The sequence below is a fragment of the Lachnospiraceae bacterium JLR.KK002 genome (genome assembly GCA_036941025.1).
GTDB lineage: Bacteria > Bacillota > Clostridia > Lachnospirales > Lachnospiraceae > Petralouisia.
Genome location: JAYMNP010000001.1, coordinates 3,436,884 through 3,494,554, shown reverse-complemented (window position 1 = coordinate 3,494,554; position 57,671 = coordinate 3,436,884). Strand labels below are relative to the sequence as shown.

The window sequence follows — 57,671 nt, the reverse complement described above, 5'->3', positions numbered from 1 at the left end:
AAGTCTGCCCTTTGGGGGACAGCAAATTTTTTTGAACTTCCCCCTCTCCACACCTCTCCCCCTTGATACTGCCAGTAACTATCCGAGAAAAGAATTATTAGAGCTGTCCACATGGGCGGCTTTTTTTGACGGTAACTATCAACACGAGAACGAACAAGAGGTAACGATGAAGATTCGTAAAATATTCAAAAGGGCTGCGGCGTTTGCTCTGGCTGCGGTCACGGCATTGTCCGCCGTCCCTGCCACGACAGCGTTTGCGGCGGGCGACATCGGAACGATTAGCTTTACCCACACCTACGACGGTGCAGGGAACGCCATGAGGTATAATTCCAGTGCCAACATTGGAGGTCATACTGCAGGAGGGACAGGCGAATACAAATACCGTATGTATGTGGACAGGGAAACGGCGTTCTGCCTTCAGCCAGGCGTGCCACTGAAAACGGGGAACACATTGGCAAAGGCTTCTTCCAACGCTTGGAACGCCCTCTCCACAGAACAGAGGAAGGCGGTGGGGCTTGCCCTGCTCTATGGGTATCAGGGCAACAGCGGGAATCTGTCTGGGAGCGACGATGAGAAGTGGCTTGCCACCCAGACCCTTGTGTGGGAGTTCGTCACGGGATGCCGCAATTCCACAAGTCCGTACAGCCAGACAAGCACGACCGTTTACAGCCTGCACTTTGGCTCGAACTATGCGAACAGCGGGGCAAGGGCGGTTTACGACCAGATTGTGTCGCTGATGACAAGGCACAGCACGATTCCGAGATTCATGTCGGCAGGGAAGAAAGACATTACAAAGGAGCTTGCCTATAAGGACGGGAAGTACAGCTTAACGCTGACGGATAAGAACAATTCCCTTTCCGAGTATTCCTTTACCAGCTCCGACAGCAATGTAAAGGTGTCAAAGTCTGGAAACAAGCTCACCATCACGTCAAAAAAGGCGATTGACGGCAAGGCGAGGATTACGGCGACAAGGAATAACACGCCGACGGTCAGCAGCGGGGCGATGATGATTGCTTACGGCGACCCCAACTTGCAGGATGTCATTACGGGTGTGGAAAACGTAGATACCATGACGGCGTATATCAACGTGGAAACGCCGACAGGCACGGTCGCACTGAAAAAGACTTCCGAGGACGGCGTTGTTGCGGGGCTTTCCTTTACCATCAAAGGCGATGGGTTCAATAAGATCGTGAAAACCGATAAAGACGGAAACATCACGGTGGAGGGCTTATTCCCTGGGTTGCCATTGTGATAATCCTTATCGTTGTCCTGCTTGGGTGTGCCGTTTCCCTGTTCGGGGGAGGCAGCGAAAGCACTTCCTATACCTCTGTCAGTGCGGAGGTGGAAGCCTATACGCCGCTGATACAGAAGTATGCGAAGCAGTACGGCATCCCCGAATATGTGGAACTGATAAAAGCGGTGATGATGCAGGAATCTGGGGGAAAAGGCAGCGACCCGATGCAGGCTGCGGAGGGGAGCTTTAATAAAAAGTATCCACATGAGCCGAACGGCATCAAAGACCCAGAATATTCCATTGAGTGTGGTGTGCAGGAATTAAAAGCAGCCCTCACATCAGCCGAAGTGGAAAGCCCGATTGACATGGAGCGTATCAAGCTCGCCCTGCAGGGATACAACTTCGGCAACGGGTATATCTCATGGGCAAAGACCAACTACGGCGGCTATTCCTATGCAAATGCGGTGGAGTTTTCCGCTATGCAGGCATAGCGGCTCGGTTGGGAGAAGTACGGCGACACGCAGTACCCCGCCCATGTGTTACGATACTACCCATACGGACGGGCGTTCACGAGCGGCGGCAATCAAGCCATTGTGGAAGTGGCTCTGACACAGCTCGGCAACGAGGGCGGTCAGCCTTATTGGAGCTGGTACGGCTTTGAGGGGCGTGTGGAATGGTGTGCATGTTTCGCATCGTGGTGTGCCGACCAGTGTGGCTATCTGGAAAGCAGCATCATCCCGAAATTTTCCCTCTGCTCGGACGGCGTGAACTGGTTCAAGGGCAAAGGACAATGGCAGGATAAGAACTATGAGCCGCAGGCAGGCGACCTCATTTTCTTTGATTGGGGGAGCAACGGCTCAATCGACCATGTGGGCATTGTAGAAAAATGCGAGAATGGAACGGTCTACACCGTGGAGGGCAACTCTGGGGATGCCTGCAAACAGCAGAGCTATCCAGTCGGAAGCAACTCAATATACGGCTACGGATGTCCAAACTATTAATTCAACAGGGTAAAAGGAAACCAGAGGTCAATCCTCTGGCTGCTCTTTTGCCTTACATATCTCCTGCGCCGTCCCTGCTATGATAGTCAGTTCCGCCTCATCAAAAAATCATTCAATTGACTGCGTAAGATTATTTTTCTTGCCAAAGTTCATGCGATATAATGTTGTAGTGAACATTTACGGTTGCAGACTTGTTATAGTTCTTATTGATGGATATAATATTATGGTATGTTGGGCAGTCAGATATATTTGAATATATGGCAGCACAGGAAAGCGAAAAAATAGAACGTATCACTTCGGTGGGTACGGCGGATATCTAAAAAAATCAGATTGAGGGCGCAATAAACATCTATCGGATATGGCTCATTCTGAAAGATGCACAAAAGCCTGTTGATAATCGAAAAAAAGTAGGAACTTGACCACTTTTTGACTTTTAAGCTTTAAAATATTTTAGATTAGGAGGTTTTTACTATGGCATATAAGATACTCATTGTTGATGATGAAAAAATGCTGACCGAATTATTATCAAGCCACTTGCAGGATTGCGGATATGAGACTTTTGCAGCGGAAGATGCGGAGAAGGCAATATCAATGCTGAATACATATCCAGATTTAATTTTGCTTGACATCAACATGCCCGAAATGGACGGATTGGAGCTATGCAAGATTATCCGTAATAATGTCACCTGCCCTATTTTGTTTTTGACTGCTCGGATTACAGAACAGGACAAGGTAAACGGTTTGCAGGTCGGCGGCGATGACTATATAACCAAGCCTTTTAGTTTACAAGAATTGACCGCAAGGGTGGCGGCTCACCTGCGGAGGGACGAGAGAAGCAAGCGTACTCCTAAAATCGTATCTTCACAAGGCTTAATTGTAAATCTTGCTGAACGCAAAATTTTTTATGGAGAAAGGTCGCTGAACTTATCAAATCGTGAATTTGATATTGTCGAGTTTCTGATGAGTAACGCTAACCAGATATTTGATAAAGAACGGATATACGAAGCCGTATGGGGCTTTAATGCTGAGGGCGACAGCAATGTTATTAAAGAGCATATCCGAAAAATCAGAAATAAACTGACTGAAGCTACGGGCAAGGAATATATAGAAACAGTTTGGGGGATGGGCTATAGATGGAAAAAATGAAGAAAGTAAAATCTATTAAAAGTGCATTTATCTGGACGGTTGCCATTACAATGATAATTGTTTTTACATCCTCTGCTTTGACAATTTATATCTGTTACCGTGTGCAGAAGAATATCCTCCCCGACTCACAGGAAATTTGGCTGCATACACAGACTATTATGGCAGATGGGACGGTATCTGAGGCAAAGCAAAGATTGATACTTGATGAACCTTCTAAAATGTCTATACTTACCCCCGCTAAATCGGAAGAAGAAAAGTTGGGGGATACAGAATTTACAATAGAGAGAATAGAATCCAGCTTCTCCACACTCCGCCCAAAACAACAGTTACTATATAGAGCAATAAGCATTTTTATGGCAGGGCTTCCTTTTATCTATTCAGTTATAGGAATCATGTTATGTGCATGGTGGTTTTATAGGAAAAAGCTATCGCCGCCAATTCAGATTCTTGCAGATGCAACAAAGCACATAAAGGGGCAAGACCTTGATTTTACAGTTGCTTATAACAGTAACGATGAATTAGGCAGGCTCTGCACAGCTTTTGAAGAAATGCGGCAAGCTTTGTATGATAACAATCGACAGCTATGGAATATGATTGAGCAGCGGAGAATTTTACAGGCATCAGTGGCACATGACCTCAGAAATCCGATTGCGATTATAGAGGGCTATGTCGAATATATGCAGCAATGCTTTACAAATGGAAGTCTGAATGATGAGAAATTGCAGCATACACTATCCAACCTTGCGATAACCTCAAAACGACTTGAGCGTTATACAGATTATATTCGTGATTTGAATACCATTGAAGAAACCGAAACAAAGTATTCTGTCGTTCAGTTACCAGATTTTTTGAAAAATGCTACAGAAAGCCTTTCACTTATTGCAGGACAGCATAGCCTGGAGATTGAATATCATTCTACAGTATCCGAATGTCAAGTAAAATTAGATGAGCAAATATTTTACCGTATTGTTGAGAATATCTTTTCTAATGCCATTCGGTATGCTAATAGCAAAGTGAGTTTCCTATACACATTTATTGATGATGCACTTACTATAACCATTACAGACGACGGCAAAGGATTTTCAAAGGCAATGCTCCGCAATAAGAATACCTTTCTTTATTCTGAGGATAAAACGGGTGAACATATGGGACTGGGATTGGCTACAAGCCGTGTCCTTAGCCAGAAACACGGCGGATGTTTAGAACTTTCAAATGTTACTCCGAGTGGAGCTTCTGTAACAATTAAAATTGCAGTCCACAAAATGAGTTGATATTTTTATTTCTGCGAGCAATGAGTCAAGTGCCGTGCTTAAAGCCAACCAAGGAGGATTTGCATAAATCCAATGCAGCGTTTAACATTTCAACGGAGCGTTTCTTGAATATGGTGTTTCTTGTGATATTATGAAATCGGAAAGAAGGTGAAAATATTGAACGTTCAAAAAACAGGCAGTCTGATTGCCGCTATCAGGAAAGAACAAAATCGCACGCAGCAGGATTTAGCGAATGAATTGGGAGTATCAAGTGCAGCTGTTTCAAAATGGGAACGAGGTATCGGATTTCCAGATGTATCTCTTATTGAACCATTAGCTGCATCCCTGGGGATTTCCATAGCAGAATTATTCAAGGGTGAAAGAACAGAAAACAACGTTGATAACGAATATGAAAGTCTGTTGTCAGATGTTGTAAAAGTATCAGCCAATGAAATAACCAGGAAGAAAAAAATAACGAATTGGATGATTGCTATTACTGTTGCTGTTCTTTATTTGATGATTTCTGTAATATCACACAAGTGGGAAATAACCTGGGTGGTCTGGATTGTATATTGTTTTTATCGGATTTTTACTGAATATATCTATAAAAAATATTAGCAATCTACAGAAACGTAAGAAACGGAGGAAAAAATGGTCGATTATTCACAATTTGAGGCAAGTGTAAAATCCGGCATCCATGCAGATGTGAGCCGGATACGGCAAAAGGATGAAATAATAAAAGCCGTCGTCAAAAAGCGGAGAAGCTCCGCGATAATCTGCGTGTGCTTCCTATGTATGTCAGGAATTTCTTTGTTTAAAAGCTGGATTCCCGCCGTTATCTGTTTCCTTCTTGCATTGTTTTTCCTATGGCGGGCTGTCGGAAAATTTTCTGACGAGTATTTACGGGAAATGTACGAGGAGGGGCTTTTGGTTCCCGGCATGATCGTGAAAACGGAACCCCTTACTATCATGGCAATCGCAAACATGACCGCGCGGGATGGTGCGGCAACCGTAAATGGGTGATACTGTCTGGAGGTAAAGGAGCTTGACGGGGCGCAAAAAATTCTATTTGAAAAAATCCCCTGCTCCTGTTTTTTCTGCTATGAGGGCGGCGATTACCATTCTTCCTTCCAACCCCATCCTCTCTATTGGGGAACGGCAGATCAACAGTCTGTTCAAGAAGCACTAAGACAGGTGGAGGAAGACAACAAAGAAAATACCAGAGATGAATGGGAAGTGCTCAAGGAGGTTGCGCGGCAGTTCCCTGATTTGGGAAACGGAAATTTGATTTTATTGGATGAAAATTACGTTCCCTTCGGGAAAAAGAACTACATGGACAGCAACTATAAGCCCCTCAATGAGGAAGCTGACACCAAGTAATATGTTCCATTTAGGAAAACGCTGATGAAAGTGTTTCCCTCGTCGCAAATTCGGGATTGATGGATGAGATAAACCATATGAGGAATGCAAAAATGATGACGATTTGGTCTTGTATCTTTCAAAGAATTTGTGAGATGACAACTTCCCATTTGACACATTGGAAAATCAAAATATGATACCTTTGCCTTAATCTTAATAAGGTGTACTGAGATTATTTATTTTACGGAGGAAACGTAGATGGAACGAAAAAATAAAATTTTGAAAACAGTTTCAGTTGTTCTATTGTTATGCAGTTTTGCTGTACCAATGTATAATATTTTTCCTAATGGGCTGATAGTCAATCAGGATTCATGGTTTTTTACTGAAACTTTTAAAATACTTTTTCAAGAGGGGGTAGGAGCATTTAATTATCTTGGTGTTGTATTTCATCTGGCTGTATGGATTTCCGCTATCATACTGTGTATCGGTTCTTTTGCACAGATGGACAAGATTGTTCGCTTTTCGGCAGGTATCGGCATTGTCCTTCTTTTGATAGGTCTTCTGCTTGCTGTTGTTTTGACGAATGAAATAAAATTGATCCATCCGATTGTTGGGTACATTTGTATTGGATACTGGATTGACTTAATTTTGCTTGTAGTTTGCGCCGCCGTTTCTTCAAAAAAGCACTGAAAATATTTAAAAATTCCCATTTATCGAGCAACATAAATACATAAAGAGTAAGACACATAAGACGTAGAACCAGCAGACTTGTGAGAAATCACAGTTTGTTGGTTTTTCTTATGTAATTTTCTATTCCTTGACCGCATTTTGACATTTGGCTTTTATAATTGAAATACATCAAACATGACAGGAGGATAAACAATGCGAAAACGAATATTATCATTAGTTATGATTTGCGGCTTGCTATTCACTATGACAGCTTGCGGAAATTATAACATAGAGGACGGAAAAGCTCCCCCGCAAAACACGGAAGAAAATCCATTCACAAAATCAGAGGAAGATGGCTCTTTAGGTTTTCTCAGCCACGAGGAAGCGAGTCCCGCCAGAGCTGATGACCAGAGTGTTTTACCGTATGAGTATAACGGCGGAGAATTTACCTTGGACTATCAGTTTGTATCAGAGGGAAAATTGGATAACATAGGCTTCCTGCTCTTTTTGGACGGAAAGCCACAGGCATACAAGGTAAATGATACGGGGGCGGAATATGAGTATCTCCATTGTTTCCAAACATCAGAAAAACACGAAGAAAAATTTTCGTTTGTGTTTACACCGAACACGGGGAAAAAAGGTGATACTTTAAATATTACAATCATGAGCATTACCAATCCCGCTTTCCAACCCGATATGAAAGAAACATCAAGTTACGGCTGGTATCACCAACACCTTGAAAGAGTGCTGAAACTGCATTTTAATGAGGATGCTCCAGACAGCGATATCTTTTATGGAGAAAGTGAAAATATTTTTCGTGATGTCAGCGTTGCAGAAGAAAAAATCACTTCCTCTTTTATTGAGAATGAGCTTGTGAAAAACGGTTGGGATGGAATTACTATGGATACATTGGATAGCGGCGTTTATTCGACTATTTCCTATGATGGCGAATTAGTGTATGACAATATCAATCTTACCAATAAAGATACACTTACAGTGCGTTACACGATTTGCGGAACGCCGGGTACAAGGTATGGCATATCATTCTTCTTAAATCATAAGCCTATATCGTTTGATAAAGTGATTTCATACGATGCAACATTAAGCAAAGGAAATGTGTGGATAATTGAAGCCATCATAGACACCTCTAAATTAGATGACTTCAATACTTTCTATGCGGTAGCTGTTGCTGCAAGCAATGATTGTTCTACAAATAAGACAGGCTCAATTCTGCTTTATAAGGAGGGCTGAAAAATGAAAACAAAATTGATATGTATGTTGTTTATGCTTGTTTTGACCTTTGCCCTGTCAGCATGTAGCGGCGGTCAAGATGATAATACAGAGAAATCCCAAAATGATATAATAACGACACAGCCCAATAACAGCATTCCTGCTGATAATATCGACAATAATATTATAAAGCCAGAGAATGTCGGCAGAGACACCAGACCCACAGAGCCAAACGATAATGATAAAGATGCCGCTAAACCACAGGATGGCACTAAGGAAAAAAGCAGCACGGAATCAGATACGGATAAAAAGGTCAATAATGCAATTCCATTCGAGAATAATGCAGATAACAGTTCCAAAAAGTCTAAAGATAACGGTCAGCAATCCGTAACTGTTGAAATATTTGACAGCTCTGCAACGCCCCAAAAAGGAAGCGGTAATCTTAATGCAAATGGTGGGGAAAATGAAAAATCTAATACTCAAATGACTGAAAGTAAAAACGAAACTATTTTATCTAAATAAGGAGGACTGAAAAATGAAAATGAAATTCATGTGCATTATGCTTATACTTGCTTTTGCTCTTAATCTGTCAGCTTGTGGTAACAGTCAGGAAAATGTGAATCGTTCTGAAAACGGAAGCTCCATAGATGCGCCACAATCCGAAGAAGATAACACATCGGAAAAAACAGGAAGCGGAAGCAGCGACAATAATAAGTCCAACCCACAGAATAGTGATGCAGATAAAAATACTATGGATGTTGGCACAGTGAATGGCTCGGCTTTCTCTGGAAAGGTCAGCGGCTGTTATTACGCTGATGGCAATCGGATTATTGTTGCAGCAGATAAGCTCTATCTTTATGATACTGGGAAAAGCGAGATTATAGCAAGTGCGGATATTTTTTTGAATGAGTTATGTGTGCAGCCTTATTCGGACGGGTATTTCATTGTCGGTGAAGAAAATAGCGGCAGCACGGACTCATTTGCAACGGCACAAAGCAGTAATGGAGTAAAAGGATACCTATTGAATAAGGATTTTGTTGTTGAGAATACAATTTCCTTTCGTGGGCTGCTAAATGATGATTCTGTCCTCCAAATGGCGAGTGTCACCATTTCACAGGACGGAAAACAAATCGCTTTCGGCGGATTACAAGGACTTTATCTCTATGATACTTCTTCCCAAAAGGTACATGCCATTCTGAACTATTCCGAAAATGGCAGGGCAAATAATATGGAGATTGTAACGATGGATAGTCTTGCATTTACGGGAGATAAAACTTTAACTTATGTAGGCATGGGAATAAGCTCTAATGGCGGGGATGGAGTCTCTGTTTATGGAACAGTATCCATAGACAATGCAAGTCTTAGTATCACCCCAAAAGCCGACTATGAAGTGGATGTTGAAGAAGTGCAAAAGGGCGGGAACTTACTTGTAATGCCCCAGAGCTTTAACAAAAATAATGGAACGCTGCTAATGCTTGATACTGCATCTAATACAGAAAAAAAGATTACATTCTCAGGCAGCAGCGAAGGAAAGGACGGGGTTTTCTGCTCTGAGCAAGGGAAATATGTTGCTACTTCCATTTTGGGAGAAGCCAGCGTAACAATAAATATTTATGATACAGCATCGGGAAAGGTTATCCATACCGAAACGGTCAAGGACAACAACAGTACTTATTTCCAGCGTGTCCCGCAGGTTTTAATTTTGGATGAATCCGGCGCCTGTATCGTTGTGCTTGGGCGAGGTATTGGCGAGGTAAGCACCTTAATAACAACATTTGGCTTTAAGGGGTAATTATCTATGAAAGTATCATTTCAGAATATTTCAAAACAGTATAAAGGTAAATATGCCTTAAAGAATTTTACCACTGAACTCTCGGAGGGCATCTATGGACTTTTAGGGGCTAACGGCGCAGGAAAAACAACGCTGATAAATATATTTGTCGGCATTTTAGGCAGCGATAATGGAACTGTTTTGATAGACGGTCAAGATGCAAAAAAAATGGGCAAAGACTTTTTATCAAAAATCGGATATATGCCGCAATACCCTATCTTCTATCGGGATTTTACGGTAATGGATTTCCTGTTATATATGTGTGCGTTAAAAGGAATCCCTGCGGAACAAGGAAAAGAACGGGCTTTGGAGCTTCTGGGCATTGTCAACCTTTTAGATGCGAAAGATAAAAAAATTGGCGCACTTTCTGGTGGTATGCGGCAGAGAGTCGGCATTGTCCAGGCAATGTTAGGCGACCCTAAAATCCTTATTTTAGACGAGCCTACAGCAGGGCTTGACCCAAGTGAACGCATCCGCTTTCGCAATTTGATTTCACAGTTTGCACAGGGACGGACGATTTTGCTGGCTACCCATATCGTTTCCGATGTCGAGTGTATTGCAAAAGAGATTATCATTCTCAAAGAAGGCGCTTTGATTACGCAAGGAACTACCGACGTATTAGAACAGAGTATCTATGGTAAAGTGTGGGAAGTGACAACAAACGCCAAAGAGGCTGCCTGCCTTAGTAACAAATATTATGTCAGTAATATGAAACAGCAGGGCGAAAATTTTTCAGTAAAGATTGTAAGCGATAGTTCGCCCGCAACAAACGCAGTAAAAGCTTCCCCTAACTTGGAAGATGTATTTTTATATTATTTCCGCGGGCAATGAGTCAAGCGCCGTGCTTGCACGAGCATTTGACGAATGCCGCGAGAGTCGAAAGACATTGGAGAGAAAAAATGACACGCTTAATCAGATATGAATTTTATAAATTATTTTGCAAGCGGTCAATACTTGTTGTACTTATTCTGTTCAGCGTAATAAACCTGTTCAAAATAAATAATGAATTTCATTCCTATTCCTACTTGGCAGACGGGAATGACAGCCGCAGTTGGAACAGCGTGTATTGGCAGCTCTATGAGAAATATCGTGGAGAGATAACTACCGATAAAATCAACAATCTTCTTGACCTATATCAGCCGTTAGAAGATGCTACGGCTGATATGACGGCAAGCACAGACACAGATGACCCGAATACGATGACGGGAAATATTTATAGTGACGAAAACATCTTAGAAAAATACTATGTAGAGCCTATGGAATATTTTTATAATTATCGGACTTATGCTTCGGAAGTGGCAAAAAAGGCAAAAGAAAATGCTGCATTTTACAAGGAACAAGGACTTAACTTTGAAGTGCGTAAAAACAGTGTTATTTACAATCTTTATTCTGGACGGAATATACCAGCTTTTGCCTATCAGGAAATGTATAACTATTATTTGAACTATGATTTTTCAAATATATTGGTTTTGTTACTTTGTTTATATGGGATTATCAGCACTTTCGTCTATGAAAAGGAAACGCAGATGGATATGCTGTTACTGACGAACCCTAATGGCGGTAAAAAAACCGTATTAGCTAAAATTGTTGCAGTTACTTTATTTGTAATAAGTGTTGTAATATGGTTTTCCGTTCTGGATTATCTTGGCTTTTCCTTTTCATTTGGAACAATGGAAGGATATAATCTTCCTCTGTATGCCATCAGCAATTTCAGTACGGCTGCGGTAAACTGCAATTTGTGGCAATACGTAGTTCTATCCGCAATTACAAAAGCAATCGGCATATGGACTATGAGTATGGTATTCCTACTGATTTCCATGTTTTGGCGTAATGCTCTTATCCCATTTGTCGCTGATTTTGGAGCAGCCTTATGTTTGATTATTACAGGTGCGTCGCAGAGTTACTCAAGCAATATTTGGCTAAAGATAATAAACCCATACTCGCTGCTCACTAACCGCATTCTGTTCGGCAAGACGGAATTTATCGATTTTGCGGGCTATCCAATACAAAGTTTTTTAGCAGCTATTATTTTTGCCGTAATAGTGGGAATGGTTGTAATAACGGTAATGGTTATACTTTCTAAAAAGAACTGCCATTGCCGGGACAGGAGGATAAAATGTCTGGATTCATGTACGAAATAAAAAAGATAATGCTCCACCAAAAGGGGATGCTCTATATCGTCATTGTCCTATTGTTTGGAACTGTATGGCTCGTTGCATCAGACAATCCTTATAATAGTGCAATGGAACAGTACAAAAGTGAATATGAATGGTATCTTGATAAGGTAAATGGATACTGTACCGATGAATCTTCTCTTTATCTGGAACAGGAAGCAGAGAGAATTGCAGACGCCAAGGAGAAACAAAATTATCTTTTGCAAAGCTACTATGATGGCAAAATCAGTGAAAGCGAATATAAGAAGGAGAGCCAAGAAATTGAAAAGGTTCTGGAACATCAGAACGGATTTGAGGTCGTTTATCAGCAATATCTCTACACCTGCGAAAATGCCAAAAACCGCTATTTTCTTCAAACGAACGGATGGACGGGGCTTCTTGGCAGAGGTACGCTTAATTTTGTCCTGTTCCTTGGCATTTTGCTTTTGGTTACGCCCGTATTCTGTTCCGAGTATAGCTGCCAGATGGATGCTTTGATTTTGACCTCCAAAGAGGGACGAAAAAGCTCTTTGCATAAGCTGCTCATTATTATTTCGGGCGTCCTCTTGATGTGCGTAAGCATATCGCTCATTGAATACGGATTTTACAGCCTCAAATATGGACTGCCTAATGGAAATTATCCCATCCAAAGCCTTAGTTACTTTGCAGGCAGCAACAAAAGCATAACTTTATTCGAGGGATATGTATATATAGGATTGCTCCGTCTTTTTGGCAGCGTGTTTTTAACAATACTTCTTATGTTTATTTCTGTTTTGGCGAAAAAGTATGCGGTGACCCTGCTTGCAGGTGCAGTATCGGTCATTATTCCCTATGTAGGTCTATCCAAAACAATTATTTACCGGCTGCCTTTGCCTTTGCCATTTCTGCTCGGAACAGACTTTTTTGCAGGAGATATTGTTTCAAGTGATGCTTTTACAGGTGATGAGAAAATTATTTTTGCAGAGATTCATACTATTACACTGCTGATTTTGTTTTCAGTATCCGTATTCTTATGTATTTTGGCTGCCGCTTGGATTTTACGGAGCAATTCTAACAAATGGCAAATGAAAACAAGGAAAATGCGAAATGTACCGACTCTTGCTATCATACTTAGTTTCGTATTGACAATGACAGGATGTTCAGATAACGGAAAAAGCCAGAATTTTGTTTATAATTCATCGGTGGAATATGATTGTATGGGCTATGAAATAACACAGGACACAGAAACTTTTGACTATTATCTTAAAAATGTTTCTACGGAAGAAATGCTTCATTTAGTACGCTCACCTATGTTTGGGGTGTTTTCTGATGAAGAAAAGGTATGTGCGTTTTGTGTATGTTCACCATATCTATATTATACGACATCGGTTACGGAAAGCTATGTGAACCGTGTCGGAAACTATAACAGCAGCATAACAAAGGTGTCGGTGGTAGAACTTAATTTAGATACCTTTGAGGAAAATATCGTTTTTGAACAGATTACAAATTCTGGTCGTTCCCTCTTTGACATTGATTATGAGACGGGTGATAAATGGAAGTTTTTAGAGTTCCATCACGATTTTTTCATAAATAATGACAGCATATTTTTCATTAGCAATGATGGTATAACAGTAGTAAACCGTTTCACGAAAGGCATTACAAAACTTGACATCCCTACAAGTGGAAATATCTCATTCGATGGAGAAAACATTTTTTACAAAAACGAGCAATCGGTTTTAACAAGGTATCATGTTCTAAGCGGCGAAACTTTTACTTATGAAAAAGTAGTTGCGTATGATTTCTGCATTGATGAGCAGTCGATTTATTATGTATCCAGAACAGACGGAAGTCGTGTATATTCCTGCAATAAGGATGGGAACAACAAAAGATTGATGAGCGATACGCCCGCAATGTCGGTTACTTGTGATACTGGCAACATTTATATATTAGCAAAAGAAAGTGGGGAGAACATCGTTTTATCAAAAAGTCGTTGAATAGTGCCTAATTCTTGACCAGTTTTTGACTTTCCTATGAAACAATATATTTTGGAAAAAGGAATGAGGAACAAATGCGGCAATGGATAAAAAACAACACAGAAAGAGAAAAAAACTCAAGAAGAGAAAAAAAGTCAAACGGCTTGTGATAGCTTATCTGCTCAGAGCAGTCGTTATACTGATACCAGTAATAATGATAATACTTATGGTTTGCGGCTGTCTTTACATATGCGAAAAGTTTACAAAGGAAGATAAAAAAACAGATATATATACCAATACATATACAGATACGAACGCTGGCAATGGCGCTGCTCCTATTACTTCAACAGCTGACTACGTTTCAAAATTTTGCGTCATCATAGATGCAGGACATGGCGGAAGTGACGGTGGGACTGTCAGTGGAAAAATTATAGAAAAGGATATTAACCTTTCGGTTGCATTGAAGTTAAAAACGATTCTGGAGGATAACAATATTGAAGTTATTCTGACCAGAAACTCCGATGAGAAGATGAGCCTTGCACAGCGGACTTCTGTTGCAAACGACTCCAATGCAGATTTTTTTATCAGCCTTCATTGCAACTATTATGAAGATGATGCGCAGATAGCAGGTTTGGAATGTTATTACAATAGTCCAGACGCAACGGAAAGCAAAGCATATGCAGAAAGCATAATCCATGCAGTTTCGCTAAACAATGACGTGAAAACGAGGGATGCAAAAACCGAAAACTATTATGTTTTGCGGAATACTCAAATACCTGCTGTTTTGGTGGAAATGGGATTTCTTTCAAATTATTCTGAGAGTCAAAAGCTGTTAAATGACGACTATCAGGAAATCTTGGCGCAGAGAATGGCAGAGGGAATTTTTAACAAGATAAAAGGAGATGAAAACTTATGAAGAATCATTCAAAAGGCAATAACAATAAAAACGAGATAGAACTGTTATTGAGAAAAGCGCTTAGAATAAAACAAAAACCCAGCCAAGAACTAAATGACTCTATTATTCGTCAATACGAAAAAAATATTGAGCAAAGAAAAATTAATGTTAAAAGGCTTTAGTATCTCCCTCCTACTATCGGAAGTGCAAGCAAAAAGTTTTGATTGAGTCAAAAAACATACAAGTACCAGTCATCAAAGAGCCAGACACTTTAGATGCAGAGCCAATGAACGTGTGAGCAATCATAATTTGTTTTTTACATGACAAACTCGTCTCCACCAAATAAAAAAACGGCGATTTGGATGGTGTTCCGTAAGGAAGTTGCCCTAAAGACCGAAATATTGTGATATGCTGCTATGTAGACAGTGTAGCCTTGCGGCTACGCTGTTTTACTGCTCTGGCTGACTGTTCTTTTCCGCATATGCTCTTGGAACAGTTCTTCCATTTCTTCGGGCATCGGCTCTCTGACAATGCCGACGCTGTTGTAGTAAATATCTAAACTCTGGTAACGCTGACCGTCAATATATTCTGGCTTGGACACGACAATCTTCTCAATAAACTCGTGTACGATTTCGGGGGTTAATTCCGTAAGCTGTGTGACGCATTTTACCCTGTCGATAAAACGCTGAAGGCTGTCACTCTTGTCTGTTTCGGTTTCAAGGTACTGTTCCATATTGGGGATGGATTCTTTTAACTGTTTCTGCTCGTCCTCAAATGCCATTGACATGGTGGCGAAACGCCCATCAGAGATTTTCCCGCTTACATTGTCCTCATAAATCTTCTGGATAAGGCTGTCAATCTCTTTCACCCGCTTTTTTGCCTGTGCAAGCTCCCTGCGCTTTTCGGATAATTCTTTCCTCTTTTCCTCTCCGAAAGCCGCCATCTGATTTCTGGCAAAATCTTTTTCAAAACACTGAACGTACCAGAACACACGCTGCATACTGTCCAATACCGCCTTTTCCACTACTTTTTCTCGGATATAGTGGGCAGAGCATACATCAGAGTTTTTGCGGTAGGAAGAACAGAAGAAATAAGCCTGTTCCCTCTTGTAATTATTCACCGTGCTGTAATAGAGTTTCTCCCCGCAGTCGGCGCAATAGAGCAGACCAGAAAACATGCTGATAATCCCGCTCCTTGTCGGTCTGCGGCGGTGTTCCCGAAGCTCCTGCACGAGCATGAAGGTTTCTTCGTCAATGATTGCGGGATGGGTGTTTTTAAATATCTGCCATTCCTCCTGCGGGAGTTCCAGCCGCTTCTTGCTTTTAAATGATTTGTGCATGGTGCGGAAATTGACGGTGTCCCCGATATATTCCTGTCGGGAGAGGATGCGTACTACGCTGGCTGCTGACCAGTGGTAGGGTGTGGCGGGCGGTTTTCGGTATGCCATCCCAATGCTGTTCCAGTAAACCGTCGGAGTCATTACCTTGTCGGCTTTCAGTTTTTTTGCTATCTGCGTCGGTCCAAGCCCTGCCACGCATAAGCTGAAAATCTGTTTTACTATTTTTGCCGCAGGCTCGTCGATAATCCATTTTCGGGGATTTTCAGTGTCTTTTTTATAGCCGTATGGCAGGTTGCTTGTAAGCGGGATTCCTGACATCCCCTTATTGCGGAATACATTCTTTACTTTTTGGCTTGTGTTCTTGGCGTGCCATTCATTGAATAAATCCTGCATGGGGACAAGGTCGCTGATGCCTTTTGCTGTGTCGATATTGTCCATGATGGCGATATAACGTACCTCCATGCGGTCAAAATCTTCTTCCAATAACTGCCCGACAACAAGGCGGTTACGCCCAAGCCTTGAGTGGTCTTTGACGATAATCGTCCCGATTTTCCCCTGCTCGGCTAAGTCCATCATTTCCATAAATGCGGGTCTTGTAAACGACACCCCCGAAAATCCATCGTCAATAAAGAAGCGGGCATTGCGGAAACCATTTTCTTTTGCGTATTTCTCCAGTATGGACTGCTGGTTTTTGATGCTGCCCGAAAGCCCGTCCTGCTCATCGTCACGGCTTAAACGGCAGTATAAAGCTGTTATTTTATCTGGCTGGCTGCTCATAATTCTCCTTTCCACAGCCAGATATGATATGAATTGTAGGTGCCATTATCATACCATATCTGGCAGAATACTTCAACGCTTTAAAGCCTTAATTCAAATCCTGTTTATGCGTTTAGGAGAATACGCTTGGTCTTTTCCTCTATGCTTTCAGATGCGGAAGCGTTAAAATGGGCATTGACTGTGTAAACCGTGCCGTCTATTTCTTTCTGGAAATTAAGTGGATGGGGATATTGCGACCTGCGGAACCATGCCAACCGTTCTTCTTTTGTCATGGATGCAAGGCAGTCCGTAATCCCATCAATCATCTGGCGGATGGCAGTTTCTTCTGAAAATTCTTCTTTTTCTGTGTCGCTAAAAGGCTCATTCATCGCAATGGTTCCTCCCTCCTGCGGTCTGCCCTGCCTGTTCTGGCATTTGTATTTGACCGCTGGTTTTCCATCGTGTCGTGGATTTGGTCTAAGCAGTTGTCGATATGGGCGGAGCGTTTTTCAATCCCGTCTGCATATTTCAGACGTTTCCTAAGCTCCGTTATCTGCTCCGTCACGCCCTGTTTTTCGGCTCGGAGTGTTTCTTTTTCGGCTGGTGTGGCACGGCGTACTTTATTCCGCAAGTGCTGGCGGTAGTCAATCAGTTTATTCATTTCACTCTGGTTTTGCTCCCTGTCGGCGTGTAAGTCGGAGAGTGTAGAGATATTATGCTTTGACATATACCGTACCTGTGCGGTAATCTCGTCCAGTTTCCGAAGCTCCTCTTTCATCAACGGGCTTGTCGGCTTGTAGTCCGTGCCTTTGGGGAATATCCCTAACTGATAGCACCAGTAGTAATACAACGCTAAGATTCCCGTGCTTTTCTGGTGTGGTTTCCATGCGTTTTTGTACTGTTGATTTTGTCAAGATTAGTTGACACATTTTTCTCAAGGGTTTTGTATTCTATGCTGCTTCTTCCAGAGAATCATAGTATCGCTGTCGTTTGATGATGGGAGGAAGCCCTCCATTAGCAGAACAGATCCTCCGGTTATTCCAATAGCTGATGAAATATCTCCAGATCAGGGTTTTCAGTTCATCTGTGCTCATCTTCTCAGTATCATAGCGGTCATATAACAGTTCTGATTTCATTCTGGCCCACATGCTTTCACAGCGGGCATTATCATGGCATCTTCCACCCGCGCTGTTCATGCTTTGTCGGATGCCATATTGATTGATTGCGTCCCGATAAAGCCGGCTGGTGTACTGGCTTCCCCTGTCACTGTGGATAATTGCTCCGCGGATGCCTGGATACGCTTCCGCCGCGTTTTTCAATGTCCGCACACATAACGGAGCTTTCATGTTTGTATCCATTGCCAGGCCAACCACGCTGGAATCGAAGCAGTCGAAAACAGCGGAAACATACAGCTTTCCATCGCTGGCTTTGATCTCTGTTATGTCTGTTACGCACTTGGACAGCGGTTCCTCTGACTTGAAATCACGTTTTAACAGATCTTCTGATTTCCGGGCTTCCCGGTCTGCTTTCGTGATTCCGTTTGGTTTACGCCTGGGATGATGGCTGATTCCAATATCCTCCATGACACGGTAAACAGTACGTTCGCTGGGAATATCCACATTTTCAGGCTGTTTTAACATTAATGCCTGATACATGCGGATCCGGCCGTAGGTGTCATTACAATCGTCTTCCTCAAGGATCTCCATCATGGCATCTGCCAGAGCCTGGTACTTCCATGGGCGGTCTTTATTTGCAAGGTACCGGTAAAATCCCTGCCTGCTGACACGAAGGGCTCTGCAGTAAAAAGAAAGATTTCCTTTTAATTCGCCGTCTTTGGTTTTAAACGCAATAAACTTCATTCTTTCGTTTTTGCTGACCTCAGACGGCTCGCGGCGAAAAAAGCGCTGGCTTCCTCAAGAAAGTCATTTTCCTTTTTCAAACGGCGGATTTCTTTTTCCTGTTCCTTAACCTGCTGTCGGAGCTTTAAGAGTTCCTCATTAAGCGTCATGGCGCTTTGCGGGGTCTGTGAACCTGCCCCAAGGTCGAGGCTGCCAGGGCGGTTGGCCCGTACCCAGCCATACATAGTATTCTTTGGTACCCCCAGTTCTTTGGCGGCTTTTGCTTGTCCGATTTCCTTTGCGAGTTTCACTGCCTGTACTTTGTATTCATGGTCGTATTGCCTGTTTTCTGCCATTTTTGTTCACTCCTTATTCTCTTGATTATATCTCAAATCCTTGAGAATGGGCTGTCAACTTTTTTTATACCATATCAGTCAAGGAATCCCGTACAAAACGCCACTCTCCCGAAAGAAGAACACAAGGAGCGTGACATCTGGACAGTCGAAACCTTATTTAAGGCATTGGAGGTCTGCGATGACGATAACCTGTCACTGGCGTTAAACCTTGCTTTTTCCTGTTCCCTGCGTATGGGCGAGATGCTCGGTCTGACTTGGGACTGCATTGATATTTCTGAACGGAGCATTAAGAATGATTGTGCTTATATCTTTGTGAATAAGGAGCTGCAACGTGTCAACCGCAATGCTCTGGAGCAGTTAGGCGAAAAGGGCGTAATGTTCAAGTTCCCGCCTGCGGTGGCAAGCACCCATACCGCTCTGGTACTGAAAGAGCCAAAGACAAAGACCAGCATCCGAAAGATTTTCCTGCCTAAGACGGTTGCGGAAATGCTTGTGCAAAGGCATAAGGACATAGAAAACCTCAAAGAGCTGTTCGGGGAGGAATATATGGACTTCAACCTTGTATTTGCTTCTTCCTGCGGCAGACCCATCGAGGGGCAGGTTATCAATCGGGCATTGGGAAAACTCATTAAGGATAATGATTTGCCGCCAGTCGTCTTTCACAGCTTCCGCCATTCAAGCATCACTTATAAGCTGAAGCTCAATGGCGGCGACATGAAATCCGTGCAGGGCGATTCTGGACATGCACAGGTCAAGATGGTAGCAGATGTGTACTCGCATATCATAGACGACGACAGACGGATAAATGCACAGAGGTTTGAAGAACAGTTTTATCAAAGCAAAGCCGCCCCCGCTACGGAGGAAGTGCAGAAAGAAATAAAGGTTGAAACAGTATCGCAGACAGACCAAGAAATGCTTCTGAAACTGCTTGCCAATCCAGAGATGGCGGCGTTGCTGAAATCGCTTGCAAAAAATTTATAAGGCATAGAAAGGCAATCTTTTTATAGGTTGCCTTTTATTGATTGGTTTTTCAGCGAATTAAATTGAAGTGATAAGTCTTTTCCTTTAGACAAGAGGTTACAAATACCAATCTTTCTGGTAAGTTTTTTCTAACCCTTTTTACTGGCGAAAGCAGTTATGTCCCTTGCATTTATGGAAAAATTTGTTGATATATGTTACACTAAGATTGAAATTAATTAGAATCTGATGGAGGAACATAATGCAAAAAGGGGCTAGAAAATGGATTGAATACTACTGGAATTATGTAAATTCTGATAAATACACCACTTTACAACTTTTCCATAAAAAAAATGTCATACAGGACTTTCTGATGTATAATAAGTTTGCAAACAAAAAAATACGAAAGAAAGTGATCCTGTACGACAGACTTATTATACAACGAAAAAACTATAATTGGTAGACTTTATCATTATTTTTACATTTATTTTGAGGCTTGTTCCATTCCTACAGCCGAGACATTGGTCCTGCTCCTGCTGTCCATACTGACACTGGAGTCAGCGGATTCCATCCGTTTCCTTTACAGACATTTCCTGTCAAAGCTAACAGATAAATCCCTGAATGCCTTTTACTATGCCTGCTCCTATGCCAAAGTGGATTATTCCAGGTTTATGAATGCAACAGCATCTATGGCATTGAAACTAATCCCGAAATCCTTAGAGACGCAGCCCGTTTTTTTATGCATGGATGATACCATTGTTCCCAAATATGGAAAGAAATTTGAGGATGTCTCAAAACTCTTTGACCATTCCGCGCACAACGGCAGCGGCTACCTGAATGGGCACTGCTTTGTAAGTGTCATGCTCTGTGTGCCAATGTGGGATAAAGGCAAGATTGTTTACCAGGCGTTTCCGCTTTCCTACCGTATGTGGCAGAAAGAAGAGTCAAAATTAAAGCTGGCTGCTTCCATGGTACGCCAGGCCATGCCTGAATTACAGGAAAAGGCGAATGTCATTATCCTATGCGACAGCTGGTATACAAAAGGGGATCTGGTTTCTGTCGTGGATGAATACCCAAACCTTGGCCTAATCGGAAATGCAAGGTATGACTCTGTCCTTTATGACCTTGCCCCGCAGCCGACCGGAAAAAGGGGCAGGCCTGCAAAACATGGGAAACGTCTTTCGGCGGAAAAAGATTTTACACTTTCGGATGAAAAAATAGGCGGTTATTATATTGGGATGCGCCGTGTCCTTACAAATATTTTCGGCACAAGGGAAGTTTTTGCCTATGTGACAGCCACAGAGAAGGAAGGCGGTTCCAGGCGCCTGTTCTTCAGTACGGTTTTCCCCACACAGCTGCAGATTTTTTGTGCATGGCAGGAAAAGACCCCCCTGAACCAGACGGGGAGTGCATGGATGGATTACATCCCCTTGTTCCTGTACTCATTCAGATGGAAGATAGAAGTCAGCTATTACGAACAGAAAACCTTCTGGTCACTATGCAGCTATATGGTGCGCAGCCGGAAAGGGATTGAAATGCTGGTTAATCTGATCAACATAGCTTATTGTGCGATGAAACTGCTGCCATATCAGGATGAAGCATTTTCAAAGTACCGTAGGGAAAGCGCACAGGATTTCAGGTTTGTGCTCAGCGAGCGGATCAGGCAGGAGGTATTTTTTGCCACTTTCGTGAAAAAGAGCGAAAGTATAATAAAATCATCTGCCCTTATGAGAGCCTTAAAATACCTTGTTCAGCAAAAGGAGCGCTATTTATAATAGTTGTAAAGTGGTGTATGGAATATAGGATAAGGAAAGCTCCGATAGATATTGATAGACTATATCTCAAAGGAATTGTAATAGCCTATTATAATAAAAAATCGAACTATGTTATTTGTTCCGATTATGACAAGCCCAATTACTGTATGCTTACAGGAAACAACCGCTTTCCACAGTTTAATATATGTGAGTATATTGCAACCTATAGAAATGAGTTTTTTTATTGTTTCTTCGGATATAGAGAATTGAAACTTTTTGAAAGAGAATTTTCAAAATTTTCGACAGGGAGAAAAAGCATTGCTTATAACAGGGAATTTAAAAAGCTGCTTAATAAATTACAAAGTGTTTCAGAGGTAGAAAGCAGAAAAGAAAAAGACATCTATACAGCGTTTAATGAAGCATGGGATTTTTATAGTTTTGGAAAAAAGCAGGACTTGAAAAAGTATCATGAGAACGATATAGCCAAGTATAAGAAAATTTATGAAAATAATTTTTCCTATCTAAAAGTATTGTCTGAAATAAATTATACGAAAAATAATCAGAGGCTTATGATACTTACCGTTATCATTTCGATTGTAGCGATATTCATTAGTATTTTGACCGCATAAAAATACAGGAAAGATGAGATTAAAGCTATTCCCATAGAAAAACGTGTGATATACTGTAAAAGTAAACAATAAGCGTACATAAAACTTGGTATTCCGATTTAGAATTTCAAGTTTAAGGATATATGAAGCAGCAGAACTTGAAGTCGCAAATTGTGATTTCAAGTTACTCATAGTTTTGAAGTTCCAATCTGGCATTTCAAAATAGAAAGGGCGATAAAGATGGCTGATACAGAACAAACAGCTCTGACAAAGGCAAATAATGATACCCAAGAAATAAGCATTGAATCAGCAGAGTCCGATATAAAAAACATGATATATGTTATCCGTAACCAGCAGGTTATGATAGACAGTGATTTAGCGATGCTGTATCAAGTAGAAACGAGAGTATTAAATCAGGCAGTAAAGCGTAACATTTCAAGATTTCCAGAAAGATTCCGATTTCAACTGACGAAAGAGGAATATGAAAACTTGAAATCACAATTTGTGATTTCAAGTTTGGAGGATGATAATGGATATGGCGGACGTAGGAAATTGCCATTTGTATTCACAGAACAAGGGATTGCAATGCTTTCTGCTGTTTTGCGTAGTGATGTTGCTATCCGAGTAAGCATTAGGATTATGGACACTTTTGTGGAGATGCGGAAGTATATGGCAAATACCTCTTTGCTGTATGAGCGGTTAAATGCAATGGAGGTTCGCCAGATAAATTACCAAGCGGAAACAGATGAGCGTTTTGAGAGAGTTTTTGAGTACATATCCGAGCATGAGGAATCCAGTCAAAAGGTATTTTTTGACGGACAGATTTACGATGCGTTCAGTCTGATAGTAAATCTAATTCAAAAAGCAGAGAAAGAAATCACTCTGATAGACGGATATGTGGATGTTGGGACATTGAATTTGCTTTCAAAGAAAAAGTCTGATGTTGCAGTAACTATTTATACACAGAAACAGACGAAGCTAACGAAAGCCGATGTTAAGTAGTGTCTGCTGATTAGGTTTAAAACACTTGATTTTACCGACTTTTACCGCATTTTATGGTATAATACCTGCAAGGATTTTGATAAAATCAAACCGTTTTTCTTGCAGTTATTCTGCATATTTTATGTATAAAGGGGCTAAATCAATGTACAAACCTATTAACAAGTTACACCACTCGTTTCTCGATTTCAACCAGCCTATGGGACTCCACATGAACTCGGATAACCGCTGGATCAAACTGGCTGACCGAATCCCATGGGATGAATTTGAAGTAAAATATGCCAGACTGTTCCCGAGTGGTACGGGTAATGTTGCCAAGCCATTTCGGATGGCGTTAGGAGCCCTGATCATCCAGACCAAGTTCCAGTATTCTGATCGTGAACTCGTGGAACAGATCACAGAGAATCCATATCTGCAGTACTTTATCGGACTTCCCGGCTATCAGGAAGAAGCTCCGTTTGATGCAAGCACACTGGTTCTTTTTCGCAAACGCATTTCTGCTGAAATGCTGATGGAAGTAAATGAGTATCTTCTTGCTCACAAAGATGATGACAACAATACACCACCATCTTCCGGAAACTCCGGCGATAATGACGCTTTGAAAGAAGACACAAACAAAGGAACACTGACACTGGACGCAACCTGTGCACCGGCAGACATCCGTTATCCCCAGGATATTTCACTCCTGAACGAAGCAAGGGAGAAACTGGAAACCATCATTTACCGTTTTTGCAAATCCTATGGTCTTCCACTGCCAAGACGCTATAGAAGACGTGCCAGAAAAGATTATCTTTCATTTGCCAAAAGTAAAAAACATAGTGCAAAGAAAATCAGGAAGGCACTGCGCAAACAGCTTGGTTACGTTGCAAGAGACATCGGATATCTGGAAAAGTTCATGAGCGACGGATATGCGATGACAGATAAAGAAATTAGTTTGTATCTGACTATCATCACGCTGTACGAGCAGCAGAAGTACATGTACGATAACAAAGTACACTCAGTGGAACATCGTATCGTAAGCATCTCGCAGCCATGGCTTCGTCCTATTGTCAGGGGGAAAGTAAAAGCCCCAGTTGAATTTGGTGCAAAGTTTGATCTAAGCCTTGACAGTGAAGGATACGGACGCATCGAAAAAATATCGTTTGAAGCATATAACGAGAGCACCTGCCTGATTGAAGCGGTAGAACGCTTCAAGGAACGCACCGGTTATTATCCGAAACGTGTGCTGGCAGATCAGATATACCGGACCAGAGAAAACAGGAGTTATTGCAAAGAGCATGGGATCCGTCTGTCAGGACCAAAACTGGGCAGACCAAGTGCTGCAGTAAAAGTTGATAAAAAACAAGAGTATCAGGATAATACTGACAGAATCGAAGTGGAACGTACTTTTAGCTTAAGCAAACGCTGCTATGGCATGGACTGTATTACCACCAAGCTGGAGGAAACGCAGTTAACTTCTGTCGCATTATCTGTATTTGTGATGAATCTATTCAAGATTCAGAGGCGAATACTTTATGCTCTTTTGTATCTGATCCGATTTTGGTGTAACTGGAGCAGATGTAAGAGTTGGAAGTTGCAAATATTTGCTTAATCAGCAGACACTAAGTATTTCAATGCACAGTACCCGACATTGAAGATAAAATATACCAAAGTATTCCATGACAGATTTTTGATTCTTGACCGAACAATAGCCTATCATGTAGGAGCGTCTTTGAAAGATGCGGGAAAAAAGTGTTTTGGAATCAATCTAATTCAAGATGCAGGCATCATCAAAGACATCCTGCAAAGGTTGGAACTGGAAACGGAGAAATAAGAAGTTCTTTGAGGTCACAATTTGTGACCTTAGAAAAAAGCAAAGAGGAATGATAAACTCTTTGAGGTCGCAATTTGCGACCTTAGAAAAAATGCAAACAGCTTAAACTATTCTGGGATTAGTTGTGAAATGCAGGTATCAATCGGGAAAGGTTTTACAGCGTAACATTTCCCTAAATTCAAGCCCCTTGCTAATCGCCTGCTAAAAGGAGCATCTAAAACGCCTTAAAATTAGCAGTCACATGGAGGTACGAGATAACATTTTGAATCCGTGATAAGCAAGGAAATAAAGGGATTAGATAACACTAAGAGGGAGCTGCCTACTAGCGAATGGTTCTACTCCTAAGCGGTAGGCCGGAGGTTCAAATCCTCTTAGCGACGTCTTGAGAAATACCGAAAGCACTGGGATTCCAGAGTTTTCGGTATTCTTATCTGTCTAAGTTACCAGTCAGAATAGTGTTTCTGCTAATTTTTCAAAAACATAGAATATACTCATAGTTTTGAGATTCCAATCTGGCATTTCAAAATAGAAAGGATGATAAAGATGGCTGATACAGAACAAACAGTTCTGATAAAAGCAAAGAATGATATCCAGAAAATAAGCATCGAATCAGCAGAGTCCGATATAAAAAGCATGACATATGTTATCCGTAACCAGCAGGTTATGACAGACAGTGATTTGGCAATGCTGTATCAGGTAGAAACGAGAGTATTAAATCAGGCAGTAAAGCGTAACATTTCAAGATTTCCAGAAAGATTCCGATTTCAACTGACGAAAGAGGAATATGAAAACTTGAAATCACAATTTGTGATTTCAAGTTTGGAGAATGATAATGGATATGGCGGGCGTAGGAAACTGCCATTTGTTTTTACAGAACAAGAAATTGCAATGCTTTCTGCTGTTTTGCGTAGTGATGTTGCTATCTGAGTAAGCATTAGGATTATGGACACTTTTGTGGAGATGCGGAAGTATATGGCAAATACATCTTTACTGTATGAGCGGTTAAATGCAATGGAGGTTCGCCAGATAAATTACCAAGCGGAAACAGACGAGCGTTTTGAAAGAGTTTTTGCGTACATATCCGAACATGAGGAATCCAGCCAAAAGGTATTTTTTGACGGACAAATTTATGATGCGTTTAGTCTGATAGTGAATCTAATTCAAAAAGCAGAGAAAGAAATCACTCTGATAGACGGATATGTAGATATTGGAACACTGAATCTGCTTTCAAAGAAAAAGTCTGATGTTGCAGTTACAATTTATACGCAGAAACAGACGAAGCTAATGAAAGCCGATGTTAAGAATTTCAATGCACAGTACCCGGCATTGAAAATAAAATATACCAAAATATCTCATGACAGGTTTTTGATTCTTGACCGAACGACAGCCTATCATGTGGGGGCGTCTTTGAAAGATGCAGGAAAAAAATGTTTTGGAATTAATTTAATTCAAGATACAGGTATCATCAAAGATATTCTGCAAAGATTGGATTTGGAAACAGGAGAATGAGAAGTTCTTTGAGGTCACAATTTGTGACCTTAGAAAAAATACGGACAGATATTTTTTTAAAACAAATTTTATAATCAATCACCACTTTACAACTATTATAAATAGCGCTCCTTTTGCTGAACAAGGTATTTTAAGGCTCTCATAAGGGCAGATGATTTTATTATACTTTCGCTCTTTTTCACGAAAGTGGCAAAAAATACCTCCTGCCTGATCCGCTCGCTGAGCACAAACCTGAAATCCTGTGCGCTTTCCCTACGGTACTTTGAAAATGCTTCATCCTGATATGGCAGCAGTTTCATCGCACAATAAGCTATGTTGATCAGATTAACCAGCATTTCAATCCCTTTCCGGCTGCGCACCATATAGCTGCATAGTGACCAGAAGGTTTTCTGTTCGTAATAGCTGACTTCTATCTTCCATCTGAATGAGTACAGGAACAAGGGGATGTAATCCATCCATGCACTCCCCGTCTGGTTCAGGGGGGTCTTTTCCTGCCATGCACAAAAAATCTGCAGCTGTGTGGGGAAAACCGTACTGAAGAACAGGCGCCTGGAACCGCCTTCCTTCTCTGTGGCTGTCACATAGGCAAAAACTTCCCTTGTGCCGAAAATATTTGTAAGGACACGGCGCATCCCAATATAATAACCGCCTATTTTTTCATCCGAAAGTGTAAAATCTTTTTCCGCCGAAAGACGTTTCCCATGTTTTGCAGGCCTGCCCCTTTTTCCGGTCGGCTGCGGGGCAAGGTCATAAAGGACAGAGTCATACCTTGCATTTCCGATTAGGCCAAGGTTTGGGTATTCATCCACGACAGAAACCAGATCCCCTTTTGTATACCAGCTGTCGCATAGGATAATGACATTCGCCTTTTCCTGTAATTCAGGCATGGCCTGGCGTACCATGGAAGCAGCCAGCTTTAATTTTGACTCTTCTTTCTGCCACATACGGTAGGAAAGCGGAAACGCCTGGTAAACAATCTTGCCTTTATCCCACATTGGCACACAGAGCATGACACTTACAAAGCAGTGCCCATTCAGGTAGCCGCTGCCGTTGTGCGCGGAATGGTCAAAGAGTTTTGAGACATCCTCAAATTTCTTTCCATATTTGGGAACAATGGTATCATCCATGCATAAAAAAACGGGCTGCGTCTCTAAGGATTTCGGGATTAGTTTCAATGCCATAGATGCTGTTGCATTCATAAACCTGGAATAATCCACTTTGGCATAGGAGCAGGCATAGTAAAAGGCATTCAGGGATTTATCTGTTAGCTTTGACAGGAAATGTCTGTAAAGGAAACGGATGGAATCCGCTGACTCCAGTGTCAGTATGGACAGCAGGAGCAGGACCAATGTCTCGGCTGTAGGAATGGAACAAGCCTCAAAATAAATGTAAAAATAATGATAAAGTCTACCAATTATAGTTTTTTCGTTGTATAATAAGTCTGTCGTACAGGATCACTTTCTTTCGTATTTTTTTGTTTGCAAACTTATTATACATCAGAAAGTCCTGTATGACATTTTTTTTATGGAAAAGTTGTAAAGTGGTGTAATCAATGTAAACCATTTTAAAATTACTTTTGAAAAAAGAAAGTCTGTCAGAATATGGTGAATTGTGTTATAATTTACACAGATTCAGTATAGGAAAACAAACAGAGAAAAGAAAACAGGACACAAGAGGAGAAATTTAATGTCTGCAGGATGGAAATTTCCGGCAAATAATTTTGGAATTATCAATGGCATTGGAGAAGCCGGTATTGAAACATTTAAAGGAACGCCCTGTAAATCTCTGGCGCGGGAAATATGCCAGAATTCTCTGGACGCCAGAATATACCAGGATAAACCTGTAATAATTGAATTTTCTCTCAGGCAGATTGACAGTAAGCTGATTCCGGATTTTTCAACATTAAAGGAAGCTGTTAAATCATGCTTTAATTTCTGGGAGAAACAGAAGAATAAGAAAACAGTTGATTTTTTTAAAAAGGCGGTCGCAATTTCAGAGCAAAAACAGATACCACTGCTCAGAATCAGTGATTTTAATACCACAGGCCTGACTGGTTCCGATAAAGAATATAATACCCCATGGCAGAATCTGGTAAAGGCTTCCGGTGTATCTGATAAAAGCGGGAGTTCCGGCGGAAGTTTTGGTATTGGAAAATCTGCACCCTTTGCCTGCTCTGATTTGCGTACGGTATTTTATTCTACATATGATGAAAACGGTCTGAAAGCTACCCAGGGCGTTGCAAGGCTTGTTTCCTTTGTTTTAAACAGTGAAGATTCCGGAGACGGTGAGGAAATCATAAGTACGGGAATTGGATATTACGGTGAGACAGAGCGGAATCAGGCCATTCGGGAATGCTGGTCTTTGGATGAAACATTTCACAGAACAAAAGCTGGCACAGATGTATTTATACCAGGATTTACAGAAAGGCCTGAATGGGAGATTGAAATTATCATTTCCATACTGGAAGATTTTCTGGTATCGGTTTATCTGGGTTTTCTGGAAGTAAGAGTGGAAAATACGGTTATTTCCAGAACAACTCTTCCTGAAATTATGGAAGAATATAAAGAAAGTGCAGTGAAGGCTTACAATTATTATCAGACGCTGATTTCTCCGGAAGCCCATGTTATGACGGAAAATTATGAAGGACTGGGTGATGTGGAACTACATATACTGATTCAGAACGGATTACACAGACGTGTACTGATGAGCCGAATGAACGGTATGAAAGTGTTTGACCAGAAAAATTTTCCCAGTGCCATTCAGTTTGCAGGAATATGTATTTTGAAAGATGTAGCCATCAATTCTTATTTTCGTGAGATGGAAAATCCCCGGCATGATGCATGGGAACCGGAACGTCATAAAAGACCGGCAGAGGCGAAAAGGCTGAAGCAGGGTCTGTTTCGTTATATCAAAGAAAATATTCTGGCGTTTGGACGTAAAACAACGGTTGCGGAAGTGGATGCGGAAGGTATGGGCGAATATCTGCCTGATGATGCGATTAATGATGAAGAAAAAAATAAGTATGAGAGCATTGCCGACGTTACAAAAAATGTTGAAATAGAAATCTCTGATTTAAAAAAATGTCAGAAGGGTTCAGAGAGAACACTGCATGGAAATGATACGGACATGGAAAATGCTCAGGGAATTCCTGACGAAGAAGGATTTGGCGACAGGGGCAGCAGGGATTTTGGCAATGATGAGCGCCGCCAGTCAGAAAATGGTTCGGGGTTTGGAAGGAATGAAGGAAATAATTCGGGAATTAGCCGCACAGGAAACAACCGATATGATACAGGTATTGATGGAAAACCTTCTCAGCAAATCAGAAAAAAATTTGAAATCAGAACCATGGAAGTCCGTTTAATTCTTCTGGATGGAAAAAATAACCGTTACTGTCTGTTTTTCATTCCGGAAGAAACTTCCGGAGAAGGGTATCTGCAGTTTAAACTTTCCGGAGAACAGAACAACATGATTGTGAATGTAAGTAATGCGTCCAATCTGATAACAGGAGATTTGCTGAAAACATCCGGAAATCTGATTTATCTGGAGCATATTGTTGCAAAAAATAAAATGTCTGTTGAATTTAATGTAGATTATGGGGAAAACAGTTCTATGGAGGTAAATTTATATGGATATAAGATATAAACTTTATCCGTATCCTGTTTTAAGTTCCGGTACCGACGATTATCTGAACAGTTCGTTTCAGTTTCAGGCAGATGTGGAAAAGGGTATCCGCGAGTTGAAATTTACCTTTACCATGGAACTCCGTAATGAGGGACTCAATAAGAAAATAAAAGAAGGAATGGCTGAATTTTTAATACATATTGAATGTCCCCAGACCTGCTATCGAAATGTTGTGACAGCAGATGAGCCTGTATTTACCAGGAGGATTCAGGAAAAATTTCTGAACGGAAAAGTTTCCATGTGTGCTTTTGTGGTGGCTCGAAAAGATATTTCAGAATATTCCAATGCGGATTTTAATCCGGATTATGGCAGTATTACATTTTCCATTGACAGAGGAAGCATTCTGGCCGTGGGAGGCCAATATGATTTTACCGTAATAAAAGATACGGAAGAACTGGCAAAAATCCCGTCTGTATTTACCATATGCAAATATGCCGCCGATACGGATGAGAATATGAAAATTGACATGGATGGAGAAAAAATAGTAATTGCACTGTCAGACAGCAGCTTTCAAAATTACAGAATGCTGGCAAATATGCCTGCTTTGCTGCCTGTATTTCACGCCATGATTATTGTTCCGGCCCTTATCTTCGTATTTGAAACCATGCGGCGGGAAGGGACAGAAGAATATGAAACCAGAAGATGGTACATGGCAGTCAGAAAAACACTGGCAAAATACAATATCCTTTTTAATCATGATACTTTATGTGATATTCCATCTTACGTTCTGGCGCAGAAATTGCTGGATTTGCCCATAGACAGAGCATTGCAGGCAATTACCATGCTGGATGACAGTGAGGAGGAGTAGGATGATAATACATTTTATAAAAGAGGATGCTCTTTCCGCATTAAAAATGAATGTAAAAGGGAATATTAAATTATATGAACTTTCCACAAACAGATGGATTTACGATTATTTTGACGGAGAAAATCCTTTTGCTGAATATAAACTGCAGGTGCCTGATTTTCAGTTCTGCAATAATAAAAATGATGTGGAAAATGCAATCCGCCTTTATACTGCCATGAAGGGTCTGACTGATACGCAGGCGTCTGACGAACGCTTGTGGGCGGGCCTGTGCCATAGTGATTTCTGGGAATTTTTGCATGAGCGATGGAAAGAGGATAAAATCAGAACAAATCCGGAATCTATTGTTCTGGGACGTTATTTTCTGAATACAAAAAACGGTGTTCGGAGAGCATTATTTGGAAATACATTATCCCGCCTGTGGTGGCTCGGAAGACTTACTTACGATGAAAAAAGAAAAGATCCTTTTGAATTGACCCGGTACTGGGAAAAGGATTTCTCCACAAAATTTTTTATTCTGTTTTCCAGTAATTTTATGGGAAACAGAGAAATTACAAAAGGGCTTATTTCAGCCCTTATGGCTCTGGAAAAAGAAGATTTTACGGTGGGAGCCAGAAAACGTGATATTTATTATCAGGCCAGCCAGTATCTGAACATATACGGCGGTACACATATTCTGGATTATTATACAGCCGAAGAAATTAAAGAAAAAATATTACGGTATATGCGGGGACTGGCAGGAAAAAGACGGTAACAGTTCAGCTTGCGCCATTTGCAAAGGTACCTTTTCATGCCGGCATGATTCGCACAGAATACAGACTATGGCTGAACAGTAACGAACTGTTACGTTAATTGATAAAGTATGGGGAAGAAGGTTTGCAAAGCATTAAAATGTATGTTATAATACCAGAAGATTATCACGTGTCGAATGAGCACGATTTATCATACTATGTCAGTGATTTGGGGATTTCATTTGTACGGCGGAGGAGAATAAATGGAAAATGACAGCTCACGAAAGATAAAAGTACAGGCCATATCGGTTATAACATTATTTGTATTTTTATTTGATATTTATGTTATCGTTAATATGCAGAATAATTATCAGGTTCTTGGAATTGCTGCTCTCGTAACCTTAATCTGCGTCAGCCTGACAATCAGCAGATGGCTGAAGCTGGGAGAAAAAGAAAGTCAGCGCTCGGAAGAACAGTATGTGGATATCATGAAAGCGGAAAAATCCACACATCTGGTTTCACAGAAAAAATTTCAGGAGCTGGATGAAAAACTGAATTTTATCGGTCAGAAAATTATGCCTCTGGAAAAGGCAAATTCTGTAAATCAGAAAAAGATTGCAAATATGCTGGAATCTCTGATGGACGGCCAGAAAAAAGTTGCAAAGATAACAATCAGCCGCAGTAAGGAAAATGCCAATGCACTGATGAATTCCAACGATCAGATGATAAAACAGATGGAAGAATTTCAACAGTCCATTTATGGTATGAAAGATGAAGTTTCATCAAGACAGGATGCAATTTTGTCAAAACAGGATGAAGTTTTGTCAAAACAGGATGCGATTTTATCGAAGCAGGATGAGGCTTTATCGAAACAGGATGAGTCTTTGTCAAAACAGGATGAAATTTATCAGAAAAAGCTGCAGAGAATGGATGATGAACAGAAGGAATTAATAGAAAAAATCCAGCAGTCTTCCAGTCTTATAAAAGATATTATTGATGTAATACCGGAGAAAATTGACCAGATTCCCCAGTCTGTGATGGACCAGGTTTCTACTCTGAAAGAAACTTCGTATGCTGTACCGATACCGGAACCAGAGCCGGAACCGATAATACTGGAGGAGCTGATACCGGAACCAGAGCCGGAACCGACAATATTGGAAGAAGCGATACCAGAACCGGAACCGGTAATACTGGAAGAACCCATGCCAGAACCGGAACCAGTAATACTGGAAGAAGCGACACCGGAACCGGTAATACTGGAGGAACCAATAGTGGAATCTGAACCGGTTGCAGCAGAGCCGGAACCAGTGGCGGAAGAACCGGTGATAGAAGAAGAGGTTGAAATACCGGAGCCGGAATCTGTGGTGGAAGAACCAGTGATAGAAGAAACGGTTGAAATACCGGAGCCGGAATCTGTGGTGGAAGAACCGGTGATAGAAGAAGCGGTTGAAATGCCGGAACCGGAGCCGGTAATACTGGAAGAATCCATGCCGGAACCAGAACCGGAACTGATTTCAATGCCGGAATCAGCAGTAATGGAAGAATCCATGCCGGAGTCAGAATTAATAGCGGAGCCTTTAGCAGAGGAAGCGCTGATAACGGAGACAGAACCGGAACCAATAATACTGGAAGAACCTGTATCTGGACCAGTTATGGAACCGGAGCCTGTAATAGCAGAAACAGCCGAACCGGAACCAGTGATAGAAGAAGCGGTTGAAATGCCGGAACCGGAGCCGGTAATACTGGAAGAACCAATAGTGGAATCTGAACCGGTTGTAGCAGAGCCGGAACCAGTGATAGAAGAAGCGGTTGAAATGCCGGAACCGGAGCCGGTAATACTGGAAGAACCAATAGTGGAATCTGAACCGGTTGTAGCAGAGCCGGAACCAGTGATAGAAGAAGCGGTTGAAATGCCGGAACCGGAGCCGGTAATACTGGAAGAACCAATAGTGGAATCTGAACCGGTTGTAGCAGAGCCGGAACCAGTGATAGAAGAAGCGGTTGAAATGCCGGAACCGGAGCCGGTAATACTGGAAGAACCCATGCCGGAACCAGAACCAATAGTGATTCCGGAAATCAGCAATATGATGACGCCGGAAGATATTGCAGCTTTACTGGCAAGCGCTGATGAAGAACCCATAGAGGAATCAGAGCCAATTCCGGAGCCAATCATTGAACCATTGGTAATGCCGGAACTGAATACAGCACCGAAAATAGTACCAGTTCCGGAGCCAGGCGCATCAGCCGGTATCCTGAGACCGGAGGAAATCGCAGCATTGATTGCGAATGCCGCAACAGAAGAACTGCCGGATACAACTGCAGGAATTGTGGAGGATATAAAACCTCCTCTGCCGGATTTATCTGACCCAAACAGAGCAATGAGTCCGGAAGACATTGCAGCATTAATTGCAAATATGTAAAGAACAGGAACCTCGTTTCAAAATACGAGGTTCTTTTTTATTCTCAAATTTCTATCAAATTTCATAATTATAATGAGACACAATATCAGATGATAGAAAGGCGGTAACAGAAATTGGACAAAAGATGTGTGATTTGCGGACTTCCGGAACATTACAGGAAAATTAAATTTGACGAAAAAGGGGTATGCAATTATTGTAATTTTTATCAGGAAAACAGGGATTTTCTGGAAGATTCCAGGAAGCTGGAGGAAATTTTCCGTGAAAAAGCAGAACATGCAAAACGGAGGGCAAAAGAAAATGGCAGTAAGTATGACTGTCTGGTAGGATTCAGCGGAGGAAAAGACAGTACATATGTGATTCACCAGTTGAAGAAAAAATATGGTATGCGGGTACTGGCTTTTACGTTTCAAAATGGTTTTTCTACGGAATACGGAAGAAAGAATATTGAAAATGCCCTGCAGAAAATGCCGGTAGACCACATTACATTTTCCATGGGCGATGAGGAACTGAGAAAAACATACAGTCTCTGTGTAAAATTTCTCCATAATTTCTGTTCTGTCTGTTTTCATTATATGCATTATTACAGCTATCTGCTTGCAGGACAGTATGGAATTCCTCTGATAGTAAACGGACGTACCAGAGGGCAGATTTTACAGACAGCGCTGAAAAAAAAGCATCTGGAGCCCTTTGAAACCTCTCATTCCCTTCTGGATTTTGAGTATCAGATGTTCCATGGGCTGGAAAAAAAACTTCGGAAAACCGGTAAAACAGATTATCTGGATGATATTGAAGTGGAAGCCTTGTCATATTTCGCTTATCATGATATAAAAGAAGAAGAGGTAATACGCACACTGGAAAAAAGCATTGGATGGACAAGACCGGAAAAGAAAGCAGGCAGTCATCCTGACTGTTTTGCTCATGCAATGGCAGAATATATGAGTATTAAAAAGCGGGGCCTGCCCATTCGCCAGGGAGAGCTTTCGGTAGAGGTACGGAGAGGAAAGCTGACTCTGGAAGAAATGGACAGGATTCTGGAGCGTGACATGAAGCATTATACAACCATATCGAAACAGGAAAAACGAAGATTTGAGGACAGAATACAGATTAAGGAAAAATGAAAAAAACAAGTATTTTAGTCATTGAGGATGAGAAAAAATTATTAAAGGCATTGACAGATTTTTTCACCATACATGAATATCAGGTTTACACAGCGGAAAACGGCCTGGAGGGAATACAGCAGTTTAAGGTGCACAGTGAGGAAATAAGCTGTGTGCTGCTGGATATTATGCTGCCATTTATGGACGGCAATGAAGTGTTAAAGCAGATTCGTGTATTTTCCAATGTTCCGGTAATTATGCTGACTGCCAAAGAGGAAGTGGAAGATCAGCTGGAAAGCCTTTCTCACGGAGCAGATAATTATATTGTAAAACCATATTCCCTGGCTGTGGTGAAAATGCATGTGGAAGCGCTGATAAAACGTTTCCGGCAGGAAGAAGAGTTTCTGACAGCAGGAAATATACGGATAGAAATTGCAGCTCATAAGCTGTATGTGAATGATATATTCGTAGAAACAACACCGAAAGAATTTGAGCTGATGTTGTTTTTCATGAAAAATGAAGGAGTTGTTCTGACAAGAGACCATATTCTTGACAGCATCTGGGGATATCATTATGTGGGAGATACCAGAACCATTGATACCATTGTCAAACAGCTTCGGAAAAAACTGGGAAATATATCCTGTATCCGAACCGTATACGGAGTGGGATATTGCTTTGAGGGTAAAGGGAATGGAACGGAAACTTAATACAGATATTTTTTTACTGCAATGCCTGTTCCTTCTGGCAGTTACAGGAATCAGCGTCCTGCTGTATACGATTTTTATGCCTGTTTATTATGAGCGTGTGAAAGACAGGCAGATTATACAGGCATATCATGATATTGGAGAACTGGTTTTGTCAGAGCTGGAAGAAAAAGATTATGTGATGTTTGCAAATTATGAGAATGAAAATTTAAATTTTTTTATTGCAGATGAAAATATGAAACCTGTTTATGTTACGAAATCAAATGACAGCGAAGCCAACGCCATCAATCGAAATATTACCAGAAAGATAAATTCTTTTTCCAGAGAACCGGAGATTATCCGTAACAGCGGAAAATTACTGGAGACAGCCAGATATCGGGGAATTATGACTCAGAATGAAACAGATTATTATATTGTAATCAAAGATATTGCCGCAGGAAGGAAAAGTATTACCATGGCGGAAAAATTTTATCTGGTAATGTTTCTGCTGCTGATGATACCGGGAAGCATTTTTGTGGTATTTTTCTGGAAACGAAGGTTAAATCCTCTGGAACAGTTGGTTTTTACTGCAGAACAGACAGCAAATGGTAATTTTTCCGGGCAGGTACAGGAACAGGGGCGGTACGAAGAACTGAATCGTCTTTCTGCCAGTGTAAATAAAATGTCCCGGCAGCTTCAGGAACAGACTGGCCGCCTGGAAGAGAATAAAAAGCAGATGCTTCATCATAATGTGCGTCAGGATCAGATGGAAAAAAGGCGTAAGGAACTGATTGCCAATATATCTCATGAACTGAAGACTCCTCTGGCAGTCATTGCAAGTCAGGCAGAAATGCTGGAATATGCGCAGGATGACCGGGAATATTATATTTCTTCTATTCAGGAAGAAGTGACGAAAATGTCCGATATGGTCAGCCGGCTTCTGAATCATTCTGTTCTGGAACATCAGATGGAAAATATGATTCAGAAAACCTTCGACATGAAAGAAGTGATGGATTACATTATTGTAAAATATGAAGGAATGATTAAAAAGAAAAGAATACGTATGGAAACCTTTTTGTCTGAGACATGTTATGTGGAAGGGGACCGGGAATATATTGAGCAGATTGTAAATAATTATATGACAAATGCACTGGAACATACTGATATCGGCGGAAATATCCGTATGACGTTAAAAAAACAGGAACATACGGTACGTGTAAGTGTTTATAATGAAGGAAGCCAGATTCCAGCGGAAGATATGGAAAAAATATGGAGCGGTTTTTACCGAAATCAGCAGGAACCCAGGTATGAAAAAAACGGATTTTCCCATGCAGGTCTTGGACTGTATATTGTGCAGAGCATAGTTACCATGCACAATGGAAATTACGGTGTGGAAAATCTTCCGTCCGGTGTGGAATTCTGGTTTACTCTGCCGGAAGCCTCTGCCCTTACGGAATGATAATCTGATATATGCATATAATAAAAGAAAAATGGAGTATGCCATTTTGAAACGAAAAAAAAATATGAAACAGAAAATAGCAGAAATGGCCTATAAAAAACCGGAGCTTGCAAAAAAGATAACGGTTATGGAAAAATCCATGAAAGAGGTAAGCAAAATTTTAAATGACGGGAAATAAATTTTTGCATATGCTGTAATACTGTCGGACAAAAAGATATGAGTGTGGCATGAAATCAAAGGAAGAAAGGGCTATCTATTATCCAGGGTATGATAACGAAGTATTTATGTAGGGTGACGAAGTGAGCCTGTCCAATTTTGTTCTCAGCAGCCGCAATCTTTTTTTCAATTCCGGCAAAGCGTTTCCTGTCTTTTTTAATTTGAGATTGCAGACTGCTTTTGTATTCGGCGCTACTGCCACGCTTTGCCCCTTTTATCAAATACAGGCTGATTGTTTTATCTCCCAAAGAGGAGAATATATTAAAATCGAGTGACCCCTGCCCGATGCAGCCGGCAGAAGAAACAAACAAGCCGGCAGACGAGACAGGGGCGTTACCTTGTTTTCAAGTTCGGAAAGTGATAATATCGGTTCGAAACTTACTTCCTTGCCGGAGCACCGCCGCCCCGCATACCTGCGGCAACCCTGATGGTGGAGAAGTCCGCCCTGTTAAATTTACGGACACACAGCACAAAGAAAAAGGCGCCAATCAAAACGGTAATAGCCAGTCCCATCAGCGGTGTGATGATAAATCAGCAAATGGAGAACGCCATACCCTGTTCAACCAATTCTTCTGTGGTCAGCGTGTGGGCCCCCAAAGCGATATACTGGAAATCAGATAGTTCATGGATGCGTCAAGGCCGCTCATGGTAGATTTCATCAGAAATGAAAACATCACCAGCATAAACATGGACATAAAGAGCGAGCCCAGCACCCGTCCTTTGCTTCTGATATAATTTAGCAGATTTCTTTGTACGATAGCTGTAATTGGGTTCATTCTCGAATCTCCTTTCCCGTAATTGCCAGGAACACTTCGTTCAGCGTTCCGTTTTTTACTTCAAAATCTGTAAATTCGCCCTTGTGAGCCGACAAAATTTCCAGGGCGGCAGGGGCTTTCTTAGTATGGAACATCAGTTTATTCCCATTTTTTCGATAGGAAACTTCTCGTTTACGCAATGTTGCTTCCAACGGTTCGGTCTGTGTGCAGACAACATCAGTTTCCGTGCCTGTATATTGGTGTTTTAAGTTCTCCGGCGTATCGTGGGCAACGATTTTTCAGTGATCCATAATGACGATTTTTGAGCAGACCTCCGCCTCGTCCAGATAGTAGGTGGTAAGGAAGATCGTCATATTTTTCTGCTTTTGAAGCCGCTGGATATATTCCCACACATTGGCCCTGGTCTGTGGATCCAGACCGGTGGTGGGTTCGTCCAGAAATAAAACTCTGGGGTCATGTACCAGCCCTCTGGCAATCTCAGCTCTTCGTTTCATACCGCCGGACAGACTGCCTACTGCCGCCCGTCCCCATTCCGTAAGTTCCACAAGCTCAAGGGCGAAGCTGATGCGATCCCGCACCTTGTTTTTTGGTACCCTGTAAAAACTGCAATGGTATTTCAGGTTTTCTTCCACTGTCATTTGAGCATCGAGAGTGGAGTCCTGAAAAACAATCCCTATGTCTTTGCGCACTAAACTGCGTTCTTCACGAATATCATGGCCATTGATTATCAGGGATGCGTCTGCTTTATCCAGATTTTTTATGCTCTAATCTGTATGGTGCATTTGGCTCCTGATTCATAATGCTTGTAATTAATGCTCTGGCATCCTGTTTTAAAACCTGAACACCAAAAGACAGCAGGGACATAATGCCTGTTTCGGTTAAGTCCTTTCTGGGAAATGTTGTTTTCACTTTACAGCCCTGTGAATCATAAAAATGCAGCATTAAGAATTTTTCTCCAGTGTCTATGCGGTTAATTATTTTATCTGCATAGACAGCAGAACCCTTTGGTACAAAAGTAATGGAATAAATCCATGTTTTATCCTGCTTACTTAATAGTTGTATTCACAGTAACCTTTATTAATCACAAAATTATATTTATTTTGATGAATTTAGTTTTGAATAAAAATTCCGATATGCTGAATCAACGAAAAATATCCAAAAGGAATATCTGATGATTCAGCATACCGGAGATTGCCCTGTGTTTATCTGTGAAGTACTGATACAGTAGTTACAGAATAATCGGAAGAACATAAATACAGCCTGATGATTACTGTGTTATCCTCGTGTTCATACACATCTTCAAATTCATAAAAATCTTTTTTCAGAAGATGGAGGTTCAGAATTTCTTCATGCTCTTTTTCTGTTTCTGCATTTTTATAATAAACGATATCATATTGAACACCAGATATCAAGAAGATAAACTATATTTATGATAAAAAAGGATAACTTTAATATAGGAAAACGAATTCAGGAACTGCGTTTGTAAAATGGATTAATTCAGGAAAAACTTGCGTTATGTGCAAGCATTACAACAGCCTATCTTGGATTATTAGAAAGAAATCAGAAAAATCCAACTGTAAAAATAATTGAGCAAATATGCGATCAGTTAAATATCAGCCTTAGTGAATTTTTTGCTGATTCCATGCCTCCTGTTCGGACAGATGACTCTCTATCTTTGCAAATCATTATGCAAATAAGCGATAGAACTGTAGAAAAAAACAGTTAATTCTTCAGGTTATAAAAGATATGCTAAAATTCTGTGAGTTATCAAAGAATCATACTTCAGAAAGATCAGATGAACTATAAAAAAGAATACGCAGGGAAAATATGCCTTATATATTTATTTCATTGCGACGAATTTGCGCCGGGTTTCGCGCCAAACTTATCATACCATAATCGCTTTGCGATATGGTATGGTAATCCATGCCACTCCGCTTCGCTCCGGGCGGTATCATGCCTTCCGATATGATACTTCGTTTACACTTTAAGGTATCAAAAATCACAAAAAAAACACCGTCCCCGATGCTCACAGTCATCAAAAACAGTGCTTTCAATGCGCCTCCAGGGGCTCGAACCCTGGACACCCTGATTAAGAGACGCTCAAAGGGGACAAACTGCGCCAAAAATTATCAGGTATCTTAAAGCACCTAATCTGTAATTTCAAAGAAAATCAGAAGAAGCGGCTCGCGACCAGATTCGCGCCCAATACGTTCAGGAAAATTTAATAAAAAGTTTTGAGTTTCCCCATTTTTTCTGGCATCTGATTTCATCACAAAAATAAAAAATGCAAAAACACGTCCTAAATGTTATAATTAAATCACGACAAATAACCAAACAAAGGAGTGTTTTTGCATGATTAATTATAACAGATTAGGGTATGAAATTAAAAGGGATTTTACAAATTTTATGTCAAAAATTTCACAGAAGTTAAAACGCCCACAGCAGAAGTTTGCCCATCAGATGGTTTATGGAATACTCGCAGGAAACAAACTGCACCTGAGCGAAATCGCCCGCTCCCTGAAAGAAAACATTACGCTCAAAAAGACCATTGACCGGCTTTCCAGAAACTTAAATGCTTTTGACGAAAAGGAATCCGTCATGCAGGATTATCTCTCCCTTGTAAAACAGCAGGTCAAAGAAGACTATGCGGTTATTGTCATTGATAATTCAGATATCGCAAAGCCTGCAAGCAGAAAGCTGGAGGCCCTCTCTGAAATCCGTGACGGGAGCACTGGAGAAATTACACAGGGCTACCTGACAATTGAGGCTGCCGTGCTGTCCGAATCCGGGAAAATGCCCCTTCCAGTCTATGAAAAAGTATTCTCGGCAGCAGAAAAAGGATTTGTAAGTGAAACCTATGAAAACCTGTGCTGCCTGCAGTCACTTTCTGAAAATTTCAGCACGAAATGTGTCCGCACCCTCGACCGCGGGTTTGACACCAATGATTATTACCGCTATTTCCTAAAACGCGGGGAGCGTTTTGTCATCCGCGCTAAAAAGAACCGGAATGTCATCTATAACGGGAAGACCTGTAATATCATGGATGTGGCATTAAAATATAAAGGGGCTTACCGCATGGATTTTAAAGATAAAAGGGGTAAGTGTGCCCAGTGCAAAATGAGCTGCATGCCTGTACGACTCTGCGAATTCCCAGACAAAGAACTGGTTCTGACCGTAGTGTATGGCTTTGGGGAAGAGCCCATGCTCCTGCTCTCCAATCTGAAAATGCAGGAAAAGAAAAAGCTGTGCCACATCATCGCCAAAGTGTATCTGCTCAGGTGGCGGATTGAGGAATATTTCAAGTTCAGGAAACAGCAGTTTGAACTTGAGGATCTGCGGGTAATGTCCCTGCAGTCTATCCGCGGCCTGAATTTTTTTGCCACCCTTGCGGCAGGGTATATTAGCCTTATATCGTCCATCCACAAAGAAAGTATATTCCTGAAAGAATTAAAGGAATGTTCCAAACGTATTTATGAGGTTCCAAAGTTCATTTTTTATGCATTAGGCTATGCAATAAACCAAGTCCTGGGCATGAGCCGGACAGGCATACAGGGCTTTCTTACGAAAAAAGTCAAATCACAACAGATGAATCTGTTTGAACACTTTAAAATAGAGGATACCGGGGCATTTGTATTCTAAAAATGGGGAAACTCAAAAATAAAAAGTATATTGAAGAAATTATCTGCATATGATATAATGCCACTAGGCAAAAAGATATGAGTATAGCATGAAATCAAAGAACGAATCCCTCAACCGTGATGCGACCATAGTTGAGGGATTCTTCTTTTTGTTTATACTGGAAAAGAACCCAGTAGGCTATTTGTTGCCCTTATCATTACTGTCTAACCATTTGATGATGTAGTGGCAAGCCACACCAGCCGCGACAGTAACTAAAAATGATATGAGTATTGACATGAAATCACCTCCTCCCGTTGCCGGGTATCGGTGAGCAACACAGAAATTATAACATAATATGCCATGTGTTTCTATGCTTTTCAAAAAAAGCATTTCATTTTTAAATTGAAAACTTTTTGCCCGAAATCCCGCTAAAATTTTAATCACATAAAAATTTATCTTTCTGAAATAATTGTTTTTCAGTAAAGTATATGTCTGAACTGTTGATTTTCAGAGAAAAAGAAACAGAGTTTTTCCTGAAATTTTTTATAGATGGTTTTCCGTACGGGATTTCGGGCATTTCCTGTTTACAGAATAATGCTGCCTGTGTATCTGAATGGCAATCAGGTGGTTTTTATTCATTGACTGCTGAAAATATCAGGTTATCCAGTTTTTCGGCCACTATATTCTGTTTATCTTTTGCAACATGGGAATAGACTGCCAATGTAATCTGAGGGTCTTTGTGTCCAGCCCTTTGCTGTACGATATGCAGGGGTATTCCTTCCGATAATAAGAGGGAGATTGCACTGTGTCTTGTACCATGAAGTTTGATATGGCGCAGTCCATGTATTTCTAAAGTTCTTGCCCATTTTCTTGTAAAACTTTTCGGAAGGAATGCTTTTCCATTTTCCTGGCAAATAACAAAATTAGTATTATGGAATTCTTTTCCATATCTCAGTTTATTTTCCTTGTATTTTACTTTTTGTTTTTTTAGCAGTTTTAAAGTATATTCGCTGACAACAATTTCACGGTAGGATTCATCCGTTTTACAGTCTTTTAAGACAGGAATTTTACTGTCCTCAGATTCTACTAATGAATGGCGGACAGTGACGGTTGAAGTATCAAAGTTAATGTCTGAAAATTTCAGGCCTAATAATTCTCCCCGGCGCATGACACAGTCAAAAAGTAAAGCAACTGGAAGTTCCATATCTGTATTTTTTACGCTTTTTTGTAATTCCCTGATTTCCTCAATGGTATATACATCCAGTTTATTTGTTTTTTGGTCTTTTGGGATTTTCAGCTTATGCGTAGGGTTCTGCCTGATATACTGGCGTTCCACTGCTTCATTTAATGCTGCTTTAAATACACGGTTAATGTGGTGGATAGTGGTAGCTTTTAGGGGGTTGTCACTGGCATTGGATTTTATGCGCCATTTATTGTATGCCTGCTGTATCTGCAGCTTATGTAGTTCCTGTAATTTTGTCTTTCCAAAAACTGGCTTTAAATACCTTTCTATTACATTCCGGTAATCCCTGATGGTTGCAGGGCTGTAATCACTGCTTTCACAGAATTCGAGGTATTCATCAAGGTAATATGCAACTGTCATATCAGAAGGCATAAGGAATTCGCCTTTTAGATACTCTGCTTTTTTCATAAGCAAAAATTCTTCAGCTTTTTGCCTGTCTGTTGTTTCGCATCGGAAACCTGCCCTTAAACGTTTTCCCGTTCCTGGCTCCTTTCCAAGTTCCAGTATAATGTCAAAATATTTTATATTATCTTTGGAGGGGCGGGGTCGCACTGACCCCGTAATAGAACTTTTTTTCATAATGTTTCGCCTTCCTTTTCTGTTATTGATGCCCTTCCTGTTCTGGCATATTAATCATGTAGCCTTTTACTTTTGGCATCTCTTTTACAATCTGAATGTCTGAAATGTAACGGTCTTTTTCACTTTTTAAGATTCCTTCTTCTTTCCAGCGTTTTAATATAACTTTTATATCAGGAAATTGGCCTGCATGAAGTATAGATGTGAGCTTAATATTTGTAATATAGAGACGTTTGCTATATGGCGTTCCGTCTATTAGGGTGGATGGACACACTTTTGTAATACGTCCGGCACAGTCTTTTGGAACAAAATCGGCTGAATCACCTTCAATGCAGAATTGGCTGTAATGTTCTGAAATATACTGCATAAGATATGATAAAGCCCTCTGGCCAATATCCACACGGTTTTCTTCTTTTATCGGGCTGTGGGTTTCTATAAAATTAATGAGTTCATCTATATGCAGGCGGATGCCAATGACATCTTCGATGAAACTTGCACTTAACAGGATGAGTGCATACTGTTTACATGCCCGTTCTGTAAGGTTATTATAGTGTCCCTGCTGTTTTGAGTTCTCTACCAGTAATTTATGGAAATGATAATATCTGGAAATAATTTCTTCCTGCCCCTGTTCTCTTTCTACAGACAGAATTTTTTCAGCAAGTTTTGGAATCAGCCACCCATGGTTACTGGAAATAATATTTTTGATTTTGTCGGATGATTCTGCACTTTTTGTCCATACTACATTTTCAATCTCCAATACACGAACCAGAAGGCCTGAGTTTTCATCTGCCATGCTAAGGAGGCTTTTTTCACTTGTGGTAACGATTGCTGTACTGAAATAGGATGCGTCTGCTTTATCCAGATTTTTTGTAAGACGTTCCTTTTCTTTCCCACTGGATATATTGTATAAAAAACTTGTGGGATTGTATCGGCATAAAGAACCTTCATCTATCAAAACCGGGTAGCTGGATGGAATACTTGCTAAAATTGCATTTTGCGTGTCAGAAAAATTCAGTGCAAGGCTGTTACCCTGAAAGGTTGGTTTAGCCCCGCAGCTTACCAGAAGTAAACCTGCAGTGCTTTTTCCGGTAGAGCTTTCTCCAACCAGATTGACAATCACATTTTCAACCTGCACTTTATCCCTGAGATAGTCTGTAAATATTCCGCTCCCGGCTACTGCCAGTATGAATTCAAGTGGAATGTTGCCAATGACTTCTTCTTTTATCATTTCATTCCATTTCTTATATTTTCCGGTTTTTCCAATTTTTAATTTCCCGTCATACTTTGAATCTGCCCCAATAGCATTTCTTGCCAAAAATACCGTTTTACCATCATATATGGAAAATCCGAGTTTTTTATGTTCTAACCGGTATGGCGCATTTGGTTCCTGATTCATTATGCTTGTAATTAATGCTCTGGCATCCTGTTTTAAAATCTGGGCTCCAAATCCCAACAGAGCCATAATTCCTGTTTCGGTCAAGTCCTTTCTGGGAAATGTTGTTTTCACTTTACAGCCCTGAGAATCATAAAAATGCAGCATTAAGAATTTTTCTCCGGTGTCTATGCGGTTAATTATTTTATCTACATAGATAGCAGAGCCCTTTGGTATAAAAGTAGTGGAATCTTTTTTTCGTTCAAAAATGCCATAATTTCCATTTTCAATGCCATATTTCTCATATGTGAAATAATTTTTTTTTTATTACTTGCTTTATTGATAGTAACTGTCAGGTTCATATTACTAATCCGTCCTTTCTCTTATATTATTTATAATTGCTATAAATTACCAATTACATTCCTGCAATGACAGTTTTTTTGGACAAAATTGTCTTGTATAAGATTAGTAATATGCATAAAAATTACCACTAATGACTAAATAATGAAAAAACTAAATATTTTTTCAAATTTAAGTTAAATCTATTTTATTTCCTTTGAAAGTTAAAAAAATAAAAGAATTTGGAATGTGTGGGTAAAAATACTGGTATGCTGAACCAAAGAAGGATTTCTAAAATGAATACCCAATGATTCAGCATACCGAATACTTTCACCTGCTTATCCATGAACTACTGATACAGTAGCCACAGAATAGTCAGAGGAACATAAATAAAGCCTGACGGTTACGGTTTCACCCTCATGCTCATATATATCTTCAAATTCATAGAAATCTTTTTTCAGAAAATGGCGGTTCAGAATTTCTTCATGCTCTTTTTCTATTTCTGTCGTTTCCCCATAAATAATTACAATATAGCCACCCATATCTGCAAAGATATCCCGGTTTTTCCCATAATAAATGTCTAACTGTTCTGCCATGGTTTTAATGTTATCGACTGCAGGGCGGTTCTTCCATAAGAATAAGGTATTTTTTGTTTCATTTTCAAATTGCAGCAGGGAGGTTTTGTTTGGGATTATTTTGTACATTTTTATTCAGCGTCCTTTCTTTCCTCTATGCTGCACAACAATTTTCAGAATACTTACGACTAATGTGATTCCTGCAATAATTTCTCCTGATACCATAAATTCTCACACTCCTTCCCAGATAACTACATTTAGATACACTACATTAATCACTACAATCCCGATACAGATTCCTATAAAGTAATCCATAAATTTCTCCTCCTTACAATTTTGGGAAATTAAATTTTCTTATCATCCATTTCCCTGAAAATCTTTGTCCGGCAAATAGCGGATGTATGGTTTTCAGGTTTTTATAAGTTCCGTCTGTATCTACTAACTCCACTAATTTTTTAGCATATGGTTTCAATATTTTATAAAGCGTTTCTTTTTCAGCTTTGACTCTTTTATTACCTGTAAATCCATTGCCGAAACCTAACAGGATTTCATCAAAATCCCTTTTTAAGATTTCTTTTAAATATTCCATGTTATCTGCATTATCTTCTGCTTTTGCAGGTTTTAGCTTATTTGTAATTTCTGCAAACAGGTTACATAAAGTAATGGTGCTGTATCCCATGGCAAAGAGGTTGTTCATCAGGTAGTTTGTTGTTGTATCAACTGCCAGAAGATTGGATGAAGCAGGGTTTGTGCAGATTACAAGGATTTTTTTGGTATCCACTCCTTTACATGTTATGGTATATTCGTATCTTCTGTTTAAAGATTTACTGAATATTCCTGTTTTTTCCAATAGTATTGTTTGCTTTATTTTTTTCGGTAATACTGTTTGCGTTTCTTTTTCTGAAACTGTTTGCATTTCTTTTTCAGGTGCTGCATTCTGTTTGGCTTTTTCCATAAACGGTTCTCCTTTTTGGATGGTTAAAATACAGGAAAATTCATTTTAAATATTTCTGCAGGATAGAATAGATGGCATAAATATAGCTGTCAGTCTTTGGAATATAAAGTTTTACTAAAAACCATTCTTTACTTTTGATTTTTCCAGATTCTATGTTTCTGACTTTTATACATTCAAGGTCTGCAGTAAATTCGAGTTTCAATGGGTATACGTTTGCACCGTCCTCAATCTCGCGGATGTCATCTTTTACAGGAGCCAGCAATATGAGTAAAAATCCCTGTTTTCCAAGATGTTCTTCTTCCAGTATGTAATCTATTCTCTTTAATACTTTTTTTTGTAATCTGTACCGCCTTAAAAATGGGTTGATATTCCGTAAAAGTATAAGCTGGCTTTTTGTATAGATTTTTATGGCTTTCACTTTGTTTTTTCCTCCTTTCCCTGAAATTTGCGCGAAAAAAAGAACAGATTGTATGAACCTGTTCCTTTTGCTTTGAAGATAACCTTCATAATAATGATATATATTTGAATCTCTTATTTCTTCACCCAGTTATGGGGCTTTATTTTTCCATTTTTATCTTTTTTGCAGGTTCCTCCCGTAGGCTTTGCAGACGGTGAATTTGTTGTCATAGTCCTGCCACAATTTTTGCAAATCCAGTTCATCTTAAAATCTCCCTTCTAAATAAAATCCTGTTCTTAAGGTTTGATAAATGTAATGGTTTAGAGAAATTTTTCAGGTGCATCGGGCTTTTCATTATTATTTCCATTATCGGATGTGCCTTTGGACGAATTCCTGAGGTCAGCCCATAAATGTTTTATCGCCGCATTTGCATGGGTAAAAATCCAATTACCAATAATACCGACTATATCGCCCACTTTTCCAAGAAACCAAAATAATCCTGCTACAGGATAAAGAAAACAGGCTAATAAAGCCGTTAATACACATGCAATTACTGTTGATAACACCACAATCATATTGTGTTCCTCCTGATAGTAATTATAGTTACTTTATATATAAATAACTATATCAGTTTGTATAATAATTGTCAACAATATAAACTATAATTATGGATATGAAAACTAATTTTAATATAGGTAAGAGAATTCATGAACTGCGGATAAACAGCGGATTAAGCCAGGAAAAACTTGCATTACGTGCAAATATTACAACAACCTATCTGGGCTTACTGGAAAGAAATTTAAAGAACCCAACCGTAAAAGTAATAGAGCAGATATGTAACCAGTTAAATATTAGTCTGAGTGAATTTTTTTCAGATTCTGTATCTTCTGTTCAGGAAGAAGATTCTTTATCTCTGCAGATTATTGCGCAGATAAATGACAGAACCAGAGAAGAAAAACAGATAATTTTACAGGTTATTAAAGATGTAATGAAATTATGTGATGTATCAAAGAAGCATGAACCAGAAAAAACAAAAAAGATTTAAAAAGAGCAGGCAGGGATTTCCCTGCTTTTGTGCTATTAATATTTATTGAATTGTAAAGATTTGATAAGGCATACTATTTATATATCCGCGACGAATTCGCGACCACTTCGCGCCGGATTTCGCGCCAAACATATTTTATCCTTATATAGATTACCCGTTTACCTGAAAAAGCCACAAAAAAAACACCGTCCCCGATGCTCACAGTCATCAAAAACAGTGCTTTCAGTGCGCCTCCAGGGGCTCGAACCCTGGACACCCTGATTAAGAGTCAGGTGCTCTTCCAACTGAGCTAGAAGCGCATATCCATATCTTTAACACGAAATATATTATATAATAAAAAATTTAGAAATGCAAGAACTTTTTTAATTATTTTTTAAGATTTCCTAATCTTGACATAAGAACAGGAAAAGGGTAAAATTGTACTAATCAGATAATACAGTCGGGCGGTTCAGAACTTTATACGGAAGAAAACAGGAAGCAGACAGTCCGGAACCGCCCCAACACAATATAAGGAGAAAATATATGAAAAAAGCAACAAAAAATGTGCTGATTGTAGTTGTGCTGTTAATCGCAGCTTTTTTGTATTACTATATTACAATTCCCGCATTTAACATTCATTCTGTAGGAACCTGGTGGTTTATCATTGGCGGAACAGTTGTGATAACGCTTCTGCTGTCTGCCAGAAAAGCCTGGAAGGACAATAACAAAGTTAAAATCGGAAAAGGAATTGTTCTGGTGGATATTAAGTCTACCGGGATAGCAAAGATTGGTTTTCTTATTACAGGGGTACTTCTGATTATTCTGGCAGTGGGTGCTTTTCTTTCCTCTCCGATTATCAATGCGAAGAAATATCAGAAGCTGATGACTGTGGAAGAACGGGATTTTGCGGAAGATATCAGTCAGGTGGATTACAACACCATTCCCATTCTGGATAAAGATTCCGCAGCCCTTCTGGGTGACCGGAAAATGGGCAGTATGGTGGATATGGTGTCGCAGTTTGAGGTTTCCAATGATTACAGTCAGATTAATGTAAATAATAAGCCTGTCCGCGTATCGCCGCTGGTTTATGCCAGCCCTGTGAAATGGTTTACCAATCAGAAAGAGGGAATTCCCGCTTACATTAAAATTGACATGGCAACTCAGGATACGGAGTGTGTGAAATTAAGCGAGGGAATCAAATATTCCAAATCAGAATATTTTAACCGGAATATCTACCGCCATCTGCGGTTCCGATATCCCACTTATATTTTCGGAGAGCAGATTTTCTTTGAAATAGACGATGAAGGAACTCCTTTCTGGATTTGTCCTGTGAAAAAATTCAATATCGGGCTTTTTGGCGGGGAAACCATTGGAAATGTGGTTCTCTGCAATGCCATTACTGGAGAATGTACCGATTATAATGTTAAAGATGTTCCTCAATGGGTGGATAAAGTCTTTCAGGCAGAGCTCCTGATGGAACTTTACGATTATAACGGAACTCTGAAACATGGATTTTTTAACAGTGTGCTGGGACAGAAGGATTGTCTGGAAACCACCGACGGATATAATTATATTGCACTGGAAGATGATGTATGGGTATATTCCGGTGTAACCAGTGTCAGCGGAGACCAGTCCAACGTGGGATTTGTGCTGATGAACCAGCGTACCATGGAAACACGTTTTTACAAAATTGAAGGAGCAACAGAGAAGTCAGCCATGTCTTCTGCACAGGGACAGGTACAGAACCTGGGTTATCAGGCTACGTTCCCGCTGCTTTTGAATATTTCCGGAGAGCCTACTTATTTTATGGCTTTAAAGGATGATGCGGGTCTGGTGAAAATGTATGCCATGGTGAATATCCAGAAATATCAGTGGGTGGCAACGGGAGATTCCATTAAGGAATGTGAAAAAGCCTATAATCAGCTGCTTAAGACGAATGGAATTACTGCAGGAACCAGTGCGGAAGGAAAATCCACATCCGGGAAAATTGTAAATCTGATGCCGGTAAATATAGAAGGAACCACACATATTTATCTGGCTCTGGAGAGAAAAGAAGAAATATTTGATGTGGATTTGTCCAATACTGATTTGCTTGATATTATAAAATACAAAGAAGGAGATACCATTCAGATTACTTATCTGGAAGGCGATAACCCTGTAAAGGTAACAGAAATTAAAAAATAAGTATAAGAACAGTAAACCAGAGAGAAAACAGGGAGGAAAACAATGTATCAGACAGTGTTGTTTGATTTGGACGGTACTTTAACAGACCCAGGGGTGGGAATTACCAATTCTGTTATGTATGCTTTGAAAAAATATGGAATCGAGGTATCAGACAGGACGGAATTGTACAAATTTATCGGGCCGCCTCTGCAGGAGTCCTTCGAATTGTTTTATGAGTTTCCGGAAGAAAAAGCCGGAGAAGCGGTAAAATATTATCGGGAGCATTACAGTAAAACAGGAATTTTTGAAAATAAAGTCTATGACGGACTGGAAGATACCCTGAAAAAACTGAAAAATTCCGGGAAAAACCTGGTGGTGGCCACTGCCAAGCCGGAGCTGTTTGCAAATCAGATTCTGGAACGTTTCCATCTGGCAGAGTATTTTTCCTTTGTGGCGGGAGCAAATATGGACGGAACCAGAACCAGGAAGGATGAAGTGATTGCATATGCGCTGGAATCCTGCGGAATTTCGGATTATAAGCAGGCAGTCATGGTAGGAGACCGGGAGCATGACGTCCTGGGAGCGGCCAGGTTTGGGATAGACACCATTGGGGTTCTGTATGGCTATGGAAGCAGAGAAGAACTGGAGCAGGCCGGGGCCGTTTATCTGGCAGAGCGGCCGGAAGATATCTGCAGGTTTGTTCTCTTATAGGAAAGACTATGTTACTGCGAAGTACTAAAGTATATAGATTTCCTATAAGAGAAAACCCTCCGGATGGGATGCGCAGCTCGGGGAGAAGAAGTTTATTGCTGCGCAATCCGCTCGCGCGCGGCAAAATGTGGAATCTCCTCAAGACTGAGCGGGTCGGGGAGTTGAAGAGGGCTGCCCATTTTGTTTTCTTATAGGAAAGACTATGTTACTGTTTTGTGATTCAGATTGGAGGAAATATGAATATAACAGACAGATTTTTAAAATATGTATCCTTCTGGACCACGTCGGAAGACGGAAAGGACGTGATTCCCAGCACGGACAGGCAGTTTCTGCTGGCAGATGAACTGGCGGCAGAATTAAAAGGCCTTGGTCTTGAAAAGGTAATCAGAGACGAGCACTGTTATGTGTACGGACTGCTTCCGGCAACGGAAGGGTTTGAGCATAAGAAAGCCATGGGGTTTATTGCCCATATGGATACGGCAGTTTCTTTTTCAGGAAAAGATGTAAAACCCCGGATAATTCCCGATTATGACGGGAAAGATGTGGTGCTGCCGGCGACCGGAGATGTAATCAGAGTCAGCGATTTTCCTCATCTGGCTTCTCTGAAGGGCAGAACCCTGATTACCACAGACGGGACAACCCTGCTGGGAGCAGATGATAAAGCCGGAATCGCAGCAATTATGACTTCTGTGGAAGAAATTATAACAGAAAATATTCCCCATGGAGACGTCTGGATTGGCTTTACTCCTGATGAGGAAGTGGGGGCCGGAGCTGATTTGTTTAATCTGGATTATTTTAAAGCAGATTACGCTTATACGGTGGACGGGGATTATGAAGGTGAAGTGGCATATGAAAACTTTAACGCGGTTTCTGCTCATTTTGCGGTAAAAGGTGTGAACGTTCATCCCGGTTCTGCAAAAAATATTATGGTAAATGCCGCTGCTATTGCCTGTGAAATCCAGGGAATGCTGCCGGAACAGGAGACGCCGGAACATACCGAAGGCCGGGAAGGATTCTACCATCTGGAAGAAATGAAAGGGGACGTCAATGAAGCCCATCTGGATTATATTGTCAGAGACCATGACAGTGATCTGTTTGAAAAGCGTCAGCAGACCCTTCGTAATATAGAGAAAAAAATCAATGAAACATACGGTGCGGGAACGGTTTCCCTGAGCCTGAAGGAAGGCTACCGGAATATGCTGGAAGTGATGGAAAAGAATTTCTTTGTGGTGGAAAAGGCGAAAGAAGCCATTGCGGCAGTTGGAATGGAGCCGGTTTCCCTTCCCATCCGGGGCGGCACAGACGGAGGAAGACTGAGCTTTATGGGACTTCCCTGTCCAAATCTTGGAACCGGAGGTTATGCTTTCCATGGGCCGAAGGAGCACGTTACAGTAGAAGGAATGGAAACTGTGGTAAAGGTAATTAAGGGAATTGTGGAACGTCCGGTGGAGAAAGACAGGTAAAGAAATTCAGAAAATGAATGAAATGGACAAAACCATAGATTATTATAACAGGAATGCAGAGAAATTTGCTGCAGGAACTCTTAATGTAGATTTTGGAAAAATTCAGGATTTGTTCCTGAATAAGCTGCCTGCAGGAGCATGTATCCTTGATTTTGGCTGCGGCGCCGGACGCGACACGAAGTATTTTATGGAGAGGGGATTTCAGGCAGAAGCCATTGACGGTTCCGGGGAACTCTGTAAAATTGCCCGCGGATACACCGGGAATCAGGTGAAACATCAATTGTTTCAGGAACTGGATGAAACAGAAAAATATCACGGAATATGGGCATGTGCCTCTCTCCTTCATGTGCCCGGAGCAGAGTTGGATTCCGTATTCCAGAAAATGGAAAAAGCCTTGAAGAAAGACGGGATTCTCTATGTTTCCTTTAAGTACGGAACCTTTGAAGGGGAACGAAACGGCAGATATTTTACAGATATGACAGAAGATACTTTGAAAGAACTGACAGAGAAAATTCCGAATCTGGTGCAGGAAGAACAGTGGATTACATCAGATGTGAGGCCGGGCCGGGAGGACGAGAAATGGCTCAATATAATTTTGAGGAAACAATAATCACTGCCGACGGCCGGGAAGAAACCAGAAGTTTTCAGTATCACCAGGAAGTCGCGAGAACGGATGTTATGACCGGGGACAGAGATGTAAACCGATATCTGTATTGTCAGCTTAAAATGAGTATTCTGAATGCTGACAGGATTGATATTATCGTATCTTTTCTTATGGAATCCGGTGTGAAGCTGATTCTGGAGGATTTGAAATCTGCACAGAACAGAGGAGTGCAAATCAGGATTCTGACGGGAAATTATCTTGGAATTACCCAGCCTTCCGCCTTGTATCTGCTGAAAAAGGAGTTGGGGGATTGTCTGGATTTGCGGCTGTACAATGACAAATCAAGATCTTTTCATCCCAAATCCTATATGTTTCATTATAATTCGGAAAGTGAGATTTACATAGGTTCTTCTAATGTGTCAAAAAGTGCGCTGACCTCCGGAATTGAATGGAATTACCGATTTCACAGCAGAAGGGATGAGAACAATTTTCAGTTGTTCTTTCAGACTTTTGAAGAACTGTTTTTTCACCATTCCATTGTGGTGGATGATGAAGAACTGAAACGGTATTCCAGAAGCTGGCATAAACCGGCAGTGTTCAAAGATATGGAACGGTATGACGTTCCGGAAGAAAACAGGAAAACCAGCCCATTGTTTCAGCCCAGAGGCGTGCAGATAGAAGCCCTGTATGCTCTGGAGGACAGCAGAGCGGAAGGAGCAGTGAAAGGGCTTGTACAGGCGGCTACCGGAGTTGGAAAAACATATCTGGCGGCTTTTGATTCTGCCAGGTATGAAAAAGTACTGTTTGTAGCCCATCGGGAAGAAATATTAAAACAGGCTTCCATTTCTTTTCAGAATGTGAGAAATTCAGACGATTACGGATTTTTTTACGGTAAACAGAAAGATACGGACAAAGCTGTCATATTTGCGTCTGTTTCCACACTGGGTAAACCGGAATATCTCAGAGATGAATATTTTGCAGCGAATTATTTTGATTATATTGTAATTGATGAATTTCATCATGCGGTAAACGAACAGTACAGAAGAATTGTGGATTATTTTAAGCCTCAGTTTTTACTGGGGCTTACCGCAACGCCGGAACGGATGGATGGGAAAAATATTTATGAAATCTGTGATTATAATGTGCCTTATGAGATTTCACTGAAAGAAGCCATCAACAAAGGCGTTCTTGTGCCCTTTCACTATTATGGAGTTTATGATGAGACAGATTATAGCGGCCTTCATCTGGTAAAAGGCCGCTATAAAGAGCAGGAACTGACGGAGATTTACCGGAATAATATACGAAGATATGATTTAATCTACAAATATTATATGAAGTATAAATCCCGAAGGGCTCTGGGATTTTGCTGTTCCAGGGCACATGCGGAGGAAATGGCGGCCGAATTCTGTAAACGGAATGTTCCCGCTGTCGCAGTGTACAGTAACGGAGACGGGGAATATTCCGAGGAAAGAGATACTGCCATTAATCGGCTGCTTCATCAGGAAATTAAAGTAATTTTTTCTGTGGATATGTTCAATGAGGGATTAGATATTGCGTCTCTGGACATGGTCATGTTTCTCAGGCCCACAGAGTCTCCCATTATATTTTTGCAGCAGCTTGGAAGAGGACTCCGTACATATAAAGGAAAAGAATACCTGAATGTGCTTGATTTTATCGGAAATTATGAAAAAGCGGGAAAAATTCTGTCACTGCTGAACGGGGAAGATTTTTTCTGTGAAAAGAAAGAGCATGATTTCCATAACCGGGAATATCCTGATGGCTGTATGGTGGATTTTGACATACGCTTAACAGATTTGTTCCGGGAACTGGAGAAAAAGTCTCTGTCTGCCAGACAGCGTGTGATTCAGGAATTTTATCGTGTGAAGGAATTGCTGGACGGGAAGGTACCTTCCAGAATGGAATTGTTTACCTGCATGGATGATGATATTTATCAGTATTGTATCAGACACGCAAAAGAAAATCCTTTCCGCAGGTATCTGGAATTTCTGCATGAACTGCAGGAATTTTCTCCGGAAGAAGAAAAGCTGTATTCCGGTATGGGACGGGAGTTTCTTGCGCTGATTGAAACTACGGACATGCAGAAAGTATATAAAATGCCTGTCTTATACAGCTTTTATAACCATGGCAATCTGCGTCTGGAAGTGACGGAGGAAGAACTGCTGGAAAGCTGGAAAGAATTTTTTGATACGGGAACAAACTGGAAGGATTTCTCACCGGGAATATCTCAGGAAGAATATAAAAAAATCACAGACAGGCAGCATATAAGCAAGGCGAAAACCATGCCTGTGAAATTTCTGAAATCTTCCGGAAAGGGATTTTTTATGGAAAAAGAGGGATATGCCCTTGCCCTTCGGGAAGAACTGAGAGAATGGCTGGAGGATGAAGCTCTGAAATATCATATGAAAGATATACTGGAGTACAGGACAATGGAATATTATCGGAGGAGGTACAGGAAGACGAACCGTGATAAAACCTGAATTATTAAAACCTGAGTTATTAAGACCCGGAGATTCTGTGGCAGTCGTAAGCCTTTCCAGCGGGATGCCGGGGGAAGAATTTTGCAGCCACAATATTGAAATCGGTACGAAAAGGCTGAAAGAATTTGGCCTGAAGCCTGTATTTATGCCAAATTCACTGAAAGGAATCGAGATTTTAAAAGAGCATCCTCAGCAGCGGGCAAAAGATTTGAAACAGGCCTTTCTGGATAACTCCATCCGGGGGATTATCTGCGCCATCGGCGGAGATGACACTTACCGTTTGCTGCCTTATCTGATGGAAGATGAAGTATTTATTCAGGCTGTGAGGCAATCTCCGAAACTGTTTCTGGGCTTTTCCGATACCACGGTAAACCACCTGATGTTCCATCGGTTAGGACTCCGGACTTTCTATGGCCAGTGCTTTATCTGTGATATTGCTGAAATGGCAGAGGAAATGCTTCCTTATACCAGAGAAAGATTTCTGGGGTGTTTTCATGGATTTCAGACCATAAAGCCCAGTGCATTGTGGTATGAAGAAAGAAAGGATTTTTCCAGAGCAGCCATGGGCACAGACCGAATTTCCCATGAGGAAATCCACGGGTATGAACTGCTCTGCGGCAGACAGGTTTTTGAGGGAGAACTGCTGGGCGGCTGTCTGGAAAGTATCTATGATATGCTGGTATCGAAAAGGTATCCGGATGAAAGTGAGATATGCCGAAAATACCGAATCTTTCCGGAACAGGAAGAATGGAAAGGAAAGATTATGTTCCTGGAAACATGTGAGGAAAAACCGGAACCGGAACTTCTGTACAGAGAATTACGAACAGTGGAAAAAACAGGGGCTTTTGAAGTAATAAGCGGAATCATTGTGGGAAAACCTCAGGATGAACAGTATTATGAAGAATATAAAGAAGTTTACCTGGAAATCTTTGGAAGCAGAAATCTTCCGGTTCTGTACAATGTGAATTTCGGACATGCCATGCCCAGAGCCATACTGCCTTATGGGGCAAGGGTGCGGGCGGACAGCGGCAGGCAGGAAATTGTATTTCTGTAAAGAACAGATGATACCGGAGCAAAACTGCGGCAAAATACAGCTTATATACAGTATATGGATGTAGTTTTATGTTTCATGTCATATTCTGTATACAGCGGCACTTTGCCCCAGTTCCTTTTGTTTTAACTGGTAAATCTTACCGCAGTGCCGTAGGCAATGACTTCCGCAGCGCCCTGCATAATTGCAGAAGAGGCATAACGGATATTTACAACAGCGTCAGCTCCAAGTGCTTCCGCTTCTTCTACCATACGTTTGGTGGCAAGCGCTCTTGCGTCATTCATCATGTCGTTGTAGGCTTTTAACTCGCCGCCTACGAGGGTTTTAAAACTCTGGCTGATGTCCCTTCCTATGTTTTTAGACTGGATGGTGCTTCCTTTCACCAGACCGAGCATTTCAAGTTCTTTGCCGGAAATATAATCAGTATTTACCAAGATCATCTTCTTCACCACTCCTTATTTCCTGTATTCTTTCCACTAAGTTACAGACTGCAACTCCTATAAGAGCCAGTAATGCCAGAAGGATCAGAACTTTTATAAAGCCGGGAACCGGCATAAGAGTCCAC

52 protein-coding genes, 1 tRNA gene and 7 pseudogenes (1 of these 60 only partly in view) are annotated in these 57,671 nt (G+C 40.8%); 41 read left to right on the top strand and 19 right to left on the bottom strand.

What is annotated here, in order from left to right:
- The first annotated feature begins 166 nt into the window (after positions 1-166).
- Both VSQ32_17060 and VSQ32_17055 read left to right on the top strand, forming a co-directional pair.
- Positions 167-1,240: pseudogene (locus tag VSQ32_17060) on the top strand (thioester domain-containing protein).
- Positions 1,237-2,235 (top strand): annotated as a pseudogene (locus tag VSQ32_17055) (lysozyme family protein). Before VSQ32_17060 ends, VSQ32_17055 begins: the two co-directional pseudogenes overlap by 4 nt.
- Positions 2,236-2,262: 27 nt before the next feature.
- On the opposite strand, the pseudogene VSQ32_17050 reads toward VSQ32_17055, so the two are convergent.
- Positions 2,263-2,335: pseudogene (locus VSQ32_17050) on the bottom strand (XRE family transcriptional regulator).
- A 371-nt stretch (positions 2,336-2,706) separates the two neighbouring features.
- On the opposite strand from VSQ32_17050, the gene VSQ32_17045 reads away from it, so the two are divergent.
- The 15 genes and pseudogenes from VSQ32_17045 to VSQ32_16975 all read left to right on the top strand — a co-directional run bounded on the left by VSQ32_17045 (position 2,707) and on the right by VSQ32_16975 (position 15,018).
- Positions 2,707-3,381, top strand: a complete 675-nt coding sequence (locus VSQ32_17045) for a response regulator transcription factor (protein MEH2944512.1) — start codon at positions 2,707-2,709, stop codon at positions 3,379-3,381.
- Positions 3,369-4,652, top strand: coding sequence for a HAMP domain-containing sensor histidine kinase (locus VSQ32_17040; protein MEH2944511.1), 1,284 nt, complete (start codon positions 3,369-3,371; stop codon positions 4,650-4,652). The genes VSQ32_17045 and VSQ32_17040 overlap by 13 nt, the downstream gene beginning before the upstream one ends.
- 147 nt (positions 4,653-4,799) lie before the next feature.
- On the top strand, positions 4,800-5,249 hold the full coding sequence (locus VSQ32_17035) for a helix-turn-helix transcriptional regulator (protein MEH2944510.1): 450 nt from the start codon (positions 4,800-4,802) through the stop codon (positions 5,247-5,249).
- A 33-nt stretch (positions 5,250-5,282) separates the two neighbouring features.
- Positions 5,283-5,654 carry a hypothetical protein gene (locus tag VSQ32_17030; protein MEH2944509.1) on the top strand — a complete coding sequence of 124 codons (372 nt, stop codon included), beginning with the start codon at positions 5,283-5,285 and terminating at the stop codon, positions 5,652-5,654.
- Between the two features lie 171 nt (positions 5,655-5,825).
- Positions 5,826-6,011, top strand: a complete 186-nt coding sequence (locus VSQ32_17025; GenBank protein ID MEH2944508.1) for a hypothetical protein — start codon at positions 5,826-5,828, stop codon at positions 6,009-6,011.
- A 237-nt stretch (positions 6,012-6,248) separates the two neighbouring features.
- On the top strand, positions 6,249-6,680 hold the full coding sequence (locus tag VSQ32_17020; GenBank protein MEH2944507.1) for a hypothetical protein: 432 nt from the start codon (positions 6,249-6,251) through the stop codon (positions 6,678-6,680).
- A 192-nt stretch (positions 6,681-6,872) separates the two neighbouring features.
- Complete coding sequence (locus tag VSQ32_17015) at positions 6,873-7,910, top strand: hypothetical protein (protein ID MEH2944506.1); 1,038 nt, start codon at positions 6,873-6,875, stop codon at positions 7,908-7,910.
- 3 nt (positions 7,911-7,913) lie between these two features.
- Positions 7,914-8,411, top strand: a complete 498-nt coding sequence (locus VSQ32_17010) for a hypothetical protein (protein ID MEH2944505.1) — start codon at positions 7,914-7,916, stop codon at positions 8,409-8,411.
- 13 nt (positions 8,412-8,424) lie between these two features.
- On the top strand, positions 8,425-9,681 hold the full coding sequence (locus VSQ32_17005) for a hypothetical protein (GenBank protein ID MEH2944504.1): 1,257 nt from the start codon (positions 8,425-8,427) through the stop codon (positions 9,679-9,681).
- A 6-nt stretch (positions 9,682-9,687) separates the two neighbouring features.
- On the top strand, positions 9,688-10,551 hold the full coding sequence (locus VSQ32_17000; protein MEH2944503.1) for an ABC transporter ATP-binding protein: 864 nt from the start codon (positions 9,688-9,690) through the stop codon (positions 10,549-10,551).
- Between the two features lie 68 nt (positions 10,552-10,619).
- The gene (locus VSQ32_16995; GenBank protein ID MEH2944502.1) at positions 10,620-11,861 is read left to right on the top strand and encodes an ABC transporter permease; all 1,242 of its coding nucleotides are present in this window, start codon (positions 10,620-10,622) and stop codon (positions 11,859-11,861) included.
- Complete coding sequence (locus VSQ32_16990) at positions 11,837-13,846, top strand: ABC transporter permease (GenBank protein MEH2944501.1); 2,010 nt, start codon at positions 11,837-11,839, stop codon at positions 13,844-13,846. The genes VSQ32_16995 and VSQ32_16990 overlap by 25 nt, the downstream gene beginning before the upstream one ends.
- An 82-nt stretch (positions 13,847-13,928) precedes the next feature.
- Positions 13,929-14,741, top strand: coding sequence for an N-acetylmuramoyl-L-alanine amidase (locus VSQ32_16985; GenBank protein ID MEH2944500.1), 813 nt, complete (start codon positions 13,929-13,931; stop codon positions 14,739-14,741).
- Positions 14,738-14,902 (top strand): hypothetical protein, encoded by a 165-nt coding sequence (locus tag VSQ32_16980; protein ID MEH2944499.1) that lies wholly within the window; start codon positions 14,738-14,740, stop codon positions 14,900-14,902. The genes VSQ32_16985 and VSQ32_16980 overlap by 4 nt, the downstream gene beginning before the upstream one ends.
- A gap of 17 nt (positions 14,903-14,919) precedes the next feature.
- Positions 14,920-15,018: pseudogene (locus VSQ32_16975) on the top strand (cysteine-rich KTR domain-containing protein).
- A 141-nt stretch (positions 15,019-15,159) separates the two neighbouring features.
- On the opposite strand, the gene VSQ32_16970 reads toward VSQ32_16975, so the two are convergent.
- From VSQ32_16970 to VSQ32_16950, 5 genes are all read right to left on the bottom strand, one after another.
- A complete protein-coding gene (locus VSQ32_16970) occupies positions 15,160-16,836 on the bottom strand; it encodes a recombinase family protein (GenBank protein ID MEH2944498.1) in 1,677 nt (558 codons plus the stop codon).
- A 104-nt stretch (positions 16,837-16,940) separates the two neighbouring features.
- On the bottom strand, positions 16,941-17,204 hold the full coding sequence (locus VSQ32_16965; protein ID MEH2944497.1) for a transposon-encoded TnpW family protein: 264 nt from the start codon (positions 17,202-17,204) through the stop codon (positions 16,941-16,943).
- The gene (locus VSQ32_16960; GenBank protein ID MEH2944496.1) at positions 17,201-17,665 is read right to left on the bottom strand and encodes a hypothetical protein; all 465 of its coding nucleotides are present in this window, start codon (positions 17,663-17,665) and stop codon (positions 17,201-17,203) included. Before VSQ32_16960 ends, VSQ32_16965 begins: the two co-directional genes overlap by 4 nt.
- A 100-nt stretch (positions 17,666-17,765) precedes the next feature.
- Entirely contained in the window at positions 17,766-18,674 is a 909-nt protein-coding gene (locus VSQ32_16955; protein MEH2944495.1) for an IS3 family transposase, read from the bottom strand.
- A complete protein-coding gene (locus VSQ32_16950; GenBank protein MEH2944494.1) occupies positions 18,671-19,009 on the bottom strand; it encodes a transposase in 339 nt (112 codons plus the stop codon). Before VSQ32_16950 ends, VSQ32_16955 begins: the two co-directional genes overlap by 4 nt.
- 78 nt (positions 19,010-19,087) lie before the next feature.
- On the opposite strand from VSQ32_16950, the pseudogene VSQ32_16945 reads away from it, so the two are divergent.
- The 8 genes and pseudogenes from VSQ32_16945 to VSQ32_16910 all read left to right on the top strand — a co-directional run bounded on the left by VSQ32_16945 (position 19,088) and on the right by VSQ32_16910 (position 26,649).
- Positions 19,088-19,990: pseudogene (locus tag VSQ32_16945) on the top strand (site-specific integrase).
- 527 nt (positions 19,991-20,517) lie between these two features.
- On the top strand, positions 20,518-21,741 hold the full coding sequence (locus VSQ32_16940) for a transposase (GenBank protein MEH2944493.1): 1,224 nt from the start codon (positions 20,518-20,520) through the stop codon (positions 21,739-21,741).
- 17 nt (positions 21,742-21,758) lie between these two features.
- The gene (locus VSQ32_16935) at positions 21,759-22,349 is read left to right on the top strand and encodes a hypothetical protein (GenBank protein ID MEH2944492.1); all 591 of its coding nucleotides are present in this window, start codon (positions 21,759-21,761) and stop codon (positions 22,347-22,349) included.
- Between the two features lie 219 nt (positions 22,350-22,568).
- Positions 22,569-23,327 (top strand): annotated as a pseudogene (locus tag VSQ32_16930) (ORF6N domain-containing protein).
- 145 nt (positions 23,328-23,472) lie between these two features.
- The gene (locus VSQ32_16925) at positions 23,473-24,918 is read left to right on the top strand and encodes an IS5 family transposase (protein MEH2944491.1); all 1,446 of its coding nucleotides are present in this window, start codon (positions 23,473-23,475) and stop codon (positions 24,916-24,918) included.
- Positions 24,919-24,936: 18 nt separating this feature from the next.
- Positions 24,937-25,140: pseudogene (locus VSQ32_16920) on the top strand (cell filamentation protein Fic).
- Between the two features lie 543 nt (positions 25,141-25,683).
- Positions 25,684-26,067 carry an ORF6N domain-containing protein gene (locus tag VSQ32_16915; GenBank protein ID MEH2944490.1) on the top strand — a complete coding sequence of 128 codons (384 nt, stop codon included), beginning with the start codon at positions 25,684-25,686 and terminating at the stop codon, positions 26,065-26,067.
- A 45-nt stretch (positions 26,068-26,112) separates the two neighbouring features.
- Positions 26,113-26,649 carry a cell filamentation protein Fic gene (locus VSQ32_16910; protein MEH2944489.1) on the top strand — a complete coding sequence of 179 codons (537 nt, stop codon included), beginning with the start codon at positions 26,113-26,115 and terminating at the stop codon, positions 26,647-26,649.
- Between the two features lie 95 nt (positions 26,650-26,744).
- Here the strand turns inward: VSQ32_16910 and VSQ32_16905 are convergent, their stop codons facing one another.
- Positions 26,745-27,968, bottom strand: a complete 1,224-nt coding sequence (locus VSQ32_16905; GenBank protein ID MEH2944488.1) for a transposase — start codon at positions 27,966-27,968, stop codon at positions 26,745-26,747.
- 367 nt (positions 27,969-28,335) lie between these two features.
- On the opposite strand from VSQ32_16905, the gene VSQ32_16900 reads away from it, so the two are divergent.
- The 8 genes from VSQ32_16900 to VSQ32_16865 all read left to right on the top strand — a co-directional run bounded on the left by VSQ32_16900 (position 28,336) and on the right by VSQ32_16865 (position 37,703).
- Complete coding sequence (locus VSQ32_16900) at positions 28,336-30,291, top strand: hypothetical protein (protein MEH2944487.1); 1,956 nt, start codon at positions 28,336-28,338, stop codon at positions 30,289-30,291.
- Entirely contained in the window at positions 30,275-31,138 is an 864-nt protein-coding gene (locus VSQ32_16895) for a hypothetical protein (protein ID MEH2944486.1), read from the top strand. The genes VSQ32_16900 and VSQ32_16895 overlap by 17 nt, the downstream gene beginning before the upstream one ends.
- A gap of 1 nt (position 31,139) precedes the next feature.
- Positions 31,140-31,889 carry a DUF6339 family protein gene (locus tag VSQ32_16890; protein MEH2944485.1) on the top strand — a complete coding sequence of 250 codons (750 nt, stop codon included), beginning with the start codon at positions 31,140-31,142 and terminating at the stop codon, positions 31,887-31,889.
- Between the two features lie 240 nt (positions 31,890-32,129).
- Positions 32,130-34,286 (top strand): hypothetical protein, encoded by a 2,157-nt coding sequence (locus VSQ32_16885; GenBank protein MEH2944484.1) that lies wholly within the window; start codon positions 32,130-32,132, stop codon positions 34,284-34,286.
- A 113-nt stretch (positions 34,287-34,399) separates the two neighbouring features.
- Positions 34,400-35,404 (top strand): hypothetical protein, encoded by a 1,005-nt coding sequence (locus VSQ32_16880; protein ID MEH2944483.1) that lies wholly within the window; start codon positions 34,400-34,402, stop codon positions 35,402-35,404.
- Complete coding sequence (locus VSQ32_16875) at positions 35,401-36,090, top strand: response regulator transcription factor (GenBank protein ID MEH2944482.1); 690 nt, start codon at positions 35,401-35,403, stop codon at positions 36,088-36,090. Before VSQ32_16880 ends, VSQ32_16875 begins: the two co-directional genes overlap by 4 nt.
- Positions 36,074-37,525 (top strand): HAMP domain-containing sensor histidine kinase, encoded by a 1,452-nt coding sequence (locus VSQ32_16870; protein MEH2944481.1) that lies wholly within the window; start codon positions 36,074-36,076, stop codon positions 37,523-37,525. Before VSQ32_16875 ends, VSQ32_16870 begins: the two co-directional genes overlap by 17 nt.
- A 46-nt stretch (positions 37,526-37,571) precedes the next feature.
- Positions 37,572-37,703, top strand: a complete 132-nt coding sequence (locus VSQ32_16865; GenBank protein MEH2944480.1) for a hypothetical protein — start codon at positions 37,572-37,574, stop codon at positions 37,701-37,703.
- Positions 37,704-38,319: 616 nt separating this feature from the next.
- On the opposite strand, the gene VSQ32_16860 is transcribed toward VSQ32_16865, so the two are convergent.
- Genes VSQ32_16860 through VSQ32_16850 form a run of 3 tightly spaced genes read right to left on the bottom strand, consistent with a single transcriptional unit; the run spans position 38,320 to position 39,245 of the window.
- On the bottom strand, positions 38,320-38,517 hold the full coding sequence (locus VSQ32_16860; GenBank protein MEH2944479.1) for a hypothetical protein: 198 nt from the start codon (positions 38,515-38,517) through the stop codon (positions 38,320-38,322).
- Positions 38,514-38,792 carry a DUF4162 domain-containing protein gene (locus VSQ32_16855; protein ID MEH2944478.1) on the bottom strand — a complete coding sequence of 93 codons (279 nt, stop codon included), beginning with the start codon at positions 38,790-38,792 and terminating at the stop codon, positions 38,514-38,516. The genes VSQ32_16860 and VSQ32_16855 overlap by 4 nt, the downstream gene beginning before the upstream one ends.
- A 3-nt stretch (positions 38,793-38,795) precedes the next feature.
- Positions 38,796-39,245: an ATP-binding cassette domain-containing protein gene (locus VSQ32_16850; protein MEH2944477.1), complete on the bottom strand. Its 450-nt coding sequence runs from the start codon at positions 39,243-39,245 to the stop codon at positions 38,796-38,798.
- Between the two features lie 1,624 nt (positions 39,246-40,869).
- Between VSQ32_16850 and VSQ32_16845 the strand changes: the two genes are divergently transcribed.
- Positions 40,870-42,156 (top strand): transposase, encoded by a 1,287-nt coding sequence (locus tag VSQ32_16845; GenBank protein ID MEH2944476.1) that lies wholly within the window; start codon positions 40,870-40,872, stop codon positions 42,154-42,156.
- A gap of 610 nt (positions 42,157-42,766) precedes the next feature.
- Here the strand turns inward: VSQ32_16845 and VSQ32_16840 are convergent.
- The 6 genes from VSQ32_16840 to VSQ32_16815 form a co-directional block, all read right to left on the bottom strand.
- A complete protein-coding gene (locus VSQ32_16840; protein ID MEH2944475.1) occupies positions 42,767-43,786 on the bottom strand; it encodes a tyrosine-type recombinase/integrase in 1,020 nt (339 codons plus the stop codon).
- Positions 43,787-43,979: 193 nt separating this feature from the next.
- Entirely contained in the window at positions 43,980-45,596 is a 1,617-nt protein-coding gene (locus VSQ32_16835) for a DUF927 domain-containing protein (protein ID MEH2944474.1), read from the bottom strand.
- 407 nt (positions 45,597-46,003) lie between these two features.
- The gene (locus VSQ32_16830; protein ID MEH2944473.1) at positions 46,004-46,369 is read right to left on the bottom strand and encodes a hypothetical protein; all 366 of its coding nucleotides are present in this window, start codon (positions 46,367-46,369) and stop codon (positions 46,004-46,006) included.
- A 199-nt stretch (positions 46,370-46,568) separates the two neighbouring features.
- Entirely contained in the window at positions 46,569-47,195 is a 627-nt protein-coding gene (locus tag VSQ32_16825; protein ID MEH2944472.1) for a DUF1643 domain-containing protein, read from the bottom strand.
- Positions 47,196-47,235: 40 nt separating this feature from the next.
- A complete protein-coding gene (locus VSQ32_16820) occupies positions 47,236-47,613 on the bottom strand; it encodes a hypothetical protein (GenBank protein MEH2944471.1) in 378 nt (125 codons plus the stop codon).
- Positions 47,614-47,912: 299 nt separating this feature from the next.
- Positions 47,913-48,167 carry a hypothetical protein gene (locus VSQ32_16815; GenBank protein ID MEH2944470.1) on the bottom strand — a complete coding sequence of 85 codons (255 nt, stop codon included), beginning with the start codon at positions 48,165-48,167 and terminating at the stop codon, positions 47,913-47,915.
- A 92-nt stretch (positions 48,168-48,259) separates the two neighbouring features.
- Here VSQ32_16815 and VSQ32_16810 point away from each other — a divergent pair, with 92 nt between their 5' ends.
- On the top strand, positions 48,260-48,637 hold the full coding sequence (locus tag VSQ32_16810; GenBank protein ID MEH2944469.1) for a helix-turn-helix transcriptional regulator: 378 nt from the start codon (positions 48,260-48,262) through the stop codon (positions 48,635-48,637).
- 226 nt (positions 48,638-48,863) lie between these two features.
- Here VSQ32_16810 and VSQ32_16805 read toward each other — a convergent pair.
- Positions 48,864-48,936 (bottom strand) — tRNA-Lys (locus VSQ32_16805).
- Between the two features lie 223 nt (positions 48,937-49,159).
- Here VSQ32_16805 and VSQ32_16800 point away from each other — a divergent pair.
- The 6 genes from VSQ32_16800 (at position 49,160) to VSQ32_16775 (ending at position 57,109) form a co-directional block, all read left to right on the top strand.
- Entirely contained in the window at positions 49,160-50,800 is a 1,641-nt protein-coding gene (locus VSQ32_16800) for a CvpA family protein (protein ID MEH2944468.1), read from the top strand.
- Between the two features lie 42 nt (positions 50,801-50,842).
- Positions 50,843-51,490: an HAD family hydrolase gene (locus VSQ32_16795; protein ID MEH2944467.1), complete on the top strand. Its 648-nt coding sequence runs from the start codon at positions 50,843-50,845 to the stop codon at positions 51,488-51,490.
- Positions 51,491-51,726: 236 nt separating this feature from the next.
- Complete coding sequence (pepT, locus tag VSQ32_16790) at positions 51,727-52,953, top strand: peptidase T (protein ID MEH2944466.1); 1,227 nt, start codon at positions 51,727-51,729, stop codon at positions 52,951-52,953.
- A 13-nt stretch (positions 52,954-52,966) separates the two neighbouring features.
- On the top strand, positions 52,967-53,563 hold the full coding sequence (locus VSQ32_16785) for a class I SAM-dependent methyltransferase (GenBank protein ID MEH2944465.1): 597 nt from the start codon (positions 52,967-52,969) through the stop codon (positions 53,561-53,563).
- On the top strand, positions 53,533-56,055 hold the full coding sequence (locus tag VSQ32_16780) for a DEAD/DEAH box helicase family protein (protein MEH2944464.1): 2,523 nt from the start codon (positions 53,533-53,535) through the stop codon (positions 56,053-56,055). Before VSQ32_16785 ends, VSQ32_16780 begins: the two co-directional genes overlap by 31 nt.
- Positions 56,042-57,109 carry a S66 peptidase family protein gene (locus VSQ32_16775; GenBank protein MEH2944463.1) on the top strand — a complete coding sequence of 356 codons (1,068 nt, stop codon included), beginning with the start codon at positions 56,042-56,044 and terminating at the stop codon, positions 57,107-57,109. The genes VSQ32_16780 and VSQ32_16775 overlap by 14 nt, the downstream gene beginning before the upstream one ends.
- A gap of 122 nt (positions 57,110-57,231) precedes the next feature.
- Here VSQ32_16775 and VSQ32_16770 read toward each other — a convergent pair whose 3' ends face one another.
- Together VSQ32_16770 and VSQ32_16765 are read right to left on the bottom strand one after the other, a co-directional pair.
- Entirely contained in the window at positions 57,232-57,546 is a 315-nt protein-coding gene (locus VSQ32_16770) for a YbjQ family protein (protein MEH2944462.1), read from the bottom strand.
- Positions 57,527-57,671, bottom strand: the 3' portion of a protein-coding gene (locus VSQ32_16765; GenBank protein MEH2944461.1) for a hypothetical protein. 77 nt of this gene lie beyond the right edge of the window; 145 of the gene's 222 nt are visible here — the last part of the coding sequence; its start codon lies beyond the right edge, outside the window; it ends in the stop codon at positions 57,527-57,529. Before VSQ32_16765 ends, VSQ32_16770 begins: the two co-directional genes overlap by 20 nt.

Coding starts and splice junctions, on each gene's coding strand:
- VSQ32_17045 (MEH2944512.1), top strand. CDS start 2,707: ATGGCATATAAGATACTCATTGTTGATGATGAAAAAATGCTGACCGAA.
- VSQ32_17040 (MEH2944511.1), top strand. CDS start 3,369: ATGGAAAAAATGAAGAAAGTAAAATCTATTAAAAGTGCATTTATCTGG.
- VSQ32_17030 (MEH2944509.1), top strand. CDS start 5,283: ATGGTCGATTATTCACAATTTGAGGCAAGTGTAAAATCCGGCATCCAT.
- VSQ32_17020 (MEH2944507.1), top strand. CDS start 6,249: ATGGAACGAAAAAATAAAATTTTGAAAACAGTTTCAGTTGTTCTATTG.
- VSQ32_17015 (MEH2944506.1), top strand. CDS start 6,873: ATGCGAAAACGAATATTATCATTAGTTATGATTTGCGGCTTGCTATTC.
- VSQ32_17010 (MEH2944505.1), top strand. CDS start 7,914: ATGAAAACAAAATTGATATGTATGTTGTTTATGCTTGTTTTGACCTTT.
- VSQ32_17005 (MEH2944504.1), top strand. CDS start 8,425: ATGAAAATGAAATTCATGTGCATTATGCTTATACTTGCTTTTGCTCTT.
- VSQ32_17000 (MEH2944503.1), top strand. CDS start 9,688: ATGAAAGTATCATTTCAGAATATTTCAAAACAGTATAAAGGTAAATAT.
- VSQ32_16995 (MEH2944502.1), top strand. CDS start 10,620: ATGACACGCTTAATCAGATATGAATTTTATAAATTATTTTGCAAGCGG.
- VSQ32_16990 (MEH2944501.1), top strand. CDS start 11,837: ATGTCTGGATTCATGTACGAAATAAAAAAGATAATGCTCCACCAAAAG.
- VSQ32_16985 (MEH2944500.1), top strand. CDS start 13,929: ATGGATAAAAAACAACACAGAAAGAGAAAAAAACTCAAGAAGAGAAAA.
- VSQ32_16980 (MEH2944499.1), top strand. CDS start 14,738: ATGAAGAATCATTCAAAAGGCAATAACAATAAAAACGAGATAGAACTG.
- VSQ32_16970 (MEH2944498.1), bottom strand. CDS start 16,836: ATGAGCAGCCAGCCAGATAAAATAACAGCTTTATACTGCCGTTTAAGC.
- VSQ32_16965 (MEH2944497.1), bottom strand. CDS start 17,204: ATGAATGAGCCTTTTAGCGACACAGAAAAAGAAGAATTTTCAGAAGAA.
- VSQ32_16955 (MEH2944495.1), bottom strand. CDS start 18,674: ATGAAGTTTATTGCGTTTAAAACCAAAGACGGCGAATTAAAAGGAAAT.
- VSQ32_16950 (MEH2944494.1), bottom strand. CDS start 19,009: ATGGCAGAAAACAGGCAATACGACCATGAATACAAAGTACAGGCAGTG.
- VSQ32_16935 (MEH2944492.1), top strand. CDS start 21,759: ATGGAATATAGGATAAGGAAAGCTCCGATAGATATTGATAGACTATAT.
- VSQ32_16925 (MEH2944491.1), top strand. CDS start 23,473: ATGTACAAACCTATTAACAAGTTACACCACTCGTTTCTCGATTTCAAC.
- VSQ32_16915 (MEH2944490.1), top strand. CDS start 25,684: ATGGCTGATACAGAACAAACAGTTCTGATAAAAGCAAAGAATGATATC.
- VSQ32_16910 (MEH2944489.1), top strand. CDS start 26,113: ATGGCAAATACATCTTTACTGTATGAGCGGTTAAATGCAATGGAGGTT.
- VSQ32_16900 (MEH2944487.1), top strand. CDS start 28,336: ATGTCTGCAGGATGGAAATTTCCGGCAAATAATTTTGGAATTATCAAT.
- VSQ32_16895 (MEH2944486.1), top strand. CDS start 30,275: ATGGATATAAGATATAAACTTTATCCGTATCCTGTTTTAAGTTCCGGT.
- VSQ32_16890 (MEH2944485.1), top strand. CDS start 31,140: ATGATAATACATTTTATAAAAGAGGATGCTCTTTCCGCATTAAAAATG.
- VSQ32_16885 (MEH2944484.1), top strand. CDS start 32,130: ATGGAAAATGACAGCTCACGAAAGATAAAAGTACAGGCCATATCGGTT.
- VSQ32_16875 (MEH2944482.1), top strand. CDS start 35,401: ATGAAAAAAACAAGTATTTTAGTCATTGAGGATGAGAAAAAATTATTA.
- VSQ32_16870 (MEH2944481.1), top strand. CDS start 36,074: ATGGAACGGAAACTTAATACAGATATTTTTTTACTGCAATGCCTGTTC.
- VSQ32_16860 (MEH2944479.1), bottom strand. CDS start 38,517: ATGAACCCAATTACAGCTATCGTACAAAGAAATCTGCTAAATTATATC.
- VSQ32_16845 (MEH2944476.1), top strand. CDS start 40,870: ATGATTAATTATAACAGATTAGGGTATGAAATTAAAAGGGATTTTACA.
- VSQ32_16840 (MEH2944475.1), bottom strand. CDS start 43,786: ATGAAAAAAGCAGAGTATCTAAAAGGCGAATTCCTTATGCCTTCTGAT.
- VSQ32_16830 (MEH2944473.1), bottom strand. CDS start 46,369: ATGTACAAAATAATCCCAAACAAAACCTCCCTGCTGCAATTTGAAAAT.
- VSQ32_16825 (MEH2944472.1), bottom strand. CDS start 47,195: ATGGAAAAAGCCAAACAGAATGCAGCACCTGAAAAAGAAATGCAAACA.
- VSQ32_16815 (MEH2944470.1), bottom strand. CDS start 48,167: ATGATTGTGGTGTTATCAACAGTAATTGCATGTGTATTAACGGCTTTA.
- VSQ32_16810 (MEH2944469.1), top strand. CDS start 48,260: ATGGATATGAAAACTAATTTTAATATAGGTAAGAGAATTCATGAACTG.
- VSQ32_16800 (MEH2944468.1), top strand. CDS start 49,160: ATGAAAAAAGCAACAAAAAATGTGCTGATTGTAGTTGTGCTGTTAATC.
- VSQ32_16795 (MEH2944467.1), top strand. CDS start 50,843: ATGTATCAGACAGTGTTGTTTGATTTGGACGGTACTTTAACAGACCCA.
- pepT (MEH2944466.1), top strand. CDS start 51,727: ATGAATATAACAGACAGATTTTTAAAATATGTATCCTTCTGGACCACG.
- VSQ32_16785 (MEH2944465.1), top strand. CDS start 52,967: ATGAATGAAATGGACAAAACCATAGATTATTATAACAGGAATGCAGAG.
- VSQ32_16780 (MEH2944464.1), top strand. CDS start 53,533: ATGGCTCAATATAATTTTGAGGAAACAATAATCACTGCCGACGGCCGG.
- VSQ32_16770 (MEH2944462.1), bottom strand. CDS start 57,546: ATGATCTTGGTAAATACTGATTATATTTCCGGCAAAGAACTTGAAATG.